The organism is Pseudomonas sp. BRG-100, assembly GCF_000737955.1.
Taxonomy (GTDB): Bacteria; Pseudomonadota; Gammaproteobacteria; order Pseudomonadales; family Pseudomonadaceae; genus Aquipseudomonas; species Aquipseudomonas synxantha_A.
Map to the genome: position 1 here is coordinate 357,744 of NZ_JPRX01000001.1, position 50,694 is coordinate 408,437.

The 50,694-nt window shown below is 60.1% G+C and carries 37 protein-coding genes and 1 pseudogene (1 of these 38 cut by a window edge); 21 read left to right on the top strand and 17 right to left on the bottom strand.

Annotated features, from left to right (window positions below; all coding sequences use genetic code 11):
* The 6 genes from JH25_RS25210 to tpx all read right to left on the bottom strand — a co-directional run.
* Positions 1–2,062, bottom strand: partial view of a putative bifunctional diguanylate cyclase/phosphodiesterase gene (locus JH25_RS25210; RefSeq protein WP_032875746.1) — the 5' portion only. Its footprint begins 35 nt before the window's first position; 2,062 of the gene's 2,097 nt are visible here — the first part of the coding sequence; its start codon is at positions 2,060–2,062; the stop codon falls past the left edge of the window.
* Positions 2,063–2,361: 299 nt separating this feature from the next.
* Positions 2,362–3,849 (bottom strand): efflux transporter outer membrane subunit, encoded by a 1,488-nt coding sequence (locus tag JH25_RS25205; protein ID WP_032875748.1) that lies wholly within the window; start codon positions 3,847–3,849, stop codon positions 2,362–2,364.
* Complete coding sequence (locus JH25_RS25200; protein WP_032875751.1) at positions 3,846–6,953, bottom strand: efflux RND transporter permease subunit; 3,108 nt, start codon at positions 6,951–6,953, stop codon at positions 3,846–3,848. Before JH25_RS25200 ends, JH25_RS25205 begins: the two co-directional genes overlap by 4 nt.
* Positions 6,950–10,051, bottom strand: a complete 3,102-nt coding sequence (locus tag JH25_RS25195; protein ID WP_032875755.1) for an MdtB/MuxB family multidrug efflux RND transporter permease subunit — start codon at positions 10,049–10,051, stop codon at positions 6,950–6,952. The genes JH25_RS25200 and JH25_RS25195 overlap by 4 nt, the downstream gene beginning before the upstream one ends.
* Positions 10,048–11,346, bottom strand: coding sequence for an MdtA/MuxA family multidrug efflux RND transporter periplasmic adaptor subunit (locus tag JH25_RS25190; RefSeq protein ID WP_032875759.1), 1,299 nt, complete (start codon positions 11,344–11,346; stop codon positions 10,048–10,050). Before JH25_RS25190 ends, JH25_RS25195 begins: the two co-directional genes overlap by 4 nt.
* A 231-nt stretch (positions 11,347–11,577) precedes the next feature.
* Positions 11,578–12,078: a thiol peroxidase gene (tpx, locus tag JH25_RS25185; RefSeq protein ID WP_032875762.1), complete on the bottom strand. Its 501-nt coding sequence runs from the start codon at positions 12,076–12,078 to the stop codon at positions 11,578–11,580.
* 159 nt (positions 12,079–12,237) lie between these two features.
* Between tpx and JH25_RS25180 the strand changes: the two genes are divergently transcribed.
* The 10 genes from JH25_RS25180 to JH25_RS25135 all read left to right on the top strand — a co-directional run bounded on the left by JH25_RS25180 (position 12,238) and on the right by JH25_RS25135 (position 23,707).
* On the top strand, positions 12,238–13,527 hold the full coding sequence (locus tag JH25_RS25180) for a glycosyltransferase (protein WP_032875765.1): 1,290 nt from the start codon (positions 12,238–12,240) through the stop codon (positions 13,525–13,527).
* Positions 13,528–13,599: 72 nt separating this feature from the next.
* Complete coding sequence (locus JH25_RS25175; RefSeq protein WP_032875768.1) at positions 13,600–14,505, top strand: AraC family transcriptional regulator; 906 nt, start codon at positions 13,600–13,602, stop codon at positions 14,503–14,505.
* A 324-nt stretch (positions 14,506–14,829) separates the two neighbouring features.
* Positions 14,830–15,078, top strand: coding sequence for a DUF6124 family protein (locus JH25_RS25170; RefSeq protein WP_032875771.1), 249 nt, complete (start codon positions 14,830–14,832; stop codon positions 15,076–15,078).
* A 199-nt stretch (positions 15,079–15,277) separates the two neighbouring features.
* A complete protein-coding gene (locus tag JH25_RS25165) occupies positions 15,278–16,600 on the top strand; it encodes an ABC transporter substrate-binding protein (protein ID WP_005788580.1) in 1,323 nt (440 codons plus the stop codon).
* Between the two features lie 178 nt (positions 16,601–16,778).
* Entirely contained in the window at positions 16,779–17,669 is an 891-nt protein-coding gene (locus JH25_RS25160; protein ID WP_005788581.1) for a carbohydrate ABC transporter permease, read from the top strand.
* 10 nt (positions 17,670–17,679) lie between these two features.
* A complete protein-coding gene (locus JH25_RS25155) occupies positions 17,680–18,510 on the top strand; it encodes a carbohydrate ABC transporter permease (protein ID WP_032875774.1) in 831 nt (276 codons plus the stop codon).
* Between the two features lie 22 nt (positions 18,511–18,532).
* Positions 18,533–19,636 (top strand): ABC transporter ATP-binding protein, encoded by a 1,104-nt coding sequence (locus JH25_RS25150; RefSeq protein WP_032875775.1) that lies wholly within the window; start codon positions 18,533–18,535, stop codon positions 19,634–19,636.
* A gap of 18 nt (positions 19,637–19,654) precedes the next feature.
* Positions 19,655–21,136 (top strand): mannitol dehydrogenase family protein, encoded by a 1,482-nt coding sequence (locus JH25_RS25145; RefSeq protein ID WP_032875777.1) that lies wholly within the window; start codon positions 19,655–19,657, stop codon positions 21,134–21,136.
* 138 nt (positions 21,137–21,274) lie between these two features.
* The gene (gene xylB, locus JH25_RS25140) at positions 21,275–22,756 is read left to right on the top strand and encodes a xylulokinase (RefSeq protein WP_032875779.1); all 1,482 of its coding nucleotides are present in this window, start codon (positions 21,275–21,277) and stop codon (positions 22,754–22,756) included.
* Positions 22,757–22,768: 12 nt separating this feature from the next.
* On the top strand, positions 22,769–23,707 hold the full coding sequence (locus tag JH25_RS25135) for a carbohydrate kinase family protein (protein ID WP_032875780.1): 939 nt from the start codon (positions 22,769–22,771) through the stop codon (positions 23,705–23,707).
* Positions 23,708–23,768: 61 nt separating this feature from the next.
* Here JH25_RS25135 and JH25_RS25130 read toward each other — a convergent pair whose 3' ends face one another.
* Positions 23,769–24,038, bottom strand: a complete 270-nt coding sequence (locus JH25_RS25130) for a DUF1652 domain-containing protein (RefSeq protein WP_032875782.1) — start codon at positions 24,036–24,038, stop codon at positions 23,769–23,771.
* Between the two features lie 365 nt (positions 24,039–24,403).
* On the opposite strand from JH25_RS25130, the gene JH25_RS25125 reads away from it, so the two are divergent.
* Together JH25_RS25125 and map are read left to right on the top strand one after the other, a co-directional pair.
* The gene (locus JH25_RS25125; protein ID WP_003190946.1) at positions 24,404–24,604 is read left to right on the top strand and encodes a ParD-like family protein; all 201 of its coding nucleotides are present in this window, start codon (positions 24,404–24,406) and stop codon (positions 24,602–24,604) included.
* The gene (map, locus tag JH25_RS25120) at positions 24,604–25,386 is read left to right on the top strand and encodes a type I methionyl aminopeptidase (RefSeq protein WP_032875785.1); all 783 of its coding nucleotides are present in this window, start codon (positions 24,604–24,606) and stop codon (positions 25,384–25,386) included. The genes JH25_RS25125 and map overlap by 1 nt, the downstream gene beginning before the upstream one ends.
* A 67-nt stretch (positions 25,387–25,453) precedes the next feature.
* Here map and JH25_RS25115 read toward each other — a convergent pair whose 3' ends face one another.
* Together JH25_RS25115 and JH25_RS25110 are read right to left on the bottom strand one after the other, a co-directional pair.
* A complete protein-coding gene (locus tag JH25_RS25115) occupies positions 25,454–26,494 on the bottom strand; it encodes a 2-oxoglutarate and iron-dependent oxygenase domain-containing protein (protein WP_032875787.1) in 1,041 nt (346 codons plus the stop codon).
* 274 nt (positions 26,495–26,768) lie between these two features.
* Positions 26,769–28,355, bottom strand: a complete 1,587-nt coding sequence (locus JH25_RS25110) for a RimK family protein (protein ID WP_032875789.1) — start codon at positions 28,353–28,355, stop codon at positions 26,769–26,771.
* Between the two features lie 94 nt (positions 28,356–28,449).
* Between JH25_RS25110 and JH25_RS25105 the strand changes: the two are divergent.
* Positions 28,450–28,887 (top strand): annotated as a pseudogene (locus JH25_RS25105) (GNAT family N-acetyltransferase); the annotation flags it as partial.
* On the opposite strand, the gene sfnG reads toward JH25_RS25105, so the two are convergent.
* Positions 28,860–29,969 carry a dimethylsulfone monooxygenase SfnG gene (gene sfnG, locus JH25_RS25100; RefSeq protein ID WP_032875795.1) on the bottom strand — a complete coding sequence of 370 codons (1,110 nt, stop codon included), beginning with the start codon at positions 29,967–29,969 and terminating at the stop codon, positions 28,860–28,862. The pseudogene JH25_RS25105 and the gene sfnG sit on opposite strands and share 28 nt — an antisense overlap.
* Positions 29,970–30,233: 264 nt before the next feature.
* Between sfnG and JH25_RS25095 the strand changes: the two genes are divergently transcribed.
* Positions 30,234–31,472 (top strand): acyl-CoA dehydrogenase family protein, encoded by a 1,239-nt coding sequence (locus JH25_RS25095; RefSeq protein ID WP_032875797.1) that lies wholly within the window; start codon positions 30,234–30,236, stop codon positions 31,470–31,472.
* A gap of 591 nt (positions 31,473–32,063) precedes the next feature.
* Here JH25_RS25095 and JH25_RS25090 read toward each other — a convergent pair.
* The 4 genes from JH25_RS25090 to JH25_RS25075 all read right to left on the bottom strand — a co-directional run bounded on the left by JH25_RS25090 (position 32,064) and on the right by JH25_RS25075 (position 35,780).
* Entirely contained in the window at positions 32,064–32,849 is a 786-nt protein-coding gene (locus JH25_RS25090; RefSeq protein WP_032875800.1) for a sulfite exporter TauE/SafE family protein, read from the bottom strand.
* 91 nt (positions 32,850–32,940) lie between these two features.
* Entirely contained in the window at positions 32,941–33,711 is a 771-nt protein-coding gene (locus tag JH25_RS25085; RefSeq protein WP_032875803.1) for a class I SAM-dependent methyltransferase, read from the bottom strand.
* A gap of 59 nt (positions 33,712–33,770) precedes the next feature.
* On the bottom strand, positions 33,771–35,075 hold the full coding sequence (locus tag JH25_RS25080; RefSeq protein ID WP_032875804.1) for an ATP-binding protein: 1,305 nt from the start codon (positions 35,073–35,075) through the stop codon (positions 33,771–33,773).
* A 3-nt stretch (positions 35,076–35,078) separates the two neighbouring features.
* The gene (locus JH25_RS25075; protein WP_005788610.1) at positions 35,079–35,780 is read right to left on the bottom strand and encodes a response regulator transcription factor; all 702 of its coding nucleotides are present in this window, start codon (positions 35,778–35,780) and stop codon (positions 35,079–35,081) included.
* Positions 35,781–36,007: 227 nt separating this feature from the next.
* On the opposite strand from JH25_RS25075, the gene JH25_RS25070 reads away from it, so the two are divergent.
* From JH25_RS25070 to JH25_RS25045, 6 genes are all read left to right on the top strand, one after another.
* On the top strand, positions 36,008–37,150 hold the full coding sequence (locus tag JH25_RS25070) for an efflux RND transporter periplasmic adaptor subunit (RefSeq protein ID WP_032875807.1): 1,143 nt from the start codon (positions 36,008–36,010) through the stop codon (positions 37,148–37,150).
* A gap of 6 nt (positions 37,151–37,156) precedes the next feature.
* Positions 37,157–40,255, top strand: coding sequence for an efflux RND transporter permease subunit (locus tag JH25_RS25065; protein WP_032875810.1), 3,099 nt, complete (start codon positions 37,157–37,159; stop codon positions 40,253–40,255).
* A gap of 155 nt (positions 40,256–40,410) precedes the next feature.
* Positions 40,411–41,052, top strand: a complete 642-nt coding sequence (locus JH25_RS25060) for a DUF1345 domain-containing protein (protein ID WP_032875813.1) — start codon at positions 40,411–40,413, stop codon at positions 41,050–41,052.
* A 72-nt stretch (positions 41,053–41,124) separates the two neighbouring features.
* Entirely contained in the window at positions 41,125–41,964 is an 840-nt protein-coding gene (locus JH25_RS25055; protein WP_032875816.1) for an AraC family transcriptional regulator, read from the top strand.
* A 54-nt stretch (positions 41,965–42,018) separates the two neighbouring features.
* Positions 42,019–42,618, top strand: a complete 600-nt coding sequence (locus JH25_RS25050) for a LysE family translocator (protein WP_032875818.1) — start codon at positions 42,019–42,021, stop codon at positions 42,616–42,618.
* A 251-nt stretch (positions 42,619–42,869) separates the two neighbouring features.
* Complete coding sequence (locus tag JH25_RS25045) at positions 42,870–43,331, top strand: hypothetical protein (RefSeq protein WP_032875821.1); 462 nt, start codon at positions 42,870–42,872, stop codon at positions 43,329–43,331.
* 61 nt (positions 43,332–43,392) lie between these two features.
* On the opposite strand, the gene JH25_RS25040 is transcribed toward JH25_RS25045, so the two are convergent.
* The 3 genes from JH25_RS25040 to JH25_RS25030 all read right to left on the bottom strand — a co-directional run bounded on the left by JH25_RS25040 (position 43,393) and on the right by JH25_RS25030 (position 49,355).
* On the bottom strand, positions 43,393–45,660 hold the full coding sequence (locus JH25_RS25040; protein WP_032875824.1) for an autotransporter outer membrane beta-barrel domain-containing protein: 2,268 nt from the start codon (positions 45,658–45,660) through the stop codon (positions 43,393–43,395).
* Positions 45,661–45,932: 272 nt separating this feature from the next.
* Positions 45,933–47,933 (bottom strand): hypothetical protein, encoded by a 2,001-nt coding sequence (locus tag JH25_RS25035; protein ID WP_032875827.1) that lies wholly within the window; start codon positions 47,931–47,933, stop codon positions 45,933–45,935.
* Between the two features lie 177 nt (positions 47,934–48,110).
* On the bottom strand, positions 48,111–49,355 hold the full coding sequence (locus JH25_RS25030; protein WP_032875830.1) for a hypothetical protein: 1,245 nt from the start codon (positions 49,353–49,355) through the stop codon (positions 48,111–48,113).
* Positions 49,356–49,616: 261 nt separating this feature from the next.
* Here JH25_RS25030 and JH25_RS25025 point away from each other — a divergent pair, with 261 nt between their 5' ends.
* Positions 49,617–50,678 (top strand): LacI family DNA-binding transcriptional regulator, encoded by a 1,062-nt coding sequence (locus tag JH25_RS25025; protein WP_032875832.1) that lies wholly within the window; start codon positions 49,617–49,619, stop codon positions 50,676–50,678.
* The last annotated feature ends 16 nt before the right edge of the window (positions 50,679–50,694 follow it).

Sequence of the window (50,694 nt, forward strand, 5' to 3'; positions counted from 1 at the left end):
CGCCGGCGAGGATGTTTGCCATGAAATTGTCGGCCGGCAATGGATGCCCCAACAAATAGCCTTGCAAGGAATCACACCCCAGGCGGGTAAGGAAATTTTGCTGCGCATCGGTTTCCACGCCTTCGGCAACGATCCGCAAGTCCAGGGCCTGGCCGAGGGCGACAATGGCCGAGACGATGGCGGCGTCGTCGCTGTCGTGCTCCAGGTCGCGTACAAAGCCGCGGTCGATCTTCAACTCGTTGGCCGGCAGGCGCTTGAGGTACATCAGGCTGGAGTAACCGGTGCCAAAGTCATCGATGGACAGGTCCACGCCCATGTCCGAGAGCTGCTGCAATACCGTCATGCTCGCATCGGCATCGCTCATGGCAGTGGTCTCGGTGATCTCCAGCGTGAGGCTGTTGGCGGGTAATTGGTGGCGCTCCAGAGCAGCCGCAACACTGTTGACCAACCCGGCATGACAGAACTGCAGCGCCGAAAGATTCACGGCGATGCGCCAGCTCTGATAACCCTGTGCGTACCACAGGCTCATCTGGCGGCAGGCTTCGTCGAGTACCCATTCACCGATGGCAATGATCAGCCCGGTTTTCTCCGCCAGCGCGATAAAAGCTGCCGGCAGCAACAAGCCCTGTTGCGGATGCTCCCAGCGCAACAACGCCTCGGCCCCCACGGCAATACCGCTCACCGCATCGAACTTGGGTTGGTAATACAAGCGAAACTCGCCGAGTTCAAGGGCATTGCGCAGGTCCTGCAACAATTGCAGTTGCTTGCGCGCATTGGTGTTCATTGACGCATCGAAGAAGCTGTAGCCGTTCTTGCCCATGCCCTTGGCGTGATACATCGCCGCGTCGGCGTTCATCAACAGCTCCTGGGGGTTATTACCGTTGCCCGGGAACATGGCGATACCGATACTCGCGGAGATTTTCAGCTCATGCTCGGCCACCGTGAAAGCGCGGTTGATCAGACCGACCTGACGCTCGGCCAGGCCCATGGCATCGTCCGGCTGGGTCAATTGCACCAGCAACACGAACTCGTCACCGCCAATACGGGCCAGGGTGTCCTGGCTGCGCAAGTCCTCGCGCAGACGCAGGCCAACCTCGCGCAGCAGTTGATCGCCCATGTGATGACCGAAGGCATCGTTGACCGGCTTGAAGCCGTCCAGGTCGATAAACATCAGCGCAAAGCAACCGCCCTGCTCGTACACCGCCTGAATGCCTTGTTGAATGCGATCCGCCAGCAGTGTGCGATTGGGCAAGCCGGTGAGCATGTCGTGCAGTGCCAGGTGGGTCAGTTCCTGGTTGGCCAGGGTCAAGGAATCGGCGAGTACAGCGGTGCGCGCCTCCAGGCGGGCATCCAGCAAGGAGGTCAACAACGCTATGACCAACACCGCAAGGGAGGTCACCAAGACCAGGTTATCCAGGCCCTTGCCGCTCAAGCCCGTCAGCGCGGCACCGCAGAAACTGTCATCGGCAAACTGCGCCGCGGCCATCCCGGTGTAGTGCATGCCGACAATGGCCACGCCCATCACCACCGCCGCCGCACCCCGCGCCAGGCGCACGTAAGGCGTATTGCGACGCAGGTTGAAGGCGATCCACAGCGCGGCGCCGGAGGCCATTACCGCGATCAACAACGAAGCGCCGAACAAGGTCGGGTCGTAGTCGATACCCGGGGTCATGCGCATCGCTGCCATGCCGGTGTAGTGCATGCTGGCGATACCGGCACCCATCACCAGCGCACCGAACGCCAGTTGCCAGGCCGGCAGACGTGGCTGGCTGACCAGCCATAAGGCGAAGCCACTGGATAACACAGCGATCAACAGCGACAGCGCAGTGATGCCCAGGTCAAACCCGAGGGCAAACGGCAGGCGCAGGGCCAACATGCCGATAAAGTGCATGGACCAGATGCCCACGCCCATGGCTGCTGCGCCGCCGGTAATCCATAGGTAAACGGCACGCCCCTTCGTCGTAGCGATACGCCCGGCCAGGTCCAACGCGGTGTAGGACGCCAGCATTGCAACGCACAGGGAAATCACGACCAGGGAGGTTGAATAGCTACCGATCAACATGGGGCTTCTCGCAGGCAACAGGGCGTAAAAGCCCATGCCGGGTGGCAAAGCGGGCGATTGTAGCGAGAATGATTCTGGGGCAGGTGATTAATTAAGCAGATAGCCATTAGTCATTTTTTGGCGTCAATCTGCTGGCTTAATGCGGGTGTTTTTCAATACCTGTGGAAAGGGGCCTCCCCACTGTAGGAGCGAGCTTGCTCGCGAAGATCGTCAACGATGACGTGCGAAACCGGGGGAAACGCGGTGTCTGTGTGTTCTTCGCGAGCAAGCTCGCTCCTACAGGATGCGCAGGTATTCGCTCACTCCTTCTCGGCAAGAGACGTCTGGCCATCCCAGCCACCACCCAACGCCGCAATCAACTGCACACTCGCCACCAGCCGCGACTGCAACAAGGTCAACACGGTGCGCTCGTTGCTCAAGGCCGTCGCCTGCACAGTCACCACATCCAGGTAAGCGATCAGACCCGCCTTGTACTGGTTCTCGGTCAAGCGCAACGACTCACGCGCCGATTCCAGCGCTTCATTGCTGACCACAGCTTCGTCCGCCAGCACCTTGAGTTGCACCATGTAGTTTTCCACTTCACGGAACCCATCCAGTACGGTCTGGCGGTACTTGGCCACGGTCTCGTCATAGCTGGCCACGGTGCGGTCGACTTCCGCCGAGCGCTGGCCGCCATCGAACAGGGTCATCGCCAGTTTCGGCCCCACCGACCAGAAGCGGTTCGGCAGGCTGATCCAATCTTCATAGGTGCTGCTGGAGTAGCCGCCCTGCAAGCTCAGGCTGAGATCCGGGTAATAGGCCGCCTTGGCCACGCCGATGTTGGCGTTGGCGGCGATCACCGAGCGTTCGGCCGAGGCAATATCGGGGCGACGTTCCAGCAACTGGGACGGCAGGCTCACCGGTATTTGCGGCAGCGCCGGAATGTCTTTGCTCACCGCCAGGTTGAAGTTGGCCGGGGCTTCGCCGATCAGCACGGCAATGGCGTTTTCCAGCTGGGCCCGCTGCCAGATCAGGTCGATCAGGCTGGCCTGGGTGGTCTTGAGCTGAGTTTGCGCCTGGGCGATGGCATCCTTGCCGGCCACCCCGGCACGGTACTGGTTTTCGGTCATTTTCAATGAACGCTGGTAGGTGTCCAGGGTGGCTTGCAACAGGCGCGTCTGTTCGTCCATGACCCGCAGTTGCAGGTAGCTCTGCACCAGTTCCGACTGTTGGCTCAGGCGCATCGCGGCCAGGTCTGCCGAGCTGGCCTCGGCGCTGGCTTCATTGGCCTCTAGTCCACGGCGCAACTTGCCCCAGATATCGGCTTCCCAACTCACGCCCAACTGCGCATTGAGGGTGTCGCGGATACCACTGCTGGAACTGCTGAGGCTGGCGCTGCTGCTGCCGGTACCCTGGCTGGCGCGGGTTTTACCCACGCTCAGGTCGACGCTGGGGTAAAACGCCCCGCGGGAACTGCGCACCAGCGCCTTGGCCTGGCGAAAGCGCGCTTCGGCCTGGGCAACGGTCTGGTTGGACGTGTTGAGGCGCTCTACCAGCTCATTGAGTTGGCGGTCGCCATACAGCTCCCACCAGGCGCCACGGGCCAGGGAATCGCTGGGGTTGGCCTGGCGCCAGCCCTGGGCTTCTTTGAACTGCACCGGTTCGATGACCTCCGGGCGCTTGTAGTCAGGGCCAATGGCGCAGGCGCTGAGCAACACCCCACACATCATCACGGCCAATAACTTCATTGTGTTGTTGTGGTGAGGGTGCTTGCTCCCTCGCCACAATAATTTGGTTGAATCGGTCATAGCGCAGTGTCCAGGGCAGCATCGGTACGCACGCCGCGCCAGGCATTGAAGCGGTGGCGCGCGCGGTCGAGATAGAGGTAGACCACCGGGGTGGTGTAAAGGGTCAGGATCTGGCTGAAGACCAGGCCACCAATAATGGTCAGGCCCAACGGATGGCGCATTTCCGCGCCATCGCCGGTGCCGAGCAGCAACGGCAAGGCGCCGAGGATGGCGGCCAGCGTGGTCATCAAAATGGGTCGCAGGCGTAGCAGACAGGCGCTGCGGATCGATTCCAGCGGGCTCATGCCGTCGTTGCGCTCCAGTTGCAGCGCCAGGTCGATCATCAGGATCGCGTTTTTCTTCACCACACCGATCAGCAGGAACAAGCCCAGCAACGATATCAGACTGAACTCGCCGCCCAGCAGGTAGATCGCCAGCAACGCGCCAACACCCGCCGACGGCAGGGTCGAGAGAATGGTCAGCGGGTGGATATAGCTTTCATACAGAATGCCCAGCACCAGGTACACCGCCACCAACGCACCGAGAATCATGAACGGCTGGCCCTTCTGCGTGGCCGCAAAGGCGTCGGCGGTGCCGGCCATCTTGGCGATCACATCTTCAGGCAGGCCGACCTTGGCAATCGCTCGCTCGATGGCCGCGGTGCCCTGCTCTACCGTCACCCCGGGCGCCATATCGAAGGCGATGTTTTCTGAAGCGAACTGGCCTTCATGGCTGACGCGATCGTCGGCCAGGCTGTTCTCGTAATGGGCAATGGTCGACAACGGCACCCGCGCACCATCGGCAGTAATCACCTGGACCTGGTTCAGGGTGATCGGGTCCTGGGCATACTTGGGGTTGACCTCCATCACCACCTGATACTGGTTGAGGCTGTCGTAGATGGTGGAAATCTGCCGCTGGCTGTAGGCGTTGTTGAGTACCGACGTGACCATGTCCATGTCGATGCCCAGACGCTTGGCCTGGTCCCGATCGACGATCAGCGTGACCTGCGCCGCGCCCCGGCCTTCGCGAGCGTCGATGGCAGTCAGCTCGGGCAACTCACGCATCGCCGCGACCACTTTCGGGTACCACAGGCGCAACGCGGCCAGGTCGCCGCTTTGCAGGATGTAGGAATATTGCGCGCTGGTCTGGTCGCGGCCGCCGCCGAACTGCAGGTCCTGGTCGGCCATCAGGAACAGGCGCCCGCCCGGTACCAACGGCACCTCTTTGCGCAGACGCTCGATCACCGCCTGGGCAGAGATCTTGCGTTCACTGATGGGTTTGAGGCGCACCAGCATCACTGCGTTGTTAGTGCCTTGGTTGCCACCGATAAAGCCGGCCACGCTGAGCACCGCCGGATCCTTGAGCACCGCCTGGCGGAAGACTTCCATCTTCGGCTGCATCACGCTGAACGACAGGCCATCGTCACCGCGCACAAACCCGATCAATTGGCCGGTGTCCTGCTGAGGCATGAAGGTTTTTGGCACCACCACATACAGCGCGATATTCACCCCCACGGTAATCAACAGGCTGAGCAGGGTCAGGCGCCGGTGGCGCAATACCCAGTCCAGGCTGGTGGCGTAGCCGGCGACCATGCGGTCGTTGACCTTCTGGCTCCAGCGCTGCAAACCGGTCTGCCGGGTCTTGTCATGAGGCTTGAGCCAGCGGGCGCAGAGCATCGGCGTCAAGGTCAGCGAGACAATCAGCGAGACGATGATCGCCGCCGACAAGGTGATGGAAAACTCGCGAAACAGGTTGGTGACAATCCCGCCCATGAACAGGATCGACAGGAACACCGCCACCAGCGACACGTTCATCGACAACAAGGTAAAGCCGACTTCTTCGGCACCCAGGTACGCCGCCTTCATCGGCGGCACACCCTCGTCGATGTGCCGGGAAATGTTCTCCAGCACCACGATGGCATCGTCCACCACCAGCCCGGTGGCCAGGATCAGCGCCATCAACGAAAAGTTGTTCAGCGAAAACCCGTACAGGTACATCACCGCGAAGGTGCCGACCAGCGACACCGGCACCGCCAGGGTCGGGATCAGCGAAGCACGGAAGTTACCCAGGAACAGGTACACCACCAGGATCACCAGGCCCACGGCAATCAGCAGGGTCATTTCCGCTTCATGCAGGGTGGCAGTGATCACTGGCGAGCGGTCCATGGCCAGGCTGAGTTTGACGCTGGACGGCAGCACTGCCTGCAACGCCGGCAACTGGGCCTTGATCTGCCTGACCGTTTCAATGATGTTGGCGCCGGACTGGCGGTTGATCACCAGCAGCACCGCCGAATCATTATTGAAGAAGCCACTGTTGTAGCGGTCTTCCACACCATCGGTGATCTTCGCCACATCCCCCAGGCGCAGGGCCGCGCCGTCCTGATAGCGGATCAATAGCGGCGCGTAGTCCTTGGCTTTTTCCAGCTGGTCGTTGGCCTGGATCTGCCAATTGCGCTCAGCGTCTTCCAGGGAGCCCTTGGGCCGGCGCTGGTTGGCATTGGCGATGGTATTGCGCACATCGTCCAGGGCCACGCCGTACTGGTCGAGGGCCTTGGGTTCCAACTCGATGCGCACTGCCGGCAGGGAGCTGCCGCCGATCTGCACTTCGCCCACGCCCGGCACCTGGGACAGGCTCTGGGACAGGATGGTCGACGCCAGGTCATACAGCTGGCCCTTCTGCAGCACGTCGGAGGTCAGCGACAACACCATGATCGGTGCCTGGGACGGGTTGATCTTCTTGTAGGTGGGCATGCTGCGCATACCGCTGGGCAACAGGTTGCGCGAGGCATTGATCGCCGCCTGCACTTCCCGCGCCGCACCGTTGATATCGCGGTCGGAATCAAAGGCCAGGATCACCCGAGTCGAGCCCTGGCTCGACGAACTGCTCATGGTGGTGATACCGGCAATCGAACCGAATGAACGCTCCAATGGCGTCGCCACGCTGGACGCCATCACCTCGGGGCTGGCGCCGGGCAGGCTGGCCGACACCACGATCACCGGAAAGTCGATCTGCGGCAGCGGCGACACCGGCAAAAGGTTGAAGCTGACGCCACCGAGCAACATGATCGCCAGACTCAGCAGCATGGTCGCTACCGGCCGGCGAATGAAAGGTCCGGACAGGTTCATGGCTCAACCGGCTCCAGGCGTTGCGGCTCTTTGCGCCAGCGCCGGCCAAGGCGATCGAAGTACAGGTAGATCACCGGCGTGGTGAACAGCGTCAACACCTGGCTCACCAGCAAGCCACCGACCATCACCAAACCCAGCGGTTGGCGCAACTCCGCGCCGGAACCGCTGGCAAGCATCAGCGGTACCGCACCGAACAACGCGGCCAGGGTAGTCATCAGGATCGGCCGGAAACGCAACAGCGCCGCCTGGTAAATCGCCGTCTGTGGGTCCAGGCCCTGATTACGCTCGGCGTCGAGGGCGAAGTCGATCATCATGATCGCGTTCTTTTTCACGATACCGATCAGCAGGATGATGCCGATGATCGCGATCATGCCCAGGTCATTGCCACTGAGCAGCAGGGCCAGCAAGGCCCCCACCGCCGCCGACGGCAAGGTCGAAAGGATAGTGATCGGGTGGATATAGCTCTCGTAAAGCACGCCCAGCACGATGTACATGGTGACCACCGCGGCCAGGATCAGCAGCAAGGTACTCGACAGCGACGCCTCGAACGCCTGGGCGGCACCCTGGAACTGGGTTTGCACGCCCACCGGCATGCCAATGTCCTTCTGGGTCTGGTTGATCAGCTCCACACCCTTGCCCAGGGCGACGCCGGGGGCCAGGTTGAACGACATCATCACCGCCGGGAACTGGCCGATATGGGCAATCGCCAACTGCGCCTGGCGCTGCTCGACATGGGCCAGGCTCGACAGCCGCACCTGGCCGCCGTCGGTGGTCTTCACATGGATCTGGTTGAGCGCGGCCGGGCCGAGGGTTTCGCCGGACTGAGCTTGCAGCACCACGCGATATTGGCTGGCCTGGGTATAGATGGTAGAGATCTGCCGTTGGCCAAAGGCGTCATACAACGCGTCGGTAATGGTCGAGACACTCACACCCAGGCGCGAGGCCGCGTCGCGGTCGATCACCAGGTACACCTGCAAGCCTTTGTCCTGCAAGTCGCTGGCAACGTCGGTGAGTTCCGGCTGTTGACTGAGGGCGTGCACCAGCTTGCCACTCCACAGTGCCAGCAACTCGGCGTCCGGCGACGACATGCTGAACTGGTACTGGGTACGGCTGACGCGGTCCTCGATGGTGAGGTCCTGCACCGGCTGCATGAACAGGCGGATGCCCACCAGCTTGTCGATTTGCGGTTGCAAGCGGGTGATCACCTCGGCTGCGCTCAAGTCGCGCTGGCCGTGGGCCTTGAGGTTGATCAACAAGCGGCCACTATTGAGGGTGGCGTTATCGCCGTCCACACCGATGTAGGACGACAGGCTCTGGACCGCGGGATCAGCAAGGATGATCTTCGCCAGCTCCTGCTGACGCTGGCTCATCGCCGCAAAGGAAATCGACTGCGGCGCTTCGGAAATACCCTGGATCACCCCGGTGTCCTGCACCGGAAAAAAGCCCTTGGGCACCACCAGGTACAGCACCACCGTAAGCCCCAGGGTAGCAATGGCCACCAGCAGGGTCAGCGGCTGGTGCTTGAGCACCCACTGCAACTTGCGGCCATAGGCCTGGATCAGCCAATCGATCCAGGCGCCGCTGGCCTTGTAGAAACGTCCCTGCTCTTCTTCCTTCGGTTCGCGCTTGAGCAAGCGCGCGCACATCATCGGCGTAAGGGTCAGGGACACAACCAGCGAAATCAGGATCGCCACCGCCAGGGTGATGGCGAACTCGCGGAACAGCCGCCCGACCACGTCAGCCATGAACAGCAGTGGGATCAGTACCGCAATCAGCGACAAGGTCAGGGAAATCAGGGTGAAGCCGATCTGCTTGGCGCCCTTGAGCGCCGCCGCCATCGGCGTCTCGCCCTCCTCGATATAGCGAGAAATGTTCTCCAGCATAACGATGGCGTCATCCACCACAAACCCCGTGGCGATGGTCAGGGCCATCAGCGTCAGGTTATTGATGGAGAACCCCGCCAGGTACATCACGCCAAAGGTACCCACCAGAGACAGCGGCACGGCGATGGACGGAATGATCGTGGCGCTGACCCGACGCAGGAACAGGAACGTCACCATCACCACCAGGGCGATGGCAATCAGAAGCTCGTGTTGTACGTCTTTCACCGAGGCGCGGATGGTCTGGGTACGGTCGGTAAGCACCGTCACGTCCAGGCCGGCCGGCAGGTTGTCGGTGATGCTCGGCAGCAGCGCCTTGATACGGTCGACTACCTCGATCACGTTGGCGCCCGGCTGGCGCTGGATGTTGAGCAGTACCGCCTGGTTCTCGTTGGCCCAGGCCGCGAGGCGCTCGTTTTCGGCGCCGTCGACGATTTGCGCTACATCCTTGAGGCGCAACGGTGCGCCATTGTTGTAGGCCAGGATCAGCTCGGCATATTGCTGGGGTGAGACCAACTGGTCGTTGGCATCGAGCATCGACACGCGGGTGGGGCCGTCGAAGTTACCCTTGGGCTGGTTGACGTTGGAGGCGGCGATCAGCGCACGCACATCCGACAGGTTCAAGCCATTGGCCGCCAGGGCCTCGGGGTTGACCTTGATACGCACGGCCTGGCGCTGGCCACCGGCAATACTGACCATGCCGACGCCGCTGATCTGGGCGATTTTCTGCGCCATGCGCGTATCGACCAGGTCATTGAGCTTGGGCAGCAGCATGGTCTTGGAAGTAATCGCCAGGGTCAGCACCGGGGTGTCGGCAGGGTTGACCTTGTTGTACACCGGCGGCGCCGGCAAATCCTTGGGCAACAGGTTGGTGGCGGCGTTGATTGCGGCCTGCACCTGTTGCTCGGCGACATCCATATTGACGTCGAGGTTGAAACGCAGGGTCAGCACCGACGCACCGCCCGAGCTGGTGGACGCCATCTGGGTCAGCCCGGGCATCTGCCCGAACTGACGCTCCAGCGGCGCAGTGACCGCACTGGTCATCACGTCTGGGCTGGCGCCGGGGTACAGGGTCATCACCCGGATCGTCGGGTAGTCCACCTGGGGCAAGGCCGATACCGGCAACAAGCGGTACGAAATGATCCCGGCCAATACAATCGCCAGCATACTCAGCGTGGTGGCGACCGGGCGCAGGATAAACAGGCGTGACAGGTTCATGAACCGACCTTTTGCGCCTTGCCGGCGTCAGCGCCGGTCTCCCCTTTTGCCGCGGGCTTGCCTTGCAGGTGTTCGGTCGGCGTGGTCGGCACTTCCTTGCTTTCGTTGACCACTTCGATTTCGCTGCCGTCCTTGAGACGGTCAGTGCCTTCCAGCACCACGCGATCGCCTGCGACCAGGCCCTCCTTGACCACGGTGTTCTCACCGTCGGTGTCACCCAGCACCAGGGGCTGGACCTTGACCTTGTTGTCACCGTCAAGCTTGTAGACAAAGGTGCCGGTGTTGCCGAACTGGACCGCCGCCGACGGCGCCAACACCACGTTATGCAAGGTGTCGGCAAGCAAGTGCACATTGACGAACTGGTTGGGAAACAACGCCTGGTCCTTGTTATCAAAGCGCGCCTTGAACTTCAAAGTACCGGTGGTGACGTCGATCTGGTTGTCCAGGCTCTGCAGCACGCCGATCGCCTGTTTTTTCACGTCGCTACGGTCCCAGGCTTCTACGGGCAGTTTGTTGCCGGCGTGATAACGGGCGAGTACGGTTTCCAGGGTATTTTCCGGCAGGGTGAACGCCACGCTGATCGGCTGGGTCTGGGTGATGACCGCCAGGGCGGTGGTGTCATTGGCTGCGACCAGGTTGCCGACATCGAGCTGGCGCAGGCCAACGCGGCCGCTGATCGGCGCACGGATCCTGGTGAATTCAAGGTTGAGCTTGGCATCGTCGACCGCGCCCTGGTTGGTCTTGACCGTGCCCTGGTATTGCAGGACCAGCGCTTCGGCGGTGTCCAGGGTCTGCTTGGCGATACTGTCCTGGGCGTACAGGCCGCGATAACGCTCCACATCGACCTGGGCGTTTTTCAACTGCGCCTGGTTCTGCAGCAATGTGCCCTGGGCCTGGAGCAAGGCGTTCTGGTAGCTGCGCGGGTCGATTTCTGCCAGCAGGTCGCCGGCCTTGACCATCTGGCCTTCTTCAAAGGCGATCTTCACCAGCTCACCGCCTACCCGGCTGCGCACATTAATGGTGTTGAGCGCGGTGACCGTGCCCAGCGCCTTGTAGTACACCGCAAACTCCCCCTGCACCACCGGCGCCACGCGCACCGGCACCGGGCCGGTGGAACCGCCAAAGCCCGGGCGCGCCATGCCGGTCTTGCCGGTGTGCCCCGCAGGAGCGTCCTTGTGAGCCGCGCCGCCGGGCCAGAATTTCCAGCACAGGCCGGCGATAACCAGCAGCACAAGCAGGCCAAACAGCCAGCGGCGGGAGTTGCGGGAGGAGGATTGCATGGAGTGATCAACCATTGGGGATGAGAGCTTCTTCTTCGGGAGGCTGAAAGATAAGCACTGGGGGGCGTTTAGAAAAGCACCTTTACCGGCTATTTACCTTGGGCTTACAACTTTTAACGTCTGATCTTAGTCCGCCAGCTATTTCGCTAAACCGCTGACACTCAAATAAAAACGGCCTGGACTAGGCCAGGCCGCAATCATGCATCATACGTGTTACTGCCAAACGACAGTTACGCGCAGAAACAGTTACTTCAATACAGCCAGGGCCGCATCGTAGTTTGGCTCTTCAGCGATTTCCTTGACCAACTCGCTGTGCAGCACATTGTCGTTTTCGTCCAGTACCACGACAGCGCGAGCGGTCAGGCCTTTGAGCGGGCCGTCGGCAATCGCCACACCATAATCAACGGCGAAATCCGAATCACGGAAGTCCGACAGGTTCTTAACGTTTTCCAGGCCTTCGGAACCACAGAAGCGCGCTTGGGCGAATGGCAGGTCGGTGGAGATGCACAGCACCACGGTGTTGGCCACATCGTTGGCCTGGGCATTGAACTTGCGCACGGAAGTGGCGCAGGTTGGGGTATCAACGCTTGGGAAGATGTTCAGCACTTTGCGCTTGCCGGCAAAGGTGGCCAGGGTGGCGTCGGACAGGTCGCCGGCGGTCAGGGTGAAATCTGCGGCTTTGGCGCCGACTTTCGGCAGTTCGCCTTCAACCTGGACCGTGTTGCCTTTGAGGGTGACTTGAGCCATGAACGGAATCCTTATGCTGGTTTTTGGTTAAACGAATTCGAGAGGCCGAAGTTAACCACAAAGTGCCGATGCTACCTACCGCCAGACACAAATTGTCATGTCGCCAGGTTGTGGTTTAATTGCGCGCTTTTCGCCTGCCCTTCAAGGAAACCGTCGTCGATGAATCAGCCTGCCACCAAAGTTCTGGTCATTGGTTACGTCTGGCCAGAGCCCCGCTCCTCGGCTGCGGGGGGGCATATGATGCAGATCCTTGAGAGTTTTCTTACGCAAGGTTGGGACATTACCTTCAGCAGCCCTGCGACCATCGGCGAACACAAGGCCGACTTGCCGGCACTTGGCATCGCCGAATGCGCCATCGAACTGAATAACAGCAGTTTCGATGACTTTATCCGCGAACTGGCCCCGGATATCGTACTGTTCGACCGTTTCATGATGGAGGAGCAATTCGGCTGGCGCGTGGAGCAATGCTGCCCCAACGCCCTGCGCGTGCTGGAAACCTCCGACCTGCAAAGCCTGCGCGATGCCCGCCACCAGCGTTTCAAGGAGCAGGTGAAAGCCAACCCCGACAGCGACGACTTCAGCGCCCTGTTCGCGCCTGCGCTTCAAGACGAGTTCCAGCGCATGGCCGATACCGACCTGGCCAAGCGCGAAATCGCCGCGATTTACCGCTGTGACATCAGCTTGATGATCTCCGACGTGGAAATCCGCCTGCTCACCGAGCAGTTCAAGGTGCCCGCCGCTCTGCTCCATTGGTGCCCGTTGATGTTGCAACCGCCCACCGCCGCGTTTGCGCCGTTTGAAGACCGTGCGCACTTTCTCAGCATCGGCAACTTCCGCCACGCGCCCAACTGGGATGCGGTGCTGTGGATGAAGCAAAGCCTGTGGCCGCTGATTCGCCAACAGTTGCCGGGCGCGCAGCTGCATATCTATGGCGCCTACACCCCACCCAAGGCCACCGCCCTGCACAACCCGGCACAGGGTTTTCATGTGATGAACTGGGCCGAAGACGCGCTGCAAGTCATGACCGCCGCACGCATCTGCCTGGCACCGTTGCGCTTTGGCGCGGGCATCAAGGGCAAGTTGATCGACGCCATGCTCTGCGGCACCCCCAATGTCACCACCCCGATCGGCGCCGAGGCCATGGGCGATGATCAACCCTGGCCCGGCGTGATCGAACACGACGCCCCGGCCCTGGCCGCCGCTGCTGTGGCCCTCTACCAGGACCACGAGCGCTGGACCCAGGCGCAGGAACACGGGCGCCAACTGCTGGCCCGGCGCTATGACCAGACTCTGCACGGGCCAGCCTTGGTGGACTGCCTGGAGCAATGCCGCCGCAACCTCGCCGCCCATCGCCGGGACAACTTCACCGGCAGTATGCTGCGCCATCACGCGCACAAGAGTACCCAGTACATGTCCCAGTGGATCGAGGCAAAAAACCGCAACCTGTAAACACTGCTGCTGGCGAGGTCGTGCGCGACGGGGCATTATCCTACGCAGCGACCACAATAAAGCGACGGCAGCATGACCCGAGCAACGCGCATCACCGATCCCTCCTACGAGCTGATGGACGATCACAACGGTCTGTCCATCATCTATCGCCAGCACGGCTTCCCCTGCCCGCTGGTGCGCTGGCACTTCCACAAGGAATACGAGCTGCACCTGATCGTCGCCAGCTCCGGCAAGGTGTTTATCGGTGACTACATCGGCAACTTCTACCCGCAAAGCCTGTTCCTCACCGGCCCCAACCTGCCCCACAACTGGATCAGCCAGGTGGAAGAAGGCGAAGTGGTCCCCAAGCGCGACATGCTGGTGAACTTCACCGACGAGTTGTTCGAACACGGCAGCCATATCTTCACCGAACTCAAACGCCTGGCGCCGCTGCTCGAACGCGCGCAGTACGGCATCGAATTTCGCTGCAAAAAGACCATTGCCCACGCCATGACCCTCATGCAGCACATTGAAGACGCCCACGGCATGGCGCGCCTGGGGCATTTCTTTATCCTGCTGGAGGTATTGAGCGCCTGTGAGGACTACCAGCTGCTGTCCGGCGTAACCACACCACAGCAAGCCGATGAACACAGCATCGACCGCACCAACCGAGCGGTGGACTACATCTTTGCCCACTACGCGCGCGAGTTGCCGCTGGAGGAAGTCGCGGAGTACCTGGGGATGAAACCGACGTATTTTTCCCGTGTATTCAAGCAGGCCACCGGGCGGACTTTTATTGAATTCGTCAATCGGCTGCGCATCAGCAAGTCCTGCGAGTTGCTGGCCGATGGGGACAAGGCGGTGACGGATGTGTGTTTTGAGTCGGGGTTCAACAATATTTCCAACTTCAATCGGCGTTTTCAGCAGCTTAAGGGTATGACGCCGTCCCACTACCGGCGATTGGCGGTGCAGCGGTTGACTGAGCAGAATTTGGCTTGAGGTTGATCGTTCGGCAGGCGTCAGGAAACAGAAACGTCTTACAAGGTTTTGAGGTTGTCCCTAGGACACTCAATCTCTAGTCTCCGTACACCGCTGCACACGCAGCGGTCGGGCGTCGCGGCCCGGTTTAATCAGACGCAAAGTGCCATTTCCGCTTTCAGTTGACGTCTTTTTATCGTCTACTGTGCGCCCTTATGGTGGCTGTGCGCGGGATACCTTCGGGTATGCCGGTTTCCTGATTCCGGTCCGCGAACCTGCGTACAGCTACCACCCGATCGCGTCGCGGCGATCAGTGGTAGCTCCACTTGAATCAGGAGTTCCACCATGATCAAGCCCACCCCAAATCCCCCAATCGATCCAACACCCAGCGTGCTGTTCACCGTAAAAGACGGCATCTCCACGCAAGACCTACTGGTCAACCTCAGCGAATCCCTCGCCTCTGCCCACGCCCTCACCTGCGATTTCGCCTTTGATCTCGACGGCTCACGGCGCGAAGGCGCGCTGGGGATTGCCCAGTTGATCGAGGTATCTCGCTTGCTGGCTGAGCGAGCACTGGCTGATATCGAGCGTTAAATACGGCATCGATCGTCCCCACGCACCACGGGGACGATCATCGAGTGCAAAAAAGTATCAGTGCGCGTGCGCCCAAGGATTTGTCACAACCCCATTTCAAGGCTGTAATCGACGCACACTCTTCCTGGCTACCTGTAGGAAGACACAACAACAATAACCGTCCTTCTGTAGCCCCCTGGGCGCGGAAATGGAGTGCGCGATGAAGTTCACAGCAAAAGCTCTGCTTGCCTGTTCCTGCATGACTGCATGCATGACCCTCAGCGCCGTCAGCCTTGGCGCGCAAACCCTGACCATTGCCACCGTCAACAACAGCGACATGATCCGTATGCAGAAGCTCTCGAAAACCTTCGAGGCCGAGCACCCAGAGATCAAGTTGAACTGGGTGGTGCTCGAAGAAAACGTGTTGCGCCAACGCCTCACCACCGACATTGCTACCCAGGGCGGGCAGTTCGACGTGTTGACCATCGGCATGTACGAAGCCGCACTGTGGGGCGCCAAGGGTTGGCTGGAGCCGATGAAGGACCTGCCGGCCTCCTACGACCTTGATGATGTGTTCCCTTCGGTACGTGATGGCTTGTCCGTCAAGGGTTCGCTGTACGCCCTGCCGTTCTACGCCGAAAGCTCGATCACCTATTACCGCACCGACCTGTTCAAGGACGCCGGGCTGACCATGCCCGAGCACCCGACCTGGAGCCAGATCGGCGAATATGCGGCCAAACTTACTGATAAATCCAAAGAGCAATACGGCCTGTGCCTGCGCGGCAAAGCCGGTTGGGGTGAGAACATGGCGCTGATCACCACCCTGGCCAACGGCTTCGGTGCGCGCTGGTTCGATGAGAAGTGGCAACCGCAATTCAATGGCCCCGAGTGGAAGGACGCGCTGAACTTCTACGTCGACAACATGAAGAAATCCGGCCCGCCGGGTGCGTCCAGCAACGGTTTCAACGAGAACCTGGCGCTGTTCAACAGCGGCAAATGCGCGATCTGGGTAGACGCCAGCGTCGCCGGTTCGTTTGTCACCGACAAGAGCCAGAGCAAGGTCGCCGAGCATGTCGGTTTCACTTTTGCGCCACACGAGAAGACCGACAAGGGCACCTCGTGGCTGTACTCCTGGAGCCTGGCGATTCCGACCAGTTCCAAGGCCAAGGACGCCGCCAAGGTGTTCACCAGTTGGGCCACCTCCAAGGAGTACGGCCAGCTTGTGGCCAAGACCGATGGCATCGCCAATGTGCCGCCGGGTACGCGCCAATCCACCTACAGCGACGAGTACATGAAGGCCGCGCCGTTCGCCAAGGTGACCCTGGAATCACTGAAAGTGGCCGACCCGACCAAGCCGACCGAGAAGCCGGTGCCGTATATCGGTATCCAGTTGGTGACCATTCCTGAGTTCCAGGCGATTGGTACCCAGGTCGGCAAGTTCTTCTCGGGTGCGTTGACCGGTCAGCAGACGGTGGATGCCGCATTGACCGCCGCGCAGACCACCACCGAGCGGGAAATGAAGCGGGCTGGTTATCCCAAGTAACCCCTGCCTCACCACCGCTAAGTGTGGGAGCAGGGCTTTTGTGGGAGCTGGCTTGCCTGCGATGCAAACGACCCGGTATATCAGTAGTACCGAGGCGGTGCCATCGCAGGCAAGCCAGCTCCCACAGTGACCGCGCTCCGACGCAGATTCTGTAGGCATCTGACTGGTTCTGATCACCATGAATACACCCGCCAAAAACCGCCTGGCCAACCCCGGCTGGTTCCTTGTCAGCCCCTCGGTGGCCTTGTTGCTGCTGTGGATGATCGTGCCTCTGGGCATGACCCTGTACTTTTCGCTGATCCGCTACAACCTGCTCTACCCCGGCGAAAACCAATTCGTGGGGTTGGAAAACTTCAGCTACTTCATCACCGACTCGGGTTTCCTGCCCGGCGCTACCAATACCCTGTTGCTGGTGGGCAGCGTGTTGCTGATCAGTGTGGTGTTCGGCGTGTTGATCAGCGCGCTGCTGGAGGCCAGTGAGTTCCTGGGGCGTGGCATCGTGCGGGTGCTGTTGATTTCGCCATTCTTCATCATGCCCACCGTCGGCGCGCTGATCTGGAAAAACCTGATTTTCCACCCGGTGTCGGGGATCCTCGCCGCCGTGTGGAAGTTCTTCGGCGCCGAGCCGGTGGATTGGCTGGCGCACTACCCGCTGCTGTCGATCATCATCATTGTGTCGTGGCAGTGGCTGCCCTTCGCGATCCTGCTGCTGATGACCGCCATGCAGTCCCTGGACCAGGAGCAAAAGGAAGCTGCACGTCTGGACGGTGCCGGCGCCATTGCGATCTTCTGGCACCTGACCCTGCCCCATCTGGCCCGCCCGATTGCCGTGGTGGTGATGATCGAAACCATCTTCCTGCTCTCGGTGTTCGCCGAAATCTTCACCACCACCAACGGTGGCCCGGGTTACGCCTCGACCAACCTCGCCTACCTGATCTACAACCAGGCGCTGGTGCAGTTCGACGTGGGCATGGCCTCGGCCGGTGGCTTGATTGCCGTGGTCATCGCCAATATCGCGGCGATCATCCTGGTGCGGATGATCGGCAAAAACCTGACTGACAAGCCTTGAGGGCCGCGCCATGACACTTCAACAATCCCGCCGCCTGCAAAGCCTGCTACTCGGTACGTTGGCCTGGGCGATCGCGATCCTGATTTTCTTCCCGATCTTCTGGATGGTGCTGACCAGCTTCAAGACTGAAATCGATGCGTTCGCCACCCCGCCGCAGTTCATCTTCACGCCGACGCTGGAGAACTACCTGCACATCAACGAACGCAGCAACTACTTCGCCTACGCCTGGAACTCGGTGGTGATTTCGTTCAGCGCCACTGCCCTGTGCCTACTGATCTCGGTGCCGGCCGCCTACTCCATGGCGTTCTACGAAACCCAGCGCACCAAGGGCACGCTGCTGTGGATGCTGTCGACCAAGATGCTGCCACCGGTGGGCGTGCTGATGCCGATCTATCTGTTGGCCAAGAGCCTTGGCCTGTTGGACACGCGTATCGCGCTGATCATCATCTACACCCTGATCAACCTGCCGATCGTGGTGTGGATGGTGTACACCTACTTCAAGGACATCCCCAAGGACATCCTCGAAGCCGCCCGCCTGGACGGCGCCACCCTGTGGCAGGAAATGGTCCGCGTGCTGTTGCCGATCGCCAAGGGTGGCCTGGCCTCCACGGTGTTGCTGTCGCTGATCCTGTGCTGGAACGAGGCGTTCTGGTCGCTGAACCTGACCTCGTCGAGCGCTGCGCCGTTGACCGCACTGATCGCCTCCTACTCCAGCCCCGAAGGTTTGTTCTGGGCCAAGTTGTCCGCCGTCTCGACCCTGGCCTGCGCGCCGATCCTGATCTTTGGCTGGATCAGCCAGAAACAGCTGGTGCGCGGTTTGTCCTTCGGCGCCGTCAAATAATAATTCGATAAGGAGGCCCATCATGGCCAACCTGAAAATCAAGAATCTGCAAAAAGGCTTCGAAGGTTTCTCGATCATCAAGGGCATTGACCTTGAAGTGAACGACAAGGAATTCGTGGTGTTCGTCGGCCCGTCGGGCTGCGGCAAATCCACCCTGCTACGCCTGATCGCCGGCCTGGAAGAAGTCACGGAAGGCACCATCGAACTGGATGGCCGCGACATCACCGAAGTGACCCCGGCCAAGCGCGACCTGGCCATGGTGTTCCAGACCTACGCGCTGTACCCGCACATGAGCGTGCGCAAGAACATGTCGTTTGCCCTGGACCTGGCCGGTGTCGACAAGAAGCTGGTCGAGAGCAAGGTCAGCGAAGCGGCGCGCATCCTGGAACTGGGGCCGCTGCTGGAGCGCAAGCCCAAGCAACTGTCCGGCGGCCAGCGCCAGCGCGTGGCGATTGGCCGGGCGATTGTGCGTAACCCGAAGATCTTCCTGTTCGACGAGCCGCTGTCCAACCTCGACGCGGCGCTGCGCGTGCAGATGCGCCTGGAACTGGCGCGCCTGCATAAAGAACTGCAAGCCACCATGATCTACGTGACCCACGACCAGGTCGAAGCCATGACCCTGGCCGACAAGGTGGTGGTGCTCAACAGTGGCCGTATCGAGCAGGTCGGCTCGCCGTTGGAGCTGTATCACCAACCGGCCAACCTGTTTGTGGCCGGCTTTCTCGGCACGCCGAAGATGGGCTTTCTCAAGGGCAAGGTCACGCGTGTCGAAGGCCATGGCTGCGACGTGCAATTGGACGCTGGCACCCTGATCAGCCTGCCGTTGAGTGGCGCGACCTTGAGCGTCGGCAGCGCGGTGACCCTGGGCATTCGTCCCGAGCATCTGGAAATCGCCGCGCCAGGGCAAACCACCCTGACCGTCACCGCTGACGTTGGCGAGCGCCTGGGCAGCGACACCTTCTGCCACGTCATCACCGCCAATGGCGAACCGCTGACCATGCGGATTCGCGGCGACATGGCCAGCCAGTACGGCGAGACGTTGCACCTGCACCTGGACCCGGCGCACTGCCATCTGTTCGACACTGACGGCGTAGCGGTGGCCCGCCCACTGCGCGCAGCCGCCTGACTCCGCGAGTATTTTTAGATGAAACTGAATAAACACAATCTCACGCAGTTGGCGCCGCAAGTGAAAATCCCGGCTTATGCGCTTGCCGACACCCGCCAGGGCATCGCCCATATCGGCGTCGGTGGCTTTCACCGCGCACACCAGGCGTATTACACCGACGCCTTGATGAATACCGGCGAGGGCCTGGACTGGGGCATTTGTGGCGTGGGCCTGCGTGCCGAGGACCGCAAGGCTCGCGACGACCTGGCCGGCCAGGATTACTTGTTTACCCTGTATGAGCTAGGTGACACCGACGACACCGAAGTACGCGTCATCGGCGCCCTCAGCGATATGCTGCTGGCCGAAGACGGCGCCCAGGCGTTGATCGACAAACTGGCTGACCCGGCTATCCGCATCGTCTCGTTGACCATCACCGAGGGCGGCTACTGCATCGATGACAGCAACGGCGAATTCATGGCCCACCTGCCACAGATCCAGCATGACCTGGCGCACCCCAAGACACCCAAAACCGTGTTCGGTTTTATCTGCGCAGCGCTCACCCAACGCCGCGCCGCCGGCACTGCGGCATTTACCGTCATGTCCTGCGATAACCTGCCGCACAACGGCGCCGTCACGCGCAAGGCACTGCTGGCCTTCGCCGCGCTACACAACGCCGAGCTGCATGACTGGATCAAAACCAACGTGAGCTTCCCGAACGCCATGGTCGACCGCATCACGCCAATGACCAGCACCGCCCACCGCCTGCAACTGCATGATGAACATGGCGTCGACGATGCCTGGCCGGTGGTGTGCGAACCGTTTGTGCAGTGGGTGCTGGAAGACAAGTTCGTCAACGGTCGCCCGGCCTGGGAGAAGGTCGGCGTGCAGTTCACCGATGACGTCACGCCTTACGAAGAGATGAAGATCGGCTTGCTCAACGGCAGTCACCTGGCCCTCACCTACCTGGGGTTTCTCAAGGGTTATCGGTTTGTCCACGAGACCATGAACGACCCGCTGTTCGTGGCGTATATGCGTGCGTACATGGACCTGGACGTTACGCCGAACCTGGCGCCGGTGCCGGGCATCGACCTGACGGTGTACAAGCAGACGCTGGTGGAGCGCTTTTCCAACCAGGCGATTGCCGACCAGTTGGAACGGGTGTGTTCCGATGGTTCGTCGAAGTTTCCCAAGTTCACCGTGCCGACCATCAATCGCTTGATTGCCGATGGCCGCGAGACTGAGCGTGCAGCGCTGGTAGTGGCGGCCTGGGCCTTGTATTTGAAAGGGGTGGATGAGAATGGCGTGAGCTACAAGATCCCCGATCCAAGGGCCGAGTTCTGCCAGGGGCTGGTGAGTGATGACGCGCTGATCAGCCAGCGCTTGCTGGGGGTAGAGGAGATTTTTGGCACGGCTATTCCCAAGTCCGCTGAGTTTGTGGCAGCGTTTGAGCGGTGCTATGCAAGCCTGCGCGACAAAGGCGTCACCCAAACCCTGCAACAACTCCTGAACAAACCGGATTAAAACTGTGGGAGGGGGCTTGCTCCCGATAGCGGTAGGTCAGAGAAAGGTATTTGACTGACACTCCCTCATCGGGAGCAAGCCCCCTCCCACACTTGACCGGGTTACCAATCCAAAAATAATACTGCTGAGCACTCCATCATGACCCAGCAAAACCTGTTCCTCGGAATCGACTGCGGCACCCAAGGCACCAAGGCCATCGTCCTCGACGCCTCCAGCGGCAAGGTGCTGGGCCTGGGCGCCGCCGCCCATACCTTGATCAGCGGCGCCAACGGCCAGCGCGAGCAACACACCCAGGAATGGCTGCACGCCTTCACCGAAGCCACCCACCGCGCCCTGCAACAAGCCGGGGTGGACGGCCAGGACATCCTTGGCATCGGCGTTTCCGGCCAGCAGCACGGCCTGGTGCTGCTGGACGAACAAGGTGAAGTGCTGCGCCCGGCCAAGTTGTGGTGCGACACCGAAACCGCGCCGGAGAACGAGCGCCTGCTGGCACACCTGGGCGGCGAAAGCGGCTCCCTGGAACGCCTGGGCGTAGCCATCGCGCCGGGCTACACCGTCTCCAAACTGCTCTGGACCCGCGACCAGCACCCGGACGTATTTGCGCGCATCGCCCATATCCTGCTGCCCCACGACTACCTCAATTACTGGCTCACCGGTCGCGCCTGCGCCGAGTACGGCGACGCCTCGGGCACCGGTTACTTTGACGTGCGCAGCCGCACCTGGGATGTGGCGCTGCTCAGGCACATCGACCCCAGCGGCCGCCTGGAGGCAGCGCTCCCGCAGTTGATCGAAGCCGACCAGGCGGTGGGCACGATCCTGCCGGCCATTGCCGAGCGCCTGGGGATCAACCCCAACGCCGTGGTGTCCAGCGGCGGCGGCGACAATATGATGGGCGCCATCGGCACCGGCAATATCGCTCCCGGGGTGATCACCATGAGCCTGGGCTCATCAGGCACCGTGTATGCGTTTGCCGACCAGCCCAACGTCAGCCCGCAGGCGTCGGTAGCGACCTTTTGCTCGTCCAGTGGCGGCTGGCTGCCGCTGATCTGCACCATGAACCTGACCAACGCCACCGGGGTAATTCGCGAGCTGTTCGAACTCGACTTGCAGGCGTTCAACGCCTTGGTCGAACAAGCCCCGATTGGCGCCGACGGGGTTTGCATGCTGCCGTTTCTCAATGGCGAACGCGTGCCTGCCCTGCCCCACGCCACCGGCAGCCTGCACGGTCTGACCATGACCAACCTGACCCGCGCCAACCTGTGCCGCGCCGTGGTCGAGGGCACCACCTTCGGCCTGCGCTATGGCCTTGACCTGCTGCGCCAGACCGGCTTGCAAAGCCAGAGCATCCGCCTGATCGGCGGCGGCTCGAAAAGCCCGGTGTGGCGGCAGATGGTCGCCGATATCATGCACACCGAAGTGGTGTGCACCGAACAGAGCGAAGCCGCCGCCCTGGGCGCGGCAATCCAGGCCGCCTGGTGCCAGAGCGGCGAACCCTTGGCCAGCCTGTGCGACAAATGTGTGAGCGTCGACCCGGCCAGCCGTACCTTGCCGGCAACCGAGAGTGTCAGCGCCTATCAACAGGCGTATGAGCGTTATCAACAGCACGTGGCATCCCTTTAAGAGCGAACGACTATGTATCTGGTGTGTGGTGAGGCGCTGTTTGATTTTTTCAGCGAGGAGGATGCCAGCGGGCAGGCCGCCAAAGTCAATTACAAGGCGATTGCCGGGGGCTCGCCATTCAATGTGGCCGTGGGCCTGCGCCGCCTGGGGATTGAAGCCGGGTTGTTCGGCGGCCTGTCCAGCGACTTCCTCGGCCGGCGCTTGTTGCAGGTGCTGAAAAATGAAGGGGTCAGCGAGCAGTTCCTGGTGGAATTTGCCGCGCCGACCACGTTGTCGATGGTCGCTGTGGGCGCCAATGGCTCACCGCAGTACAACTTCCGTGGCGAAGGCTGTGCGGATCGGTTGCTGGAAGTCGCGCATTTGCCGGTACTCGGCGATGAGGTGCGCGGGCTGCATATCGGCTCGTTCTCACTGGTGGTGCAACCGATTGGCGACACCCTGCTGGCGCTGGTCAAGCGCGAAAGCGGCAAGCGCCTGATCAGCCTGGACCCTAACGTGCGCCTTAACCCGCAGCCGGACATCCAACTATGGCGTGATCGCGTCGCCGAACTGGTCACACATGCCGACCTGATCAAGGTCAGCGATGAGGACCTGCACCTGCTCTACCCCGACCAGTCACCCGAAAGTGTGCTGCACGGTTGGCTGCAACACCGCTGCCAACTGGTGTTCCTCACCCGCGGCGGCGATGGCGCCAGCGTATTCAGCCGTCAGCACGGCAACTGGTCGGCACCGGCAGTCAAGGTGGTGATGGCTGACACTGTGGGCGCCGGCGACACCTTCCAGGCCGCGTTGATTGCCTGGCTGACCGAGCATCAGCTTGACTCAGTGACTGGCCTGCAACAGCTCACGCGCGTGCAGATTGATAACATGCTCGGCTTTGCGATTCGGGCTGCCGCGTTGACCTGTACCAAGACCGGCCCCGACCTGCCGTACCGTCATCAGCTGGGCTGACGCGCATAACAATGGGCCTGGCGAATGCCAGGCCCTGGGTCAACTTGAATTCAAGGCTTAACTAGAAATAACCGCGCCCTCCTGCTCGACGCAGGGTGTGGGTCTGGGTGTGCTTGAGGTCTTCACGCAAACCGGCGATCAGGTTGCAAATGGCTCGACTGCTGTCGAGTTTGTCGGCGTTTATACCTTTGACTTCCAAGTCCACCCGGTCACGGTCGCGGTCGTCATACACCTTGATCGTCAACGAAGCATCCTCGGCTTTGGTGCATTCGCACCGTTTAGGCAGAAAACTTCCTTCAATAATGCTGCGAAGTTCCAGTTCCGAAAGCATGGCCAACCTCTCCTTTTTTGAGACTGCCAATCAGTTTTTATGGGCTGGCAGGCGCTAGCCTGCCCCGTCTTGCCAACCCTGGCAGACGCCTGTACTCACCCAGCCTACTCGGCAAATCTCAGCATTGTTGTAACTTTTCTTCATAAGCGACCTGCCGATTAATATGAAGCCGATTGCAGCCTTTAAATAATCGTCGAACCACTGCGATTAAACGTTTAACCCTGCATGTCAGTTCAAACAGCAACCTGTGTCGACGCTCTTTTCGGCAACATGTCGCAACTATCGCGCGCCTCATTTGAACCAGGGGTTTACGCAAAGCATACGAAACGTATACGCTTTGTATATCAACCCTACAAGTGAACCTCATGGGCATCGTCAAAATCACCGACCAACTGCACGAACAGCTGCGCCTGGCCAGCGCCGCCATGGACCGCTCCATCAACGCCCAGGCCGAGTTCTGGATCAAGATCGGCCTGCTCGCCGAGCTCAACCCGCACCTGCCCTACAACGAGCTGATCAACAAGTTGTTGCTGGACAAGCCCGACCTGATCCGGGGACGCAGCTGATGATCAAGACTGCCGCCCAACTGGCCGTGATGCGAGAGTCGGGGCGCCTGCTGGCCCAGGTGTTCGACATGCTCGACGGTTATGTCGCCGCCGGCCTCTCCACTCTTGAGCTGGACAGCGCCGTCGAAGCCTTCATCCGCCACGAACTCAAGGCCCGCCCCGCCAGCCTGGGTCAGTACGACTACCCCTTTTGCATCAACACCTCGATCAACGAAGTGGTGTGCCATGGCATGCCCAGCGCCACGCAGTTCCTCAAGGACGGCGACATCATCAACATCGACATCACCCTGGAAAAAGGCGGTTTCATTGCCGACTCCAGCAAGATGTACATGATCGGTAACGTGGCGCCCAAGGCCAAACGCCTGGTGGAAATGACCTTCGAGGCGATGTGGGCCGGCATCCGCCAGGTCAAGCCCGGCGCTCGCCTGGGTGATATCGGTCATGCGATTCAGAGTCACGCCCAGGCCAACGGCTACAGCGTGGTGCGTGAATACTGCGGCCATGGCATCGGCAAACAGATGCATGAAGAGCCACAGATCCTGCACTTCGGCCGCCCTGGCACCGGCCTCGTTCTGCGCGAAGGTATGGTGTTTACCGTGGAGCCCATGCTCAACCAGGGCGGCGCCAAGACGCGCAGTCTCAAGGATGGCTGGACGGTGGTGACCAAGGACAACAGTCTGTCGGCGCAGTGGGAACATACTGTGGCAGTGACGGCGGACGGGTTTGAGGTGCTCACGTTGCAAAAACAAACTGATGCAGAACCGGTGGAATCACTACCTTGAGCAATGGGCGCTGATCGGCCATTGAAAAGTCTCCCGAGCGGCCTACCCGCTCGGGAGCGTAACGAACTCAAGGGTGCGCGTGGGCCAGACTAATACCTTCCAAGTGGCTCAAGCGATTCTCCTTGAGAATGCACTGGGTCGTTATCCGTTGCGGATAGCAACGCATAAACATGTTGGTGAAATGTGTGCCGTAATGAATACGTTCAGTACAGCTCTGACTGAATAATGGCTTGGCTGAAACGCTGAAACTCGGCTCGTGAAAGTAGGCCATGGCAAAACGCTCACGTGAGTTTAGCTTGACCTTGTGAGGCGTCGAGAGCAGAAGTCCATCGGTCATGAATTGCAAAATATCACCCGGAAACACTGTGAACACGCGCGGTACCGGTTTCACGAACGTCCAGGGCTCGTCGTTTTCGAATAAACCTGCAGTGCTTTCGTCAGGCAACCAGTTGCGCTTGCGATGTTCGCCGTCGACCGGAGGCCGAATATACAAACCTCCCACCTCATCCTGAGTAGCGATCACCAGCATGCCGTAGTCGGTATGGGCCCCAATACCTCGGCAGGTTTGCGCCGACTCGGCAGGGAAACGCAGAACACGCATATGGTGCCAGCCATCCTGGCTAAGCTGCGTCAAAGCATTTATTTCCAATCCCAGTCCGAGTGCCACCAGCTTCAACAACTTTTCGCCCGTGTCACCCAATTCCTCCAGGAAGGCTTTCATGCTGTCGCGGTATTCGTCATTGGGCCATGGCACGGGACCGTGGCACGGCCAGCCGTCTACAACGCGCTGATCCTCCAGTGGCAGATCTTTGCAAATGGTGAAAATTTCCGATTGATCCTGCTCGCCAGCCGTGACCTCTTCGCCAGAAGCAACATACCCTGCATAGGTAAGACTGCTGACTAAGCGCGACTTCTCTTCCCGGGGCAGTTTGAAAAAAGCCTTGCTGGCTGCCATGGCGCGCTTGACCTTCTGGTCCTGTTCGTCATGGATGCTGATCTGAAAAATACCGTCTTTGCGCCAAGCATCTATGAGCGCTCGGCCCAATTGGCGATCGGCCTTGCTATCAGTTACAGCTTCAGGCAGGGCAAAAGTTATTAAGTCAGTCATGTCGTGTCTCCTTAAATCCATTAAAGAGACGTGCACTCACAAATGTGACGCTGAACTGCTCCATCAACGGAACTGCTTCAGGCCCAACGTTGCGAGCCTGAATCATGAACGTCGTTATATTCCCATCTGGGAACGGTATTTATAGACTCCGGCGGACAACCTGAACATAACCGGATGTCGGTTTAACTGGCATCGAATCAACCGTCCGACGGCAGGTAAAGGTTGCTCGCCTTCCTGCCCTGGCAACCGCGAGTTTCAGCGGTCTGCTTGATTGTTACCACACCTGACCCTGGCGTTTAAGCTCCAGGCGGCGCACAAACTCCTCCAGCACCAAGCCATACAGATCGTCCTGCAGGTAGGCATCTTCGATGCCCGCATCCAGGTTGGGGTTGTCGTTGACCTCAATCACCACCACTTTGTCGCCGGACTGCTTGAGGTCCACGCCATAGAGGCCGTCGCCGATCAGGTTGGCAGTCTTCACTGCCAGTTCCACCACGGCTTTTGGCGCTTCGTGGACCGCCAGGGTGCGACACTCACCGTTGACGGCCTGGCCAATGGCCTTGTGGTTGTAGATCTGCCAATGCCCCTTGGACATGAAGTACTGGCAGGCGAAAATCGGTTTACGGTTGAGCACGCCGATGCGCCAGTCGTATTCGGTGTAGAAGAACTCTTGGGCCAGCAGCAGTACCGAATGCTCGAACAGCTCGGCCGTGGCCATGAGCAACGCCGCCTGGCTTTCGACCTTTATCACCCCTCGGGAGAAACAGCCATCGGGGATCTTCAACACCAGTGGGAAGCCCAGGCGCTCGCCGACGCGCTCGAAATCTTCCGGCCGCTCCTTGTAAAGAATCTCGGTGGCCGGCATGCCCAGTTGGTGGCTGTTCAGCAGGTCGGTGAGGTAGACCTTGTTGGTGCAGCGCAGGATCGATGCGGGGTCATCCATCACCACCAGCCCCTCGCTTTCGGCTTTCTTGGCGAAACGGTAGGTATGGTTATCGACGCTGGTAGTCTCACGGATGAGCAAGGCGTCGTACTCGGCCAGGCGCGCGTAATCCTTGCGCTCGATCAACTCCACATCAATGCCCAGGCTCTTGCCGACCCGTATGAAATTTTCCAGGGCGCGGGGGTTGGACGGAGGCAGTTGCTCCTGAGGATCGTGAAGAATTGCCAGGTCATAACGGGCCAACCGACGTGAGCGCGGCTGACGCCAGACCTTGCGACTGAAGTTGTCGAGGGCGTGGGCGAATTGGTCTTCCTGATCGTCGCGTAACTTGTGCAATACGCCAGACTTAACGCCTTCGATATGCCAGCCGTTATGTTGACGGAATTCAACTAACAAGATCGGACAGGGAAAGGTTTCAAACAACTGGCGCGCTAACTCCTGCAAAGGTTCTATCGTGGTCCGACCGAAATACAGTGTCAGGGTAAAGCCTTCGGTATTGCTGTAGAGATGATGACTCAGGGCCTTTTCCAGGCTTTTATCCAGATCATCCAGAGACAGGCCATACAGGGCTTTCCTGGTCAGTTCGCTGATGGTGCGCACCGATGGAATCACCTTGTGCCCACGCGCCTCGGCCAGCAACGAGCAGTAGTAGCCGTGCCCCAGGTACTTGTAGCTGCGGCACAGGTTGATTACCTGTACGCGCTTGCCTGTTTCGTTTTCCCGGGTCTGCTCCAGGTACTCCTGGGCGGTGACGATATCCTCGCTGGGAAAATAGGAGGCCCAATCTTCCTTGCGCTCGACAATAATCACCACTTGGCTCGAACTTCGGGGTGGCGCGGAAAAATAACCGTTGGACGTTATTGTCGCCGCAACTGTTTGCTCGGATACTTGACGCCAATGACCTTGTACCGCCGACATAATAGTTGATCCGCTTTAGAGAACTCGACCTTTTCTATTAAGCACGATCTTTTAGGGAAGTCCCGTTTCGTTACGCAACTTTTACGGTGGTCTTATGGCTCTTTTCTTTCGCGTTGCAACCCTCGACGATGTGCCTGCATTAGTGGCGTTGGAGCAGCAGTGTTTCAGCAGTGATCGGCTGTCTTCGCGCAGTCTGCGCTGGATGATCAGCCGGGCCAATGGCCAGTTGTGGCTTGTGCAACAGCACGGTGAACTGCTCGGCTATGGGCTGGTGCTGTTTCGTCGTGGCGCCCGGCTGGCGCGCTTGTATTCCATCGCCATTGCCGAGCACGCTCGAGGCATCGGTCTGGGCCATCAGTTACTGGAGCACATCGAAGCCTGCGCCCTGGCCAACGATTGCGCGTACCTGCGTCTGCAAGTGCGCACCGACAACCCCGGCGCACTCTCCCTGTATGAGCGCAATGGCTATCGGCGCTTTGCCTGGGTCGACGACTACTACGAAGATCACACAGCTGCCTTGTGCCTGGAAAAACCGCTCGCGCCTGCATCGGCCGTGGCTTCCAGCTCACGCACCAGCGGCAAAACACGTTTGCCGAAGTACTCCACCTCCTCCTGAAAATGCAGAAAGCCCGCGAGCACCAGGTCCACGCCCACGGCCTTGAGCGCGACAATGCGTTCGGCGATCTGCCGCGGGGTGCCAATCAGGTTGGTCTTGAAGCCATCGTTGTACTGCACCAGGTCTTCGAAGCTGGACTTGGCCCAGTTGCCCTCGCCTTCCGGCGAAGCCTTGCCCGCCTGCTTGGCGGCATCACCAAAGGCGTTGACCGCTTCCGGGTCGGCCTGGTCGATGATTTCCGCCAGCACGGCCCGGGCTTCTTCTTCGGTGTCGCGGGCGATCACAAAGGCGTTCACGCCGACCTTAACCGAATGGTGATTGGCAGCGGCCTTGGCGCGGATATCATCGACCTGGGCCTTGATGCCTTCGGGGGTGTTGCCGTTAGTGAAGTACCAGTCCGAGACCCGCGCCGCCATGTCCCGTGCCGCCCGTGAACTACCCCCCTGGAAAACCTCTGGCTGGCCCAATGGCTTGGGCTTGAGGGTGTAGTTGTTGAAACGATAGAAATCGCCCTTGAAGGTGAAATCGTCCTGGGTCCAGATGCCTTTGAGGGCGCGGATGAATTCTTCTGAACGACGGTAGCGCTCATCGTGCTCCAGCCAGGGTTCGCCAATGGCCTGGAACTCGCCCTTGAACCAGCCACTGACGATATTCACCGCAATACGGCCATTGGTGAGCTGGTCGATGGTCGCCAATTGCTTGGCCGCCAACGCCGGTTGCCAGGGACCTGGCAGGATCGCCGCGATCACTTTGAGCGTGGTGGTCGCCGCCAGCAAAGCATGGCTGAACGCCACGGACTCATGCTGGTTTTCGGCGCCATAACCGGCGGTGAAGCGAATCTGGGTCAGGCCGTATTCAAAGCCTGCGGCTTCGGCCAACTGCGCCAGTTTGCGGTTGTAGTCGATGCCCCAGTGAGTGCGCTGTTCGATCTTGCTGACCACCAGCCCACCGCTGACGTTGGGCACCCAATAGGCAAATTTCACGGCTTGCTGACTCATCGGACGGTACCTCGCACAAATGGATGTCATGTAGCTTACGCAGCAAGCGTGCCAGTCACCCGCAAATGCCCGCGCCATGGGCGCTGCGTTAAAAAACGGATATCTGATCAGCCTGCCGGCAATGTCACCGATCGCAGCGGTTTGTCGATCTGCTGTTGCAGGAGCAACACCCAATCACCCTCTCGTACCGCAAACAGGGGAGCAAAGTCCCGGCACGAACTGTGCAATCTCCAGCACATTCGATCACTGCCAGGAGCCCTACCCATGACTGAACATCAGGTCATCAACCCGCTGTCTACCGGCGCCGATTACCCTGCGCTGGCCGCACGTTTTCGGCCGATCTTCCAGCGCATCGCCGAGGGTGCGGTTGAGCGCGAGCACAGCCGCACACTGCCCTACGAACCGATTCAATGGCTTAAGGACGCTGGTTTTGGCGCGGTGCGGGTGCCGGTGGAATACGGCGGTGATGGCGCGTCACTGCCGCAGTTGTTTGAACTGTTGATCGAACTGGCAGCGGCCGACTCCAACGTGCCCCAGGCCCTGCGCGGGCACTTCGCATTTGCCGAAGACCGCCTGAATGCGCCACCCGGCGCAAGCCGTGATCTGTGGTTCAAGCGTTTTGTCGATGGCGATATCGTCGGCTGCGCCTGGACCGAAATCGGCACGGTGGCCATCGGTGAGGTGGTGACCCAGGTCAGCCCTGACGGCGACCGCTGGAAACTCAACGGCGAAAAGTTCTACAGCACCGGCAGCCTGTTCTCGGACTGGATCGATGTTTACGCTCAACGCAGTGACACCGGCGCCGCCGTGATCGCCGCCACCCGCACCCATCAGCCAGGCGTAGTGCAGAGCGATGACTGGGACGGCTTTGGCCAGCGCACCACCGGCAGCGGCACCTCGCGGTTTACCGACGCGGTGGTGGAAACTGAAAACCTGATCGACTTTGCCACCCGCTTCAAATACCAGACTGCGTTCTACCAACTGGTGTTGCTGGCGACACTGGCCGGTATCGGTCGCGCTGCGCTCATCGACGTGGGCCACCAGGTGCGCAACCGCCAGCGCATCTACAGCCATGGCAATGCAACGCACGTCAGCCAGGATGCGCAGGTGCAACAGGTGGTGGGCGAAGTCGCCGCGTTGGTATACGCCGCCCAGGCCAGCGCGTTGAAGGCCGCAGTGCCGGCGCAACGGGCTTATCTGGCGCGCTTTGGCGGCAATGACGTGGCCGAACACGAAGCCAATGTGGCGGCTGAGATTGAGTCGGCGACGGCGCAAGTGGTGGTTTCGGATTTGATCCAGCGTGCCACCAGCCAATTGTTCAACGCCTTAGGGGCCTCGGATGTGCGCCAAGGCAAGGCGCTGGACCGGCATTGGCGCAACGCACGGACGGTGTCTTCGCACAATCCGATGATCTACAAGGCGCGGATCGTGGGCGACTGGGTGATCAACGGGACAGAGCCACCGTTTGTGTGGCAAATCGGCAACGGCCCGGCGAAGGCCTGAAGTTGATCTGGGTCAAACTGTGGGAGGGGGCTTGCTCCCGATAGCGGTGGGTCAGTATCCAATTCCTTGGCTGAACTACCGCTATCGGGGCATAGGTATCTACACAACTTTGTAGCTGCCGACCGTAACCACGATGCGAAGCGAGCCGCTCTTGATCTTGATCTTAGGCGCCCCGTCAAACCACGCTGGCCGGAATTCGACAGGGATTTGGGGGGTAAACCGGCAGGGATGCCGGTTTAGCCGCCCCGCGCCATGGATGGCGCGTGGCGGCGGCCCCCCAAATCCATGGCGGATTACGGGCACACCGAGCCAAAGCGAGGTGCCGAGTGGTGGGGCAAGAGCGTTTTGCTTACTTTTGCGCTCTTTTCAAAAGTGAGCCGCTGTAAAAGCGGAACCAATATCAGCCGTTACCTAAATAACGGATATGTACTCGGTCTAATCCAACATCCTGGTCGGCCCTGAGGCAGCCATCGGGAGCAAGTCGAATCGTCGCACCGCCCCTCCCACAGGGTGTAGCGCCGTACCAAAAGATGTGTAGATACCTATGCTAATCGGGGGCAAGCCCCCTCCCACATGTGGAGCACATGCGGCTCAGAACGCCAGCTTGTACCCCACCGCCATCAACATCACCGCCAGGCACGGGCGTAACACGCTGTCGGAGATCTTGCCGGTCATATGGCTGCCGAAGTAGATCCCCGGCAACGAGCCCATCAGCAAGAAGCCCAGCAGATGCCAGTCCATATTGCCCATGCTCGCGTGGCCCAGGCCCGCCACCAGGGTCAGGGGCACGGCATGGGCGATTTCGGTGCCGACCAGACGCCGCGTGGCCAGGAATGGGTAGAGGATAAACAGCGCCACCGTGCCGAGGGCCCCGGCGCCAATGGACGTCAGGGCTACCATGGTGCCAAGGACCGCGCCGGTCACCACGGTCAGGGCGTTCAGGTTGCGCGGGCGCATGTGGTAGTCATCACCGGCATGTCGCTGAGCAAAGGCCAACAGGCTTTTCTTGAACAGGATCGCCAGGGCCGTCAGCAGCAATACCACACCGAGTGCCTGCTTGATCACCGCGTTCATCGCGCTGGGATCGGTGTGCAAGCTGGCAAGGAACCATAAGGTCAACAACACCGCGGGCACGCTGCCCAGGGTGAGCCAGCCGGTGATGGTCCAGTCGATGTTCTTGTTCTTGCCGTGCACCAGCACGCCACCGGATTTGGTGATGGCGGCATACAGCAAGTCAGTGCCCACGGCAGTCGCCGGATTGATGCCGAACCACAACAGGATCGGGGTCATCAATGAGCCTCCGCCTACGCCAGTCATGCCCACGATAAAACCTACGATCAGGCCGGCAACCACGAAACCAAAATTACCTACATCCATTACAGCTACCCGCGGCCTTATAAATTTCTGGCCGCAGGATAGCGATTTTTCTTATAACCACTTATACCAATGTGATCTGACTTTATGCCTTTTAGCTTAGACGTTCACACAGATAAGCTTGAGTTTGATATGGGAAGGCCACGGTATCGCGGTTTTGCAGGCTGGGATGGGTAGCGATCAAGGTGCGTAACTGAGCGGTGACCTTGGCTTTTTCCGCAGACGGCAACGCTGCGATAAAGCTCACCGAGAGAAAACGATCCATAATCACTTCTTGCGGGCTGCCCACATGTTGATAGGCAAAGCAGGTCATCTGTGGGGTGCCAAAATACTCACCGGTGAAAGCTTCCCGCCAACGCCCGCTATGAAAACGCGGGGTGTCCCCCTCATACGGCGTGATGATTTCAGTGATTGCCGCCACCCAGTCCACCGACTCATCGCGCACATTCCACACCAACCCCAGTCGCCCGCCAGGCTTGAGCACGCGATGAATTTCCGCCAGTGCGGCGCGGGTGGAGAACCAGTGGAATGCCTGGGCACACACCAGGGCATCGGCGCTGGCGGACGCCAAGGGGATGGACTCGGCGGTGCCGTCGAGCAGGCGTACATCCGGCAATAGTTTGGCCAACTGCGCGCCCATCTGTGCCACTGGCTCGACCGCAATCAGGGTCGGTGCCAGGCTGCTGAGCAAGCGGGTGAACTTGCCAGTGCCGGCGCCGAGGTCGATCACCGTCGATTGCGAATTGATATGCAGCGCCTCGGCCAGCCAACCGGTCAGTTGGCGCGGATAGTCCGGTCGGCCTTGGGCGTAAGTGACGGCCTGGGTCGAGAAACCCTGTTGAGCGGACGTGTGGACACCAGTCATTGCCAATCTCTCCTCGGGTAGAGCGGGTCGCACAGTGTGCGCCCTTCCCCGCGGATTTTCTAATCGGCTCGAGTAGGCAACCACACCCGAAACCGCGCTCCGCCCAGAGGCGAGGCCAGGGCTGTCAAGGTGCCGCCCTGGGCCTCCAGGGCACGTCGGCTGATCGCCAGGCCCAGGCCGAAGCCGCCGGTGGCACGGTCGCGGCTGCGGTCCAGGCGGTAGAACGGTTCGAAGATGCGCTCGCGCTGGTCCATCGGTATGCCGATGCCGTCGTCGTCCACCCAGATTTCGCAGCCGTTGGGACACACCTTGACCCCCACCTGAATGCGTTTGTCGCAATAGCGCGTCGCGTTGCGCAGCAGGTTCTGCAAGGCGCGGGCGGTAAGGCGCGGGTCGAGGCTGAAGCGCTCCACGGTGCAGTCGAGCGCCACGTCGATGACAATCTCGGGGTTTTCCAGCTCGTCGTCGACGCTGCCCAGCACGCTGTCGATAAACTCATCGAGCGCCACCTCGACCCGTTCGGGCAATTGCGCAGGATTTTGCAGGCGGCTGTAGGACAGCAATTCCAGCACCAGTTCATCCAGCTCGCGAATATGCGCCACCAGGCTTTGCAGACGCTCGCGACTGGCCTGGGGCAAGTCTTCGGAGAGCGCCAGCGCCAGGCCGAAATCCAGGCGGGTGAGCGGTGTGCGCAGTTCGTGGGAGACCGCATTGAGCAAGTCGCGCTGCTGGTTCAGCAGGTGCTCGATATCGTCGGCCATGGTGTCGAACACCGTCGCCAGGCTGCCGATGCTGGAGCTGGGCGGAAGGCGCGTGCGCTCTCCAAGGTGGCCCTTGCCCAACAGCGCGGCGGTGCTTTTGAGGCGCTCCAGGTCACGCCAGTGGGGGCGCAGCCACACCAGCAGGCACGCCAGCAGCGCCGCGCCGATCAGCACGTTCATCGACCAGTACAGCAGGTTCATGTCCAGCGGGTCCGGCGGAATGGTCAGCTTGACCGCGAACTGCTGGTTGATCGGCGAGCTGATTTCTTCCATCCAGCCCCACTCGCCCAGGCGGATCACCGACTTGCCTTGCTCCAGCAGTTGTTCTTCCTGCGGCGTATAGCGAGCGTCCTGGCGCAGCAACAGTTCAACCTTCAATGGCGCAAAATCGCGGCTCAACTGGTCGGTCACCTGGGACCAGTGCTCCACCGGTGCGCGCTGGTATTGCTTGACCATCAGCTTTTGCAGGCCACGGGACTGCTCGATGTTGTAGTCCATGTAGCGGTGTTCGAACAGTTGGATCACCAGCTTGGGAATCAGAAAGATGGCTGCGCTGTAGGTGACGATAGTGATCAGGTAGAGGCGTAGCAGCACACGGAACATGGTTCAGCATTCCCACTCGGAGCGGCTGAACAGATAACCCTTGCCCCACACGGTCTTGATCTTGCGCGCCTCGCCGGCGTGGTCGTCGAACTTGCGCCGCAACTTGGAAATGGCTACGTCCACCGAGCGATCGGTACCGTTGAACTCGATGCCGCGAAGGCGTTGCAGGATCTGGTCGCGGCTGAGCACTTCACCGGCGTGGCGCGCCAGTACCACCAGCAGGTTGTATTCGCCGCTGGACAGCTCCACCGCCTGCTCGCGCCAGGTGACGGTGCGTTCCGACAGGTCGATGCACAGGTTGCCCATGATGATCCGGTCGTTGGCCACCTGGGGCTCGGACAGGCTGCTACGGCGCAGCAGCGTGCGCACCCGGGCCAGCAGCACGCGCGGCTCGCAGGGTTTGGTCACATAATCGTCGGCACCCATTTCCAGGCCCAGCACCTGGTCGTGGCTGTCGTCGCGGGCGGTCAGCATCAGGATCGGCAAGCCCGCCGAGTCGGCGCGCAGCAGGCGGCAGACTTGCAGGCCGTCCAGGCCCGGCAACATCAGGTCGAGGATCACCAGGTCCGGCGGGTTGAGACGCGCACGTTCGCGTACGTGGTCGCCACGGCTGAGCACACTGACGTGATAGCCATTGCGTTCCAGGTAGCTGGCGATCAGCTCGGAGAGTGCGGCGTCGTCTTCGACCAGAAGGATGTTGGGCATAGGGTGTTTCCAGAAAATACACTGATAAGTCGTACACAAATCCCATGTGGGAAGGGGCTTGCTCCCTCCCACATTTGATCTTCATTGTAAGCAAGGTTGTGCAAGGATATACGCCCCCGACGCCACGCGCGCCGTACCTTACACTTCTTCACACACGACCTACACAGCTTCACAGCACCACGGCGCAGGTGACTTTAGGATGCGCCAGTCAATATTGGGATAAGAGCATGTCGAAGAATCTATTTGCGCCGTTTTGCCTGTTGGCCCTCACACTGGCGCTGAGCGCGTGTGGTCAGTCTGCAGACGAGGCGCCGGAAATGCCCCTGGCCAAAGTGCGCATCGAAACCCTGCAGGCCAAGCCCCTGTCCATTACCAGCGAACTGAGCGGGCGTATCGCCGCGCCGCGCATTGCCGAAGTGCGTGCCCGAGTGGCCGGTGTGGTCATGCAGCGTGTGTTCAAGGAAGGTCACGATGTGAAACAGGGCGACGTGCTGTTCCGCATCGACCCGGCGCCCTTCAAGGCTGACCTGGACAGCGCCCAGGCCAACCTGAGCAAGGCCGAAGCCAATGCGTTCCAGGCCCGCCTGCAAGAGCAGCGCTACAGCCAGTTGGTTGAAGGCAACGCCATCAGCGGCCAGGAATACGACAACGCCCGCGCCGCCCTGCGCCAGACCAACGCAGAGGTTGCTGCGCAAAAGGCTGCCGTCGAGCGCGCCAGGCTGAACCTGGGCTATGCCACCGTGACCGCGCCGATTTCCGGGCGCATCGGCCGTGCCCTGGTGACCGAAGGCGCGCTGGTCGGCCAGAACGAAGCCACGCCGCTGGCGATCATCCAGCAACTGGACCCGATCCACGCCGACCTCACCCAGTCCACCCGCGAGTTGAACGACCTGCGCCGCGCCTTTCGTGCCGGCAGCCTGAAACAGGTCGGCCAGGACCACGCCAAGGCCACCCTGATCCAGGACGACGGCAGCCTGTACCCGTTGCCGGGCAAACTGCTGTTCGCCGAGATCAGCGTTGACCCGGGCACCGGGCAAATCACGCTGCGCAGCGAGTTCCCCAACCCGGATCTGGACCTGTTACCCGGCAGTTTCGTACGGGTGCGCCTGGAGCAGGCCGTGGACAAGCAAGGCATCAGCGTGCCGCAACGTGCCATCACCCGTGACAGCGCCGGCATCCCGATGGTGTTGCTGCTGGACGCCGAGCAGACCGTCAGCCAGCAGCCGGTGGAATTGGGCGCGGTGATCGAAGATCGCTGGATTGTCAGCAGCGGCCTCAAGCCAGGCGATCGCATTATCGTCGAGGGCCTGCAACATGCACGCCCCGGCGAAAAAGTTGAAGTGGACGACAGCCCGCTCGTAAAGGAATAACCCGTCATGCCGCAGTTCTTTATTGACCGCCCGATTTTCGCCTGGGTGGTGGCCCTGTTTATCCTGCTGGCCGGCTTCCTGGCCATCCCGCAGTTGCCGGTGGCCCAGTACCCCAACGTCGCGCCACCGAAGGTGGAAATCTACGCGGTGTACCCGGGTGCCTCTGCCCAGACCCTGGACGAAAGCGTGGTCAGCCTGATTGAGCAGGAGCTCAACGGCGCTGATCACCTGCTGTATTTCGAATCCCAGAGCAGCCTGGGCTCGGCGACGATCACCGCGACCTTCCAGCCGGGCACCGACCCGGAAATGGCCCAGGTGGATGTGCAGAACCGCCTCAAGGTCGTCGAGCCGCGCCTGCCCCAGGCCGTGACCCAGCAAGGCTTGCAGGTGGAAAAGGTCTCCGCCGGCTTCCTGCTGCTGGTGACCCTGACCTCCAACGACGGCAAGCTCGACGACGTTGCGCTCAGCGACTACCTGGCGCGCAACGTGATGAACGAGCTCAAGCGCCTGGACGGCGTCGGCAAGGCCCAGTTGTATGGCGCCGAGCGGGCGATGCGTATCTGGATCGACCCCCAGAAGCTGATCGGTTTCAACCTCACGCCGGCGGACGTCAACGCTGCAATCAGTGCGCAGAACGCCCAGGTCTCGGCAGGCAGCATTGGTGACTTGCCGGGCACCAACACCCAGGAAATCACCGCGGCGATCCTGGTCAAGGGGCAATTGTCGACCCCGGCGGAGTTCGCCGACATCGTGCTCAAGGCCAACCGCGACGGCTCCACCGTGCGCATCGGCGACGTGGCACGGGTGGAAGTCGGCAGCCAGGAATACCAGTTCTCCACCCGTCTGAACGGCAAGCCGTCCACCGCCGTCAGCGTGCAGCTGTCGCCGGGCGCCAACGCGCTGAGCACCGCAACCCTGGTGCGGGCGAAGATGGATGAACTGTCGCGCTACTTCCCAGCCAACGTGGAATACAAGATTCCGTACGACACCTCGCCGTTCGTCAAGGTCTCGATCACCAAGGTGGTCTACACCTTGCTGGAGGCGATGGCGCTGGTGTTTGCGGTGATGTTCCTGTTCCTGCAGAACGTGCGCTACACCCTGATCCCCACGCTGGTGGTGCCGATTGCGCTGATGGGCACCTTTGCCACCATGTTGCTGCTGGGTTTCTCGATCAACGTGCTGACCATGTTCGGCATGGTATTGGCCATCGGCATCCTGGTGGACGATGCCATTGTGGTGGTGGAAAACGTCGAGCGCATCATGGCCACCGAGGGCCTCTCGCCCAAGGACGCGACCAAGAAAGCCATGGGCCAGATCACCGGCGCCATCATCGGTATTACCCTGGTGCTGGTGGCGGTGTTCTTGCCGATGGCATTCATGCCGGGCTCGGTGGGCGTGATCTACCAGCAGTTCTCGCTGTCGATGGCCACCTCGATCCTGTTCTCGGCGTTCCTGGCCCTGACCTTGACGCCGGCCCTGTGCGCCACCTTGCTCAAGCCGATTGCCAAGGGCGAGCACCATGCCAAGGGTGGTTTCTTCGGCTGGTTCAACAAGCGCTTTGACCAACTCACCAATCGCTATGAAGGTTGGGTGGCCTATGCCCTCAAGCGCAGCGGCCGCTACCTGCTGATCTACCTGGTATTGCTGGTCGGCATGGGGCTGTTGTTCAGCCGCCTGCCCTCCTCGTTCCTGCCGGTGGAAGATCAGGGCTACACCATCACCGATATCCAGCTGCCGCCAGGTGCCAGCAAGAACCGTACGGTGCAGGTGGCCGAGCAGATCGAGGCGCATAACGCCGAGGAGCCGGGGGTGGGTGACACCACCATGATCATGGGCTTCAGTTTCTCCGGCTCCGGACAGAACGCGGCGCTGGCATTTACCACGCTCAAGGACTGGTCGGAGCGCGGCAGTGATGATTCGGCAGCGTCGATTGCCGACCGCGCCAACATGGCCTTTGGCGACCTCAAGGATGCGATTGCCTACGCGATTCTGCCACCGCCGGTGGACGGCCTCGGCACCTCCAGCGGGTTCGAGTTCCGCTTGCAGGACCGTGGCGGCGTCGGCCATGCCGGGTTGATGGCCGCGCGTACCGAACTCCTGGACGCTGCGGCAAAAAGCCCGATCCTGGCCAACGTGCGCGAAAGCGCCCTGGCCGAAGCCCCGCAAGTGCAACTGGAAGTCGACCGCAAGCAAGCCAATGCCTTGGGCGTGTCGTTTGCCGACGTCGGCAATGTGCTCTCCTCGGCGATTGGTTCGGCGTATATCAATGACTTCCCCAACCAGGGCCGTATGCAGCGGGTGGTGGTGCAGGCCGAAGGCGACCAGCGCAGCCAGGTGGCCGACCTGATGAAGATCAACGTGCGCAACAACGCCGGCAAGATGGTGCCGCTGTCGGCCTTTGTCGAAGCCAAGTGGACCCAGGGCCCGACGCAGTTGACCCGCTATAACGGCTACCCAGCCATCGCCATCAGCGGTGAGGCGGCGCCGGGGCACAGCACGGGCGAGGCCATGAACGAAATCCAGCGCCTGGTCAGCCAGTTGCCCGCCGGGCTGGGCCAGGAATGGACGGGCTTGTCGTTGCAGGAGCGCTTGTCCGGCTCCCAGGCACCGTTGCTGTTGGGCCTGTCATTGCTGATCGTGTTCCTGTGCCTGGCCGCGCTGTATGAAAGCTGGTCGATCCCGACCTCGGTGTTGCTGGTGGTGCCGCTGGGCGTACTGGGAGCGGTGCTGGCGGTGTCCTTGCGCGGGATGCCCAACGACGTGTTCTTCAAGGTCGGCCTGATCACCATCATCGGCCTGTCGGCGAAAAACGCGATCCTGATCATCGAGTTCGCCAAGGACCTGTATGACCAGGGCGAGAATTTGATCGACGCCACCTTGAAGGCGGCGCGGTTGCGACTGCGACCGATCATCATGACCTCGCTGGCGTTTATCCTCGGCGTGGTGCCGCTGGCAATTGCCACCGGGGCCAGTTCGGCCAGCCAGCAGGCAATTGGTACCGGTGTGATTGGCGGGATGATCACGGCGACCTTGGCGGTGGTGTTTGTGCCGGTGTTCTTTGTGGTGGTGATGAAGCTGGTGCGCAAGCGCCACAAAGCGCAATAATCCCGCCGCACGCGATAAAAAATGTGGGAGGGGGCTTGCTCCCGATTGCAATGTGTCAGCCAGCCTATTTGGCACTGATACACCGCAATCGGGAGCAAGCCCCCTCCCACAGGATCAGGTACAGTCTGCTCAACTATCGCCAGCTGTGACCAACCATGCCCTTCCTCGCCCGCACCCACCCTCGCCTCTCGTCCGCCGCCGTACTGGGCCTTGCCGTGGGCATTCTGGTACCGGCTGACACCCTTGCCAGCAAAATCCTGATCGGCTGGAACGCCGGGGTCTGGACCTACCTGATACTGATGCTGTGGTTGACCATTCGCGCCAAGGCCGAAGACGTCAAGCGCATCGCCGAAATCGAAGACGAGAACGCCGGCCTGGTGCTGTTCATGGTGTGCATTGCCGCCATCGCCAGCCTGGCGACCATCACCTTCGAACTGGTGGGCAGCAAGGACCTGGCTGCTTCCGAGCGCCTGCTGCACTACGGTTTTACCGGGCTGACGGTGATCGGCTCGTGGCTATTGATCGGGGTGATTTTCAGCGTGCACTACGCCAGGCTCTATTACACTTGGCCAGGCAAGGAGCCCGCCCTACGTTTTGCCGAAGGCTTGCTCACGCCCAACTATTGGGACTTCCTGTACTTTTCCTTCACCATCGGCGTAGCGGTACAAACTTCGGATGTGGGCGTCGCCACCCGTGGCCTGCGCAAGGTGGTGCTGGGGCAGTCGTTGATCGGTTTTTTGTTCAACACTGCTATTCTGGGCTTTTCGATCAACATCGCCGCCGGGTTGTTTGGCTAGACTGCACAAACCTTCTAGACGCCCACCCCGGTGTTGCCGCTAATAGCCCTTCACTTTCCGCCTCGGTGTTGTATGCCTGCGCACAATTGGATCGACTTGTCCCAGGACGCCGACACCGGTATCGAGACCCTGCGCGCGCATTTCGAAGGCCATGCGTATGACCCCCATTGGCACGACAGCTACCTGGTGGGCGTCACCGAACAAGGCGTGCAGCAATTCAACTGCCGGCGCATGCGCCATGACAGCGTGCCGGGGCAGGTATTCCTGCTGGAGCCTGGGGAACTCCACGACGGCAATGCCCCGACGGTCGACGGCTTCACTTACCGCATGCTCTACCTTGACCCGCAGTGGCTGGAACGGGAAATCGCCAGTGTCTTCGAGGAAGCACCCGCCCATCATCAGTTGAGTTTCGCCCGCACCTTGGCCAGCGATCCACGCCTGGCCCTGGCCACCAGTCAGGCGTTTGAGAGTTTGCACCACGGCGAACTGCGGATCGTGCGGCAGAGCGCGCTGGACTACTTGCTGGAACGCCTCACCGGCCAGCTCTATTGGCGCATGCGCTACCGCGATGACCCACGTTTGCCGCAGGTGGCGCACAAGGCCCGGGAATACCTGCACGCCCATCTGCATCAGGACGTCGGCATGGATGAACTCGGGCTGGCCTGCGGCGTCGACCGCTTTCGCCTGAGCCGCGCGTTCAAGAGCGCCTTCGGCCTGCCGCCCCACGCGTATCTGGTGCAACTGCGCCTGGCCCGTGCCCGGTATCTATTGGCCAAGGGCGATCAACCGGCAGACGTGGCGATGGCCCTGGGTTTCGCCGATCAAAGTCATTTGGGCCGCTGGTTCATGCGGGCTTATGGGCTGACACCGGCCGCGTACCGCAAACGCTGCACAAATCTTCCAGACCGGTAACGCCCGGGCTTGTGAAGATGGGCGCTCTAAATGAGCTCGCCGGAGTCCCCCGTCATGCTGTCCACGTTCGTGCCTTTCATGCTGTTCGCCTTTGTCGCCTCCATCACCCCCGGCCCGACCAATATCCTGGTGCTGAGCAACAGCGCCCGTTACGGCTTCAAGGCTGCATTGCCCATTATTCTGGGGGCTGGTGTGGGGGCGTCGGGGATTGTGCTGCTGGTGGGTTCCGGTGTGGGCCAGTCGCTGGCGCAGATGCCCAGAGTGCAAACGGCGATGCAGTGGGTCGGCATGGCCTGGCTAAGTTACCTGGCCTGGCAGATCTTCAGCGCACCGCCACATGTCATAGGGGAGCAATCTGCGCACAGGCGACTCGGCCTGTTCGGCTCAGCGTGCTTGCAGCTGATAAACCCCAAGACCTGGATGATGGCACTCGCTGTGGTCAGCGTATTTGCCGGCAACGGTGCAGAGCAGCAAAAACGGATACTGTCTTTGTCGCTGATATTTTTTTTGATATCGCTGCCTTGCCTCAGCGCCTGGGCAGTCTTGGGGGCAGGCTCTAATCGATGGCTGGCGTCCCCCCATGCGCAGCGACGTTTCAATCAATGCATGGCGTTGTTGCTCATGAGTTCAACCTGGATAAGTACGATCATGTGAGATTCTTCGGTAGGGGATCTAAACAGAGTTAAATTTCCAGACTGTCATTCTTAACAGTAGACACGCCCGTCAATAAGCATCTAATACATCGTACGCCCAAGCAAGCCGGGCGCCAGAGAGCCACACGCAGCAAGATTTGTATACTGTTAGTTTTGACAGTTTACGGCGTCGATGCACTGCTGTTACATGAACAAGGCAGAGCCCCACCGACCTCTGTTACTCGCACAATCATCAGCGATGGAGAAGCGATCATGACCGTACTAGCGCAACCGTTAACCTTGGCGCAACAAAAGGCATTACGTCCCAAACGAATTACTGCGACTGGCCTCTTCGAGGCGAAGGTCGATTTATCCCCCATCGAATTTCAAACCACCACCGTGGTGCACGACTTCGAACAAGCTGTCTATAGAATCAATGGCCGACACGCCGATAACTCAGTGACCATAAAAGAAATATTCATTCAGATACCCGATAACGTTCGGGTAGGCCAGGAGATCGACCTCGCAAAACAAGAGTTCACGAATGTTAAGGTCTGGTATTCAGTAAAGTTACCCCAGGATCATTATACAGTGAGCGCCATTGAGGGTACTTTGATCATTCGGGGACTCGCGGCCGGCGTCATTAAAATCAGAGGTACGCTGCATGCTACAACCGATCATGATGTTAACGGGCATGCGCACGTCCTGGACGTCGACTTCGACCTGACCAGTTGATGTTATTCGCAAAAAAAAGCGCCCGCATCTTTCGATACGGGCGTTGTTGTGTGTTACGTCTTTACCAGGTGTAACGCACCCCTACGTTAGCGCCCCAAGGCTGTTCAACCCGGCCGCCGCTGCTGTGCTCAAGGTCGGCATGCAGCTGCAGGTTCTGCGAGAGCTTCACCGCCATACCCGCCCCGAATTCGGCGCGAGAGCCGGAAAGGTCGTTGTTGAACACATTGTTGTTCACCGAGACCTTATTGTTGTTGGCAAACTCATGCACCATCGCTGCGCGCAGATAAGGCTGCACGACACTGCCGGAGTCGAGCTGTATATCCCGCCCGACGGTCGCGCCGGCCTTGGCCATGATCGACCGCGTACGCTCACCCTTGGCCTCCAGGCCGTTATCCAGGCTGTAATTGGCACCCTGGATCACCACCGTAGACATTTGCGCGTAAGGCTCGATAAAGAACCCGTCGTCCAACTTGATGTTACGACCGAACTCAGCCGACAGGCCGCCACCGGTATTGTTGTACTTGCCCTTGGATGAGGTGCCGTCACTCAGGCCCACCTTGGACTCATTCTGGAAGCGGTTAACCTTGGCCACCGCATCGAAATACAGACCGCTCTCCTCGTCCAGCCAGGTCGCATACGCACCCAGGTAGTAACTCTTCACGTTCCCCGAGGTACCGCGCTTGAGGTTCAGGTCAGAGGTGCTGTGACCGGCCATTACGCCCACCAGCCACTGGCTGTCGGCCAAGGGTGTGTCTGCACCGAGCGTAAAGCCCCGCTGGTTCTGGCTGTAGCCAATCCCGGTGCTGTCGGACACTTCGTACTTGTTGCCATAACCGCGTATCCACACGCCCGCCTGTCCAGGCTCGAAACGCAGCTCGCCCATACGCGAACGCAGGGATGTCGCCTCGCCGTACCACACGGTCGGTGCGGTGTTGAACAGCGCCAATACCGAGCGGGTACCTGGGCTGATCACACGGTTGTTCGGGTCGAGGAACCAGTCGGTGCCTTCCTTTTTCAGGCCATAGGAATAAGCGCCGACATCAACTACATCGCCCACCAGGGAAAACTGTGCATCACCGCCGCCGGTGTGAACGACGCGGATATCTTGCGGGTTGGTCGGTTCCGCACCGCTGGCTGCGAGCAACAGCTTGTGGTCGCCTTTGGCCTCGCCCTCGACGTTCAAGAAGTCCGTAATGCCACGGGCGAAATCGGTCCCCATGACGAAGGTGCCATTACCCTCAAGGCTGTCTACGTCCAACTGGTAGAACGCATCGGTATCACCGAACTTCACCGTACCGCCGGCGAGGCTCAAGGCGCCCACTTGGCTGTCGCCTGTCAACGCCCAATAAGACTGATCACCGACAGCTAGACTGGTGACATTCTGCAGTTGGCCCGTCAGCCCGGCACGGTTTTGCAAGCTCAAATGCGCCGTGCTGCCGTCCTCGACGATAACGTTGCCACGTAGGTCGCTGTTATCGACATTCATGCTCGCCACGGCGCCGCCGTTGACCTCCAGCAATGAGCCGTTACCGCCGATCAAGGTCGAGCCGTTGCGTATATCGATCTCAACGGCCATGGCCTCGCCGGGAAAACCATTGACGGCAATGGCGGCACCGCTGCGGCCTTCGACGCTGGAGTTATCCAATACCAACTTGCCCGTATTCGCGCTGTTGAGGTCATTGGTGAACACCACGCCGTTCTTGCCACCGATAATCCTGCTTTTTTGGCTGGCAGTTGCCGTTGCACCATCGAGCGACACGCCAAAACTATCGACGCCGGTACCTTCGACCAACGTGTGGTCGTTAAAGTGCAGCTCGCTGTTGCCAGTCGCCACTGCGCCACCGATGTGACCACGGATGGTGCTATTGAATACTTCGGCTACCCCGCCCTTGTCAGAGTCGTGACTCTGGAACGCTTGCAGACCCATGGTGGTATGGCTGGTGATGTTGCTGCCGTTAATAAGCGCATCGCTGTCATCCAGACGCACCGCACCAAACACTGCGTGGCTTGAATCAACGGTGGCGCCGTCCAGGCTCACTAAAGAGCCTTGGGTGGCTCGGATGTCATTGATGCGGCTGCCCGCATTGACAATCAGTGCCGAATCGTTGACCAGGATATGTTGGGCACGAGCACCATTGACGGTCAGTTCAGATCTGAAATCCAGCTGCCAGTCATTATTGAGTTCGTTGCTTCCAATGGTTTTTGACTCACCAATCAGGTGGTCTGCCTGAGCGGTGGAATGCACAGCCGCAAACATCAAAAAAGTAATAGTTGGAACCTTCATCATCTTGCTCAAAGGTTTGAGCTCGAATTCAGTTAACAGTCGCATGTGAGTTCATCCTCTGGGTGGAGCCTTCGAAACGGTTTGGCTCGTTCCCTGGGAATGAAGCCTTACCGGTGCGGCGCAGAGGTTACGCAGCGAACATACCCATGGCTGTAGGATTTATCTTAGATGGATGTAGCGATTGATATTTTAGAGTGTTGGAAAAACATACTTAACAAAGAAGCTGAAGGTCTTTCCGACAAGGAGCAATACATAACTGTCAGACACACAAAAGGGAAGCCGTGCTTCCCTTTTGTATTTAACGTTTTTCATTGAGTTCAAGGTCTTACGATAGTTCCCCCATCACAGTATGTCTCAGGGTTGGAAAATACCGTGTACACCTCAGCCAATTCACTGTTACCGGTAGCCCCAGTGTTGACGATCGTTGAGTAGGTCACCTCGCAAGGGCCAAGCACGGACTGGGTCAGGAATGGACGATAAGGAATTTCAACGACAAATCCATTGTCCTTATCCCCTTGGCTCAACGATGGGTGGGTAAAGGTCTGCGTGAATGGACCCGGTGGAAAGCCAAAGGCTTCACTGAAGATCGTAACGGTTACCGTCACGCTATTACCTACCTCCAACCTCGGATCGCCTGGAATGAAGAGCTCGGCGTAAAGCGTCGGTGGTGCTCCGGGCGCGCGGGTTCGCAGCGATTGGCAACTCCACTCGTCGTTGGCGTCAAGGTGTAAGAACTCAGCAGGCGGCAGTACGACCCTCACTGCATCGATCACGTCGACCATGGTAACGCCCGACGGGTTTTCATTCGTGGTGCCGGGGCCAATGACCACATAGCTGACGGGCTGCAGCTCATTGCCGTGGCGGGCAACGACCTCCCAAGGAATGGTGAACGTCGCGTCAGCTCCGGGCACTGTCGTGCTGAGGGGGAAAGGCCCTACTCGCTCTTTCGTAGCCCCCCACAACAGGACAAACTCGTTATTCGCATGGGGCAGCGCTGCAATGGTCCAGAGCGGGATCACAATGGTGACGGGTTGATTCGCATCGCCAATGCGCAGGGTGTTCAGCTCCGGAGTGGGCCCCCCGCCGAACACCTGCGCCAGGTTCAGCGCTGGGTTTACATCGCCGGGTTCAAGAGTGCCTGGAAGAACAGGCCCCTCCACCGACAGGTCAAGCCGCACCGTTTTATCAGGAGAAGGGAAAAACACGCCATTTCGTTCGATACGGTAGCGCAGGGTCACCGTCTGCGGCCCCAGCGTTGCGGTATATGCGTCTTTAATCGCATCATTCATGTTGCTGAAGACCACCGGAAAATCAACCAGCTCAGCGGTTTGCGGCCCAAAGGGCTGTGCTTCCCATTGCATCTCGAACTTGTCCAGGCCAGTGGCGTGGTCAGGATAATCTTCAACGTGGGCTTCAATCCCCTGACGATAATCCTGAATATCGAGAAGATCATCCGTGCTGCCGGCACGTGGTGCCGGCGCCAAGGGCAGGAACGGCTCCAAAGGCTGCGGATCGTCCAACAACGAGACTGTTCGAAAATCATTGAACGAGGGACGGCTGACGTTACCTGCCCGGTCAGTGATGGTGTAGAAAATATAATATAGCCCGCTCAGGATAATCAGGTTCCTGGCCAGGAAAAAAGTGCTTACATCAGGGGATGGCAACATAGGCACACCTGAGCCACTCACCAGATACTCGGGGCGCGGGTCCATCACCGGGCTGAAGTACACGTTAATCATATCCCCCGCTTCGAATCGCCCAGTCTGTGGACCAAAGTCATTCGGGGGGATCTGAATCTCCACGCCGCCTTGATCGATCAGGAAGGCATCGTTAATGACCGTGCCCGGCGGCACATTTGCGAAGACTGGAACAAGCGGCTGCTCGCGTGAAGTCGCTACGGCATAGGGTGCAATGGTATCAACCCGAAAAGCACCCGGGTTGGAGGAGTCAAGGGAGGGGCCTGGTATGCCGGCCTGATTACGGTATTGAGTATTCCTGAGCTCGTAGTAGCCATGTGGAAATTCAGGTACCGGCGCGGGAATAAACCTGCTGATTATCGGAGGAACGGGCGTCTGGTTGATTTGATAAGGCGCCACCAAGGTGGTCCAGGTAGGCGGGCTCACAGTGATATCCCGGATTTCAACGCCCATCCAGTCCGTGCCCCTTGATGCTGTCCCGGTCCGTAACTGAACGTTAATGCCAACACGGGCGACGACCGCCGAGATAAGGCCAGTCGCATCATCCAACGCCTCGTCAATCGTGGGTGCATTGAGAACCAAAGGCGCTGGCGTCGTAGTCGAACCACGTTTTCTACTCATTTCAGTCTCTCCTTGCTGCTTTAGAATAGGCACCGCGCGCACTGGCGGGCCGCAAACGCTCGTTCAGTCACTTGAGTTACGGCCAGGAGACTGAAACCGGGACACACTCTCTTCAGCCGAATGATTCTTCGACCAACTACATTCAGTTCAAAATGTTCTACTAAACCGCACCCTGGCTCAGGGCTCGGGACCATTGCCGCCTTCCCAGCAGTAAACCGGGTTGGGCGGTGGTGGCGATGTAGGCACCAAACGATCGAACTGCACAAACCTGGAAGCTGAACGGCCAATGGGCGTTCGATTCCTGGACACAAGGTAATGAGCCTCTCCACCGGCATTTATTTTCAATGGCCGGATTACGCGCTCGACGTCACGAATCCAGAAGTTGTAGCCGGATGCATCCGCCACTGCATCCCAGTAATGCTCAAGGGTTTCCACAACATTCGGATCTGGGTCGACGTCCGGATACTGGCCATACCCCTGAAACCTGAGCGTGATCAAATCCCCGTGCTGGATGTTCGGGTCTGCCGGGATTGCCACCTCGACTCCGTACCAGATTGGCGGTTGGGTGCTGCAGGTCAAATACCGGTTTGGGTGAAGCAAAGCCTGAGGAAATTCAGGCCGAGTGAACTGGATGGGTGGAAGATCGGTCGCCAACCCGACCCGCGCCAACAATGAAAAGGTCGGGTTCACATTACCGGCGCGATCCTCCAAACGATAAAAACAGAAAAGCCATAGCGCGCCAGGGTAGGCGCGGAACACGTCATTGGGCACGTCCACAAAAATGCGGCCGCTATCACTGGTCAGCGGTGGCGAAACCCAAGTGGGTAGGCCGGTTGGCAGCATATTCATATCCGAAAAGTACATCAGCACCTTGTCCCCGACTTCACGTCCGAGATAGCTCTCGGGGATCTCCATGCGCACCATGGGATTTGCATCCAGATAGGGTTGGGTGATGGGATCGATCGGGAAAATGGCAGGCGCCAGTAACGAGCCGACGCCTGGAGCGTCGCGGTCGATTCTGATCGTCACGGGCGACGAGGTATCGACACTCGGGCTATCTGGCCGGGTGTTATGAATCCGGTAGCGCAGGTCAACGATGGCACTGCTCAGCAGGAACGCCTGAGGAATCGTCATGGGCAGAGGGAAGTCGGCATCCGTCAGTGGGCCACGCAGCTCAAAGTGCGGGGTATCAACGGACCTGGCACCTCGGACATGCCATTCGAAAATCACGTACTGAAACCTTCCGGGGCCGGGCAAAACCGCCCAAGGTGTCTCAAGCAAGATGCGTAGATCAGTGAAATTGAATCGAGCGGGTAATAATCCATCTGGTAATACGTCGACGACTGTTGGCGCCTCAAGCACAAGGATGCCTCCTGAGCCCGTAGGCCCATTGGCACTCTGGCCAGTAGTGGAAGTAGTCATTTAAACCTCCCGTCATTCAAGCATTTTCTAAACCGCCCCCTGCTCTCAGCGTGCCAATACCAGAGGTTCTGTTGGCGCCATTGAACACCTCCTCTGGCCCAGCCGATACTGTCAAAACTCACAGGTAGGACCACCGCTCGTCGGATCTCCCCGCTGACCAGTGGCTTCACACGACCAAGATTCTCTTGACGAAGACGATGGGCTAGTGTTTTCTGAAACCGGTTTCATCCCGTTACTCATTCCAATAAGAAAGGCTTTGCCGTGACTCCATTTTCCGCCGCCCAGCGCAGCCGCGTGACCATGCTCGACGTCGCCGAGCGAGCGCGCGTGTCCAAGGCCAGCGTGTCGCGCTTTATCGGCGATGACCGCGCCCTGCTCTCCGATGCCATCGCCCTGCGTATCGAACACGCCATCGCAGAACTCGGCTACCGCCCCAACCAGATGGCCCGTGGCCTCAAGCGTGGGCGCACGCGCCTGATCGGCATGCTGGTGGCTGATATCCGCAACCCCTACTCCATCGCGGTGATGCACGGCGTCGAAACCGCCTGCCGCCAGCACGGCTACAGCCTGGTGGTGTGCAACACCGACCGCGATGACGAGCAGGAGCGCCAGCACCTGGCAGCGCTGCGCTCGTACAACATCGAAGGGTTGATCGTGAACACCCTGGGCCATCACCTCGACCAACTGCTGGAACTGCAACGGGAAATGCCCCTGGTGTTAGTGGACCGCAAGGTCGAGCCGTTGCACAGTGACTTGGTGGGCCTGGACAACCCGGCGGCGGTGCGTATTACGGTAGAGCATCTTGAGCAACAGGGTTATCGCGACGTGCTGTTGGTAAGCGAAGCCACCGACGGCACCAGCTCGCGTCTTGAGCGCCTGGAGAGTTTCACCACCGAGATTGCCAAACGCCCGGCGTTGACCGGTGCCGTGGTTGAACTGAACGGCGAACTGGAAAAACGTCTGCAAGCCTTTCTCGCCAAGCCCGGCCCCAAGGCGCTGTTTTGCGCCAACGGTGTTGCTGCGCTGGCCTGCACACGTGCGCTCAAGGCATTGGGTTGCGAGCTGTTCACCGACGTGGGCCTGATTGCCCTGGATGACCTGGACTGGTACCCGCTGGTGGGTAATGGGATTACCGCCCTCGCCCAACCGACGCAAGCGATTGGCGCCAGCGCTTTTGACTGTTTGCTCAAGCGCCTGCGCGGCGATACCGCCCCCACGCGCACCCTGGATTTTTTACCGGAGCTTATTATCCGCGGCTCTACCCAATCCCTTGTGGGAGCGGGCTTGCCCGCGAAAGCGATAGGTCAGCCACTTCCAAGCTGACTGACACACCGCTTTC

What these genes read in the sequence shown, in the direction of transcription:
- JH25_RS25190 (WP_032875759.1), bottom strand. Translation starts at nt 11,346, where the DNA reads ATGGTTGATCACTCCATGCAATCCTCCTCCCGCAACTCCCGCCGCTGG.
- JH25_RS25135 (WP_032875780.1), top strand. Translation starts at nt 22,769, where the DNA reads ATGTATCTGGTGTGTGGTGAGGCGCTGTTTGATTTTTTCAGCGAGGAG.
- JH25_RS25160 (WP_005788581.1), top strand. Translation starts at nt 16,779, where the DNA reads ATGAATACACCCGCCAAAAACCGCCTGGCCAACCCCGGCTGGTTCCTT.
- JH25_RS25195 (WP_032875755.1), bottom strand. Translation starts at nt 10,051, where the DNA reads ATGAACCTGTCACGCCTGTTTATCCTGCGCCCGGTCGCCACCACGCTG.
- xylB (WP_032875779.1), top strand. Translation starts at nt 21,275, where the DNA reads ATGACCCAGCAAAACCTGTTCCTCGGAATCGACTGCGGCACCCAAGGC.
- JH25_RS25030 (WP_032875830.1), bottom strand. Translation starts at nt 49,355, where the DNA reads ATGACTACTTCCACTACTGGCCAGAGTGCCAATGGGCCTACGGGCTCA.
- JH25_RS25035 (WP_032875827.1), bottom strand. Translation starts at nt 47,933, where the DNA reads ATGAGTAGAAAACGTGGTTCGACTACGACGCCAGCGCCTTTGGTTCTC.
- JH25_RS25090 (WP_032875800.1), bottom strand. Translation starts at nt 32,849, where the DNA reads ATGGATGTAGGTAATTTTGGTTTCGTGGTTGCCGGCCTGATCGTAGGT.
- JH25_RS25125 (WP_003190946.1), top strand. Translation starts at nt 24,404, where the DNA reads ATGGGCATCGTCAAAATCACCGACCAACTGCACGAACAGCTGCGCCTG.
- JH25_RS25060 (WP_032875813.1), top strand. Translation starts at nt 40,411, where the DNA reads ATGCCCTTCCTCGCCCGCACCCACCCTCGCCTCTCGTCCGCCGCCGTA.
- sfnG (WP_032875795.1), bottom strand. Translation starts at nt 29,969, where the DNA reads ATGAGTCAGCAAGCCGTGAAATTTGCCTATTGGGTGCCCAACGTCAGC.
- JH25_RS25095 (WP_032875797.1), top strand. Translation starts at nt 30,234, where the DNA reads ATGACTGAACATCAGGTCATCAACCCGCTGTCTACCGGCGCCGATTAC.
- JH25_RS25155 (WP_032875774.1), top strand. Translation starts at nt 17,680, where the DNA reads ATGACACTTCAACAATCCCGCCGCCTGCAAAGCCTGCTACTCGGTACG.
- JH25_RS25070 (WP_032875807.1), top strand. Translation starts at nt 36,008, where the DNA reads ATGTCGAAGAATCTATTTGCGCCGTTTTGCCTGTTGGCCCTCACACTG.
- JH25_RS25045 (WP_032875821.1), top strand. Translation starts at nt 42,870, where the DNA reads ATGACCGTACTAGCGCAACCGTTAACCTTGGCGCAACAAAAGGCATTA.
- JH25_RS25040 (WP_032875824.1), bottom strand. Translation starts at nt 45,660, where the DNA reads ATGCGACTGTTAACTGAATTCGAGCTCAAACCTTTGAGCAAGATGATG.
- JH25_RS25050 (WP_032875818.1), top strand. Translation starts at nt 42,019, where the DNA reads ATGCTGTCCACGTTCGTGCCTTTCATGCTGTTCGCCTTTGTCGCCTCC.
- JH25_RS25085 (WP_032875803.1), bottom strand. Translation starts at nt 33,711, where the DNA reads ATGACTGGTGTCCACACGTCCGCTCAACAGGGTTTCTCGACCCAGGCC.
- JH25_RS25130 (WP_032875782.1), bottom strand. Translation starts at nt 24,038, where the DNA reads ATGCTTTCGGAACTGGAACTTCGCAGCATTATTGAAGGAAGTTTTCTG.
- tpx (WP_032875762.1), bottom strand. Translation starts at nt 12,078, where the DNA reads ATGGCTCAAGTCACCCTCAAAGGCAACACGGTCCAGGTTGAAGGCGAA.
- JH25_RS25055 (WP_032875816.1), top strand. Translation starts at nt 41,125, where the DNA reads ATGCCTGCGCACAATTGGATCGACTTGTCCCAGGACGCCGACACCGGT.
- JH25_RS25065 (WP_032875810.1), top strand. Translation starts at nt 37,157, where the DNA reads ATGCCGCAGTTCTTTATTGACCGCCCGATTTTCGCCTGGGTGGTGGCC.
- JH25_RS25115 (WP_032875787.1), bottom strand. Translation starts at nt 26,494, where the DNA reads ATGACTGACTTAATAACTTTTGCCCTGCCTGAAGCTGTAACTGATAGC.
- JH25_RS25205 (WP_032875748.1), bottom strand. Translation starts at nt 3,849, where the DNA reads ATGACCGATTCAACCAAATTATTGTGGCGAGGGAGCAAGCACCCTCAC.
- JH25_RS25180 (WP_032875765.1), top strand. Translation starts at nt 12,238, where the DNA reads ATGAATCAGCCTGCCACCAAAGTTCTGGTCATTGGTTACGTCTGGCCA.
- JH25_RS25145 (WP_032875777.1), top strand. Translation starts at nt 19,655, where the DNA reads ATGAAACTGAATAAACACAATCTCACGCAGTTGGCGCCGCAAGTGAAA.
- map (WP_032875785.1), top strand. Translation starts at nt 24,604, where the DNA reads ATGATCAAGACTGCCGCCCAACTGGCCGTGATGCGAGAGTCGGGGCGC.
- JH25_RS25075 (WP_005788610.1), bottom strand. Translation starts at nt 35,780, where the DNA reads ATGCCCAACATCCTTCTGGTCGAAGACGACGCCGCACTCTCCGAGCTG.
- JH25_RS25170 (WP_032875771.1), top strand. Translation starts at nt 14,830, where the DNA reads ATGATCAAGCCCACCCCAAATCCCCCAATCGATCCAACACCCAGCGTG.
- JH25_RS25080 (WP_032875804.1), bottom strand. Translation starts at nt 35,075, where the DNA reads ATGTTCCGTGTGCTGCTACGCCTCTACCTGATCACTATCGTCACCTAC.
- JH25_RS25165 (WP_005788580.1), top strand. Translation starts at nt 15,278, where the DNA reads ATGAAGTTCACAGCAAAAGCTCTGCTTGCCTGTTCCTGCATGACTGCA.
- JH25_RS25200 (WP_032875751.1), bottom strand. Translation starts at nt 6,953, where the DNA reads ATGAACCTGTCCGGACCTTTCATTCGCCGGCCGGTAGCGACCATGCTG.
- JH25_RS25175 (WP_032875768.1), top strand. Translation starts at nt 13,600, where the DNA reads ATGACCCGAGCAACGCGCATCACCGATCCCTCCTACGAGCTGATGGAC.
- JH25_RS25150 (WP_032875775.1), top strand. Translation starts at nt 18,533, where the DNA reads ATGGCCAACCTGAAAATCAAGAATCTGCAAAAAGGCTTCGAAGGTTTC.
- JH25_RS25110 (WP_032875789.1), bottom strand. Translation starts at nt 28,355, where the DNA reads ATGTCGGCGGTACAAGGTCATTGGCGTCAAGTATCCGAGCAAACAGTT.